General features: G+C 68.9%; 48 protein-coding genes and 2 pseudogenes (2 of these 50 running past the window's edge). 8 read left to right on the top strand and 42 right to left on the bottom strand.

Annotation, left to right across the window (positions count from 1 at the left end; genetic code table 11):
• Positions 1–1,044, bottom strand: the 5' portion of a protein-coding gene (locus AC1RL8_RS08225; RefSeq protein ID WP_492684996.1) for a short-chain fatty acid transporter. Its footprint begins 435 nt before the window's first position; 1,044 of the gene's 1,479 nt are visible here — the first part of the coding sequence; the start codon lies at positions 1,042–1,044; its stop codon lies beyond the left edge, outside the window.
• A 136-nt stretch (positions 1,045–1,180) separates the two neighbouring features.
• Between AC1RL8_RS08225 and AC1RL8_RS08230 the strand changes: the two genes are divergently transcribed.
• Positions 1,181–2,122 carry a LysR family transcriptional regulator gene (locus tag AC1RL8_RS08230; RefSeq protein WP_070059857.1) on the top strand — a complete coding sequence of 314 codons (942 nt, stop codon included), beginning with the start codon at positions 1,181–1,183 and terminating at the stop codon, positions 2,120–2,122.
• A 432-nt stretch (positions 2,123–2,554) separates the two neighbouring features.
• On the opposite strand, the gene AC1RL8_RS08235 is transcribed toward AC1RL8_RS08230, so the two are convergent.
• Genes AC1RL8_RS08235 through AC1RL8_RS08245 form a run of 3 tightly spaced genes read right to left on the bottom strand, consistent with a single transcriptional unit; the run spans position 2,555 to position 5,948 of the window.
• Positions 2,555–3,781 carry a class I SAM-dependent methyltransferase gene (locus AC1RL8_RS08235; protein ID WP_492684997.1) on the bottom strand — a complete coding sequence of 409 codons (1,227 nt, stop codon included), beginning with the start codon at positions 3,779–3,781 and terminating at the stop codon, positions 2,555–2,557.
• On the bottom strand, positions 3,778–4,566 hold the full coding sequence (locus tag AC1RL8_RS08240) for a DUF1365 domain-containing protein (protein ID WP_492684998.1): 789 nt from the start codon (positions 4,564–4,566) through the stop codon (positions 3,778–3,780). Before AC1RL8_RS08240 ends, AC1RL8_RS08235 begins: the two co-directional genes overlap by 4 nt.
• A complete protein-coding gene (locus tag AC1RL8_RS08245; RefSeq protein WP_492684999.1) occupies positions 4,563–5,948 on the bottom strand; it encodes an NAD(P)/FAD-dependent oxidoreductase in 1,386 nt (461 codons plus the stop codon). Before AC1RL8_RS08245 ends, AC1RL8_RS08240 begins: the two co-directional genes overlap by 4 nt.
• 180 nt (positions 5,949–6,128) lie before the next feature.
• On the opposite strand from AC1RL8_RS08245, the gene AC1RL8_RS08250 reads away from it, so the two are divergent.
• Positions 6,129–6,713, top strand: coding sequence for a sigma-70 family RNA polymerase sigma factor (locus tag AC1RL8_RS08250; RefSeq protein WP_492685000.1), 585 nt, complete (start codon positions 6,129–6,131; stop codon positions 6,711–6,713).
• Positions 6,714–6,715: 2 nt separating this feature from the next.
• Positions 6,716–7,372 carry a ChrR family anti-sigma-E factor gene (locus AC1RL8_RS08255; protein ID WP_492685001.1) on the top strand — a complete coding sequence of 219 codons (657 nt, stop codon included), beginning with the start codon at positions 6,716–6,718 and terminating at the stop codon, positions 7,370–7,372.
• Here AC1RL8_RS08255 and AC1RL8_RS08260 read toward each other — a convergent pair.
• From AC1RL8_RS08260 to AC1RL8_RS08295, 8 genes and pseudogenes are all read right to left on the bottom strand, one after another.
• Entirely contained in the window at positions 7,335–7,766 is a 432-nt protein-coding gene (locus tag AC1RL8_RS08260) for a DUF2177 family protein (RefSeq protein WP_492685002.1), read from the bottom strand. The two genes, AC1RL8_RS08255 and AC1RL8_RS08260, sit on opposite strands and share 38 nt — an antisense overlap.
• Positions 7,763–8,383, bottom strand: a complete 621-nt coding sequence (locus tag AC1RL8_RS08265) for a DUF6134 family protein (protein ID WP_492685003.1) — start codon at positions 8,381–8,383, stop codon at positions 7,763–7,765. The genes AC1RL8_RS08260 and AC1RL8_RS08265 overlap by 4 nt, the downstream gene beginning before the upstream one ends.
• Positions 8,380–9,171: a DUF1295 domain-containing protein gene (locus tag AC1RL8_RS08270; RefSeq protein WP_492685004.1), complete on the bottom strand. Its 792-nt coding sequence runs from the start codon at positions 9,169–9,171 to the stop codon at positions 8,380–8,382. The genes AC1RL8_RS08265 and AC1RL8_RS08270 overlap by 4 nt, the downstream gene beginning before the upstream one ends.
• The gene (locus tag AC1RL8_RS08275) at positions 9,171–10,220 is read right to left on the bottom strand and encodes an SAM-dependent methyltransferase (RefSeq protein WP_492685005.1); all 1,050 of its coding nucleotides are present in this window, start codon (positions 10,218–10,220) and stop codon (positions 9,171–9,173) included. The genes AC1RL8_RS08270 and AC1RL8_RS08275 overlap by 1 nt, the downstream gene beginning before the upstream one ends.
• Positions 10,221–10,803: 583 nt before the next feature.
• Complete coding sequence (locus AC1RL8_RS08280) at positions 10,804–11,487, bottom strand: TetR/AcrR family transcriptional regulator (protein WP_492685006.1); 684 nt, start codon at positions 11,485–11,487, stop codon at positions 10,804–10,806.
• Positions 11,488–12,057: 570 nt separating this feature from the next.
• Positions 12,058–12,495 (bottom strand): annotated as a pseudogene (locus tag AC1RL8_RS08285) (restriction endonuclease); the annotation flags it as partial.
• A 345-nt stretch (positions 12,496–12,840) separates the two neighbouring features.
• Positions 12,841–13,815 carry a Bug family tripartite tricarboxylate transporter substrate binding protein gene (locus AC1RL8_RS08290; protein ID WP_492685007.1) on the bottom strand — a complete coding sequence of 325 codons (975 nt, stop codon included), beginning with the start codon at positions 13,813–13,815 and terminating at the stop codon, positions 12,841–12,843.
• Between the two features lie 58 nt (positions 13,816–13,873).
• Positions 13,874–15,193, bottom strand: a complete 1,320-nt coding sequence (locus AC1RL8_RS08295) for an arylsulfatase (RefSeq protein WP_492685008.1) — start codon at positions 15,191–15,193, stop codon at positions 13,874–13,876.
• Positions 15,194–15,275: 82 nt separating this feature from the next.
• Here AC1RL8_RS08295 and AC1RL8_RS08300 point away from each other — a divergent pair, with 82 nt between their 5' ends.
• Complete coding sequence (locus tag AC1RL8_RS08300) at positions 15,276–16,202, top strand: LysR family transcriptional regulator (RefSeq protein ID WP_492685009.1); 927 nt, start codon at positions 15,276–15,278, stop codon at positions 16,200–16,202.
• Between the two features lie 22 nt (positions 16,203–16,224).
• Here the strand turns inward: AC1RL8_RS08300 and AC1RL8_RS08305 are convergent, their stop codons facing one another.
• From AC1RL8_RS08305 to AC1RL8_RS08335, 7 genes are all read right to left on the bottom strand, one after another.
• Positions 16,225–17,595: an FAD-binding oxidoreductase gene (locus AC1RL8_RS08305; RefSeq protein ID WP_492685010.1), complete on the bottom strand. Its 1,371-nt coding sequence runs from the start codon at positions 17,593–17,595 to the stop codon at positions 16,225–16,227.
• Between the two features lie 8 nt (positions 17,596–17,603).
• A complete protein-coding gene (locus AC1RL8_RS08310) occupies positions 17,604–18,422 on the bottom strand; it encodes an ABC transporter permease (protein ID WP_492685011.1) in 819 nt (272 codons plus the stop codon).
• Complete coding sequence (locus AC1RL8_RS08315; protein WP_492685012.1) at positions 18,419–19,252, bottom strand: ABC transporter ATP-binding protein; 834 nt, start codon at positions 19,250–19,252, stop codon at positions 18,419–18,421. Before AC1RL8_RS08315 ends, AC1RL8_RS08310 begins: the two co-directional genes overlap by 4 nt.
• A 12-nt stretch (positions 19,253–19,264) precedes the next feature.
• Entirely contained in the window at positions 19,265–20,251 is a 987-nt protein-coding gene (locus AC1RL8_RS08320) for an ABC transporter substrate-binding protein (RefSeq protein WP_095744428.1), read from the bottom strand.
• A 61-nt stretch (positions 20,252–20,312) separates the two neighbouring features.
• Positions 20,313–21,176 (bottom strand): creatininase family protein, encoded by an 864-nt coding sequence (locus AC1RL8_RS08325; protein WP_492685013.1) that lies wholly within the window; start codon positions 21,174–21,176, stop codon positions 20,313–20,315.
• Positions 21,177–21,195: 19 nt separating this feature from the next.
• The gene (locus AC1RL8_RS08330; RefSeq protein ID WP_492685014.1) at positions 21,196–22,464 is read right to left on the bottom strand and encodes an amidohydrolase family protein; all 1,269 of its coding nucleotides are present in this window, start codon (positions 22,462–22,464) and stop codon (positions 21,196–21,198) included.
• A gap of 178 nt (positions 22,465–22,642) precedes the next feature.
• Entirely contained in the window at positions 22,643–23,860 is a 1,218-nt protein-coding gene (locus AC1RL8_RS08335; protein ID WP_492685015.1) for an MFS transporter, read from the bottom strand.
• A 111-nt stretch (positions 23,861–23,971) separates the two neighbouring features.
• On the opposite strand from AC1RL8_RS08335, the gene AC1RL8_RS08340 reads away from it, so the two are divergent.
• Positions 23,972–24,910 carry a LysR family transcriptional regulator gene (locus AC1RL8_RS08340; RefSeq protein ID WP_492685016.1) on the top strand — a complete coding sequence of 313 codons (939 nt, stop codon included), beginning with the start codon at positions 23,972–23,974 and terminating at the stop codon, positions 24,908–24,910.
• Between the two features lie 18 nt (positions 24,911–24,928).
• On the opposite strand, the gene AC1RL8_RS08345 is transcribed toward AC1RL8_RS08340, so the two are convergent.
• The 3 genes from AC1RL8_RS08345 to AC1RL8_RS08355 all read right to left on the bottom strand — a co-directional run bounded on the left by AC1RL8_RS08345 (position 24,929) and on the right by AC1RL8_RS08355 (position 27,362).
• Positions 24,929–25,561 carry a TetR family transcriptional regulator C-terminal domain-containing protein gene (locus AC1RL8_RS08345; RefSeq protein WP_062470962.1) on the bottom strand — a complete coding sequence of 211 codons (633 nt, stop codon included), beginning with the start codon at positions 25,559–25,561 and terminating at the stop codon, positions 24,929–24,931.
• A 291-nt stretch (positions 25,562–25,852) separates the two neighbouring features.
• Positions 25,853–26,701, bottom strand: coding sequence for a PhzF family phenazine biosynthesis protein (locus tag AC1RL8_RS08350; RefSeq protein ID WP_492685017.1), 849 nt, complete (start codon positions 26,699–26,701; stop codon positions 25,853–25,855).
• 31 nt (positions 26,702–26,732) lie between these two features.
• The gene (locus tag AC1RL8_RS08355; RefSeq protein ID WP_492685018.1) at positions 26,733–27,362 is read right to left on the bottom strand and encodes a LysE family translocator; all 630 of its coding nucleotides are present in this window, start codon (positions 27,360–27,362) and stop codon (positions 26,733–26,735) included.
• Positions 27,363–27,488: 126 nt separating this feature from the next.
• On the opposite strand from AC1RL8_RS08355, the gene AC1RL8_RS08360 reads away from it, so the two are divergent.
• Positions 27,489–28,835, top strand: a complete 1,347-nt coding sequence (locus tag AC1RL8_RS08360; RefSeq protein ID WP_492685019.1) for an aminotransferase-like domain-containing protein — start codon at positions 27,489–27,491, stop codon at positions 28,833–28,835.
• A 13-nt stretch (positions 28,836–28,848) separates the two neighbouring features.
• Here the strand turns inward: AC1RL8_RS08360 and AC1RL8_RS08365 are convergent, their stop codons facing one another.
• The gene (locus AC1RL8_RS08365; protein WP_492685020.1) at positions 28,849–30,396 is read right to left on the bottom strand and encodes an amidase; all 1,548 of its coding nucleotides are present in this window, start codon (positions 30,394–30,396) and stop codon (positions 28,849–28,851) included.
• A gap of 21 nt (positions 30,397–30,417) precedes the next feature.
• Positions 30,418–31,422 carry a Bug family tripartite tricarboxylate transporter substrate binding protein gene (locus AC1RL8_RS08370; protein ID WP_492685021.1) on the bottom strand — a complete coding sequence of 335 codons (1,005 nt, stop codon included), beginning with the start codon at positions 31,420–31,422 and terminating at the stop codon, positions 30,418–30,420.
• A gap of 187 nt (positions 31,423–31,609) precedes the next feature.
• On the opposite strand from AC1RL8_RS08370, the gene AC1RL8_RS08375 reads away from it, so the two are divergent.
• On the top strand, positions 31,610–32,515 hold the full coding sequence (locus AC1RL8_RS08375; protein ID WP_062470965.1) for a LysR family transcriptional regulator: 906 nt from the start codon (positions 31,610–31,612) through the stop codon (positions 32,513–32,515).
• 21 nt (positions 32,516–32,536) lie between these two features.
• On the opposite strand, the gene AC1RL8_RS08380 is transcribed toward AC1RL8_RS08375, so the two are convergent.
• The 4 genes from AC1RL8_RS08380 to AC1RL8_RS08395 form a co-directional block, all read right to left on the bottom strand.
• The gene (locus tag AC1RL8_RS08380; protein ID WP_070059833.1) at positions 32,537–33,559 is read right to left on the bottom strand and encodes a Bug family tripartite tricarboxylate transporter substrate binding protein; all 1,023 of its coding nucleotides are present in this window, start codon (positions 33,557–33,559) and stop codon (positions 32,537–32,539) included.
• Positions 33,560–33,644: 85 nt separating this feature from the next.
• Entirely contained in the window at positions 33,645–34,328 is a 684-nt protein-coding gene (locus AC1RL8_RS08385) for a hypothetical protein (RefSeq protein WP_492685022.1), read from the bottom strand.
• A 118-nt stretch (positions 34,329–34,446) separates the two neighbouring features.
• Positions 34,447–35,295 carry an acid phosphatase gene (locus tag AC1RL8_RS08390; RefSeq protein WP_492685023.1) on the bottom strand — a complete coding sequence of 283 codons (849 nt, stop codon included), beginning with the start codon at positions 35,293–35,295 and terminating at the stop codon, positions 34,447–34,449.
• 22 nt (positions 35,296–35,317) lie between these two features.
• Positions 35,318–36,646, bottom strand: a complete 1,329-nt coding sequence (locus AC1RL8_RS08395; protein ID WP_492685024.1) for a porin — start codon at positions 36,644–36,646, stop codon at positions 35,318–35,320.
• A gap of 423 nt (positions 36,647–37,069) precedes the next feature.
• On the opposite strand from AC1RL8_RS08395, the gene AC1RL8_RS08400 reads away from it, so the two are divergent.
• Positions 37,070–37,798 (top strand): Crp/Fnr family transcriptional regulator, encoded by a 729-nt coding sequence (locus AC1RL8_RS08400; RefSeq protein WP_390345474.1) that lies wholly within the window; start codon positions 37,070–37,072, stop codon positions 37,796–37,798.
• A gap of 9 nt (positions 37,799–37,807) precedes the next feature.
• On the opposite strand, the gene AC1RL8_RS08405 is transcribed toward AC1RL8_RS08400, so the two are convergent.
• From AC1RL8_RS08405 to AC1RL8_RS08470, 14 genes and pseudogenes are all read right to left on the bottom strand, one after another.
• Complete coding sequence (locus AC1RL8_RS08405; protein ID WP_492685025.1) at positions 37,808–38,854, bottom strand: AraC family transcriptional regulator; 1,047 nt, start codon at positions 38,852–38,854, stop codon at positions 37,808–37,810.
• A gap of 21 nt (positions 38,855–38,875) precedes the next feature.
• A complete protein-coding gene (locus AC1RL8_RS08410) occupies positions 38,876–39,871 on the bottom strand; it encodes a Bug family tripartite tricarboxylate transporter substrate binding protein (protein ID WP_354347809.1) in 996 nt (331 codons plus the stop codon).
• Positions 39,872–39,914: 43 nt separating this feature from the next.
• Positions 39,915–41,246, bottom strand: a complete 1,332-nt coding sequence (locus AC1RL8_RS08415) for a DUF1254 domain-containing protein (RefSeq protein ID WP_492685026.1) — start codon at positions 41,244–41,246, stop codon at positions 39,915–39,917.
• Positions 41,243–43,603 carry an arylsulfatase gene (locus AC1RL8_RS08420; RefSeq protein ID WP_492685027.1) on the bottom strand — a complete coding sequence of 787 codons (2,361 nt, stop codon included), beginning with the start codon at positions 43,601–43,603 and terminating at the stop codon, positions 41,243–41,245. The genes AC1RL8_RS08415 and AC1RL8_RS08420 overlap by 4 nt, the downstream gene beginning before the upstream one ends.
• 57 nt (positions 43,604–43,660) lie before the next feature.
• The gene (locus tag AC1RL8_RS08425) at positions 43,661–44,644 is read right to left on the bottom strand and encodes a Bug family tripartite tricarboxylate transporter substrate binding protein (RefSeq protein WP_492685028.1); all 984 of its coding nucleotides are present in this window, start codon (positions 44,642–44,644) and stop codon (positions 43,661–43,663) included.
• 244 nt (positions 44,645–44,888) lie between these two features.
• Positions 44,889–45,053: pseudogene (locus AC1RL8_RS08430) on the bottom strand (acyl-CoA dehydrogenase family protein); the annotation flags it as partial.
• A 9-nt stretch (positions 45,054–45,062) separates the two neighbouring features.
• A complete protein-coding gene (locus tag AC1RL8_RS08435; RefSeq protein ID WP_492685029.1) occupies positions 45,063–47,774 on the bottom strand; it encodes an FAD-dependent oxidoreductase in 2,712 nt (903 codons plus the stop codon).
• A 216-nt stretch (positions 47,775–47,990) separates the two neighbouring features.
• Positions 47,991–48,647 carry a winged helix-turn-helix domain-containing protein gene (locus AC1RL8_RS08440; RefSeq protein ID WP_369632028.1) on the bottom strand — a complete coding sequence of 219 codons (657 nt, stop codon included), beginning with the start codon at positions 48,645–48,647 and terminating at the stop codon, positions 47,991–47,993.
• A 78-nt stretch (positions 48,648–48,725) separates the two neighbouring features.
• Positions 48,726–50,087, bottom strand: a complete 1,362-nt coding sequence (locus AC1RL8_RS08445; protein WP_095744453.1) for a TolC family outer membrane protein — start codon at positions 50,085–50,087, stop codon at positions 48,726–48,728.
• 86 nt (positions 50,088–50,173) lie between these two features.
• Positions 50,174–50,827: an SCO family protein gene (locus tag AC1RL8_RS08450; RefSeq protein WP_492685030.1), complete on the bottom strand. Its 654-nt coding sequence runs from the start codon at positions 50,825–50,827 to the stop codon at positions 50,174–50,176.
• Between the two features lie 29 nt (positions 50,828–50,856).
• Positions 50,857–52,641 carry a multicopper oxidase family protein gene (locus AC1RL8_RS08455; RefSeq protein ID WP_492685031.1) on the bottom strand — a complete coding sequence of 595 codons (1,785 nt, stop codon included), beginning with the start codon at positions 52,639–52,641 and terminating at the stop codon, positions 50,857–50,859.
• A 34-nt stretch (positions 52,642–52,675) separates the two neighbouring features.
• On the bottom strand, positions 52,676–54,013 hold the full coding sequence (locus AC1RL8_RS08460; protein ID WP_070059823.1) for an HlyD family type I secretion periplasmic adaptor subunit: 1,338 nt from the start codon (positions 54,011–54,013) through the stop codon (positions 52,676–52,678).
• 36 nt (positions 54,014–54,049) lie between these two features.
• Positions 54,050–55,732, bottom strand: coding sequence for a type I secretion system permease/ATPase (locus AC1RL8_RS08465; RefSeq protein WP_095744455.1), 1,683 nt, complete (start codon positions 55,730–55,732; stop codon positions 54,050–54,052).
• A 31-nt stretch (positions 55,733–55,763) separates the two neighbouring features.
• Positions 55,764–55,996, bottom strand: partial view of a hypothetical protein gene (locus tag AC1RL8_RS08470; RefSeq protein ID WP_143599160.1) — the 3' portion only. The gene runs 37 nt beyond the window's last position; 233 of the gene's 270 nt are visible here — the last part of the coding sequence; the start codon falls outside the window, past its right edge; its stop codon occupies positions 55,764–55,766.

Raw genomic sequence — 55,996 nt, forward strand, 5'->3', positions numbered from 1 at the left:
GCCGTACAGCGGGAACTGGATGATCACGCCCGCCGTCGACGGCACTGAGCGCGACACCGCGTCGAGAAAGCTGCGCGGGCGCCAGTGCAGCAGCAGCCCGATCATGAGGAACAGCAGGTTGTAGGTGTTGAGGCCCGAGATCGCGATCAACGGGCTCTTGGTCATGAACTCCTGCGCCAGCCAGCCGAAGCCCAGCGCGCACAGGAGCAGCGTGAGCAGCGGACTGCGCTCGAACCACTCGCCGGGGCGGCGCTCGGCGGACTCGGGGGAAGCGGGCTTGGCTTCCGTGAGGTCCACGCCCAGGTCCTGCGCCGTGACCGCGTGCTTCGCGTCAGGCGCCGACCACAGCGCGATGGCCACCGACACGACCATCAACACCAGCGCCATGGCGACCGACTGCCACAGGAAGATGGTCTGGCTGAACGGGATCACGCCGGTGATGTCCAGAATGCTCTTGGGCAGACTGCTGGCATTGGCCTGCAACTGCGCTGCCGACGAACTGAGCCCCAGCGCCCAGGTCGCGCCCATGCCGAGGTAGGCCGCCGCGCCGCCGGCGCGGTAGTCCATGCGCAGGTCGAGTCGGCCGGCCAGCGCGCGCACATAGAGCGCGCTGAAGATCAGCGAGATGCCCCAGTTGAAGAGCGACAGGATCATGCTGATCGCCGCCACGTACGCGATGGCCTGGCGCCCCGACACGGGCAGTGCGGCCAGCTTGCGGATGAGTCGCGCCGCCGGCGGCGAGGTCGCCACCACGTAGCCGCCGACGGCCACCAACGCCATCTGCATCGTGAAGACAATGAGGCTCCAGAAGCCGTCGCCGAAAGACTTGGCCACCGCTTGCGGGCTCGACCCGTTCAGGAGCGCGGCGCCCGCGACCACCACCACGGCGATGGCCGCGAACACGAAGGCGTCGGGAAACCAGCGCTCGGCCCAGGCGGTGAAGCGCAGGCCCAGGCGGCTCAACAGCCCGGCATCGGTCGAGGCCTTCTGGGGCACAGGAGGGTGGGCGCCGTGTCCGGCGGAAGTGTGTGATGTCGATGGCATGGGGGTCTCCTGCTACGGCTGCTGGAACGGTGGGCGTCCTCGTCACACGCCTGACATGGCGTGCTGCCCGGATGTTAGGAATTGCCATCGATAATTCATAATCTCTATTTTCAATAGAGCGATATAGGATGTATCTATGTCGATAACGATCAAGCAGCTGCAGCACTTCGTGGCCGCAGCGCACACGGGGCAGGTGTCCCGCGCAGCCCAGCGCTGCTATGTGAGCCAGCCATCGCTGACCACTTCGCTCAAGAACCTGGAGTCGACGCTGAAGGTGCAGCTCTTTACGCGGCACTCCGACGGGTTGCGGCTCACGGTGCAGGGTGAGGGCTTTCTTCGGCACGCGGAGCACATGCTGCACACGCTCGATGCGGCGGTGGAGGAGACGCGCAACTCGGTGTCCTCGGTCGAGGGGCGGGTGCAGATCGCCATCACCGACACCGTGTCCGAATACATGCTGCCCAAGATCATCGGCGCGATGCGCAGGCAACTGCCGCTGGTCGAGTTCGAGCCCGTGGAGCGCAACCGGCTGGAGATCGAGAACGGCCTGCGCAGCGGCGAGTTCGACCTGGCCGTGGTCCTGGTGTCGAACCTCTCGCGCGCGCCGGATATCCGGCGCGAGAACCTGCTGAAGTCGGAGCGCCGTCTGTGGACTTCGTTCGACCATCCGTTGGTGGCGCAGAAGTCGGTGTCGCTGCGCGAGATCGCGCAGATGCCCTTCGTGCTGCTGGACATGGACGAGCACGTGGACACCGTGGGCCGCTACTGGAGCGCGATGAAGCTCAAGCCCAAGGTCGTGTTCCGCACCAAATCGATCGAGGCCGTGCGCAGCCTCGTCGCACAGAACGTGGGTGTGACCATCCTGTCGGACCTGGTGTTTCGCCCCTGGTCACACGATGGCGGGCGCATCCGCAGGACAGTGGTGTCGAGCGCGGTGCCCTCGATGGACCTGGGACTGGCCTACCGGCGCGGGGCTGTTCTGTCCGAGGCCACGGCAGCCTCTGCGAGTACCTTGCGGTTGCTGGCCAAGACACTGACGAGAGAATCACAACCGCGGACGGACGACGAGCCACTGTAGCTTTCGAATGGGCCGCTTCAGTTGCAGGTCCAGTGCTCGCTGATGCACTTGAAGGTTGGCCGACCGTAGCCGGTCGGGCGGAAGCTTCGGCACCGCTTCGCGGCCGCCGAGCCCGGTGCATCACGGTCACTCGGTGGCCATCCGACGTGATCAGCTCCACTGCCGCTCATGGGCGGCGACACGCATGGCAGGCGTGGGGTGAGCGACAGCTACCGGCAGTTGTCGCCCAGTCGCCGAAGGCGGGCTTATCGCAAGCCAGAAGAATCGCGTCCAGGACCGCGTCTCTGGCAGCCTCATCGGCATTGTCCCGGCAGGCCGCGCAATACGGGCAGCAGTTGCTGCGTTCGCACAGGATATTTCAGAACAGCCGGAATTGCGGTGTGTCACCCTGTTAAGAAGAAGGAAGGGGGCGGTTCGCACTGCGCCGACCGATCAGGCGGGGCCGGCTTCAGCCACGCGTAACCGGTAGAGGCCGACGTCGACGAGCCCCGCGCGGAAGCCGGCCTCGCAGTAGGAGAGGTAGTAGGTCCACAAGCGCTTGAACGCGGCGTCGAAGCCGAGTGGCTCGATCTGCGGCCAGGCGGCGAGGAACCGGCGACGCCACTCTGCCAGGGTTCGCGCGTAGTCCTTGCCGAAGCAGTGGGAAGCCTCGATCACCAACCCTGCGCGTTGCGCCTGTTCCGGCAGCACGCGTGGACTGGGCAGCATGCCGCCGGGAAAGATGCAGTGCTGGATGAAATCGGTCCCCTGGCGGTAGCTGTCGAACTGCGCATCGGCGATCGTGATCGCCTGCAGCACCACGACGCCACCGGGCTTGAGGCGCTCGCGCAAGGTTGCGAAGTAGGTGGGCCAGTAGGCCTCGCCGACGGCCTCGATCATCTCGATGGACACGATGCGATCGAACCGGCCCTGCACGTCGCGGTAGTCCTGCAACCGCAGGTCGACCCGGTCGGCCACGCCCCAGTCCTGCGCGCGTTCGCGGGCGAAGGCCAGTTGCTCGCTCGACAGCGTGACGCCGGTGACGCGCGCTTCGTGCCGGCGGGCCAGGCTCGCGGCCAGCGTTCCCCAGCCGCAGCCGATCTCGAGCACATCGCCCCCTTGCGGGGTGTCGAGCATGTCGGCGATGGCAGCGAGGCGGCGCGCCTGGGCGGCTTCCAGCGTGTCGTCGTCGGCATCGCTGAACATCGCGCTCGAATACAGCATGCTGTCGTCCAGCCAGTGCCGGTAGAACGCGTTGCCCAGGTCGTAGTGGAACGCGATGTTGTGCCGGCTTCCGCGCCGGCTGTTGCTGTGGGTCAGGTGCCGCAGCCGCGCCGCCCAGCGCGCCAGCCCGCGCCCCTTGAGCAGCGATCCCCAGGCCGACTCGTTGGCCAGGCCGAATTCGAACAAGGCCAGCAGGTCCGGACTGTCCCACTCGCCATCGCGGAACGACAAGGCCAGGCCCAGATCGCCTTGCAGCGCCAGGCGCAGCAGAGGGCGCCAGCTCAGCAGGCGCAGGCTCGCGTGCGGCCCGGGTTCGCGGCCGACCACCTCGATGCACCGGCCGCCCGGAAGGCTCAAGCTCAGCCGGCCGAAACGCGTGTGGGCCAGCAGCCGGCGCAGCGGCGAGAAGACCGGCGCGGCATCGAGGGCAGGGGCGGAGGGGGTGGTCAGGCTCATGGGGTCTTGTTCGAAGGAACGATGGTGAGGTCGTGGTCGGGGGCAGCCGGTCGCGGATGCAGCGGCACGCGCTTGATCCACAGACGCAGGGCCTGCCAGTGGATGGCGGCCACCACCTTGAGGGTCAGCAACGGATGCGTGATGAACACGCGCAGCAGCGCCAGGTCGTTTAATGGCGCACGTTGGCCGTCGAGCCGCGCGTTGAGCACGGCGCCAGCCGCGTCGTGCACGCTGATGCCGACCGAGACCGCCTCGCCCGGCGGTGCGATGCGAAAGCGGTAGTGCAGGTCCATGCCGTTGAAGGGGGAGACGTACATCTGCTTGTCGCAGTGCTGCTCGACGATGGGCGCGCCGTCGTCAGCGACGGGGATCAGGTAGCTGTGCCGCTGCCCGAAGGTGTTGTTGACCTCGTACAGGAGCGCCTGCAGCGCGCCGCCGGGTGCATGGCAGAACCAGACGCTGAGCGGGTTGAACACATGGCCGAGCAGTCGCGGCATGGCCAGCAGCCGGATCGCGCCGCCGGTTGGAAGGCCGGCCTCGCGCAGCCGCGCTTCCACCTGGGCCCGCAAATCGCGGCCCGAACCGTCGCCATGGTCGGCGGCATGAAAGCTGAACAGGTTGAACCGGTCCACCGAGAAGCAGCGCAACCGGGCGTGCAGTTGCGGCAGTTCGTCGATGTCGATCAGCAGGTTGTAGACCCGGTAGCTCAGCCGATGCCGCTTCGGCCGCAGCCGCTGGTGCATGACGCGGCCGATGTAGAGCGCCGAGCCTTCGTGCGCGTTCATGAGGCGACGGTCTGCGCGCCTTGCGGCAGATGGATGCGTCCGGACTCCTGCGCCACGCGCCAGGGCCGGCGCACGCCGCCGAGCGCTTCGGCGACGGCCAGGCCGGCCTGCAATCCGTCCTCGTGGAAGCCGGCGCCGAAGTAGGCGCCGCAGAACCAGGTGCGGCGCTGGCCCTGCAGCTGCCACAGCTGGCGCTGCGCGGCCATGGCCGCGGCATCGAACAGCGGGTGGTCGTAGACCTCGGTGCGGATCAGGTGCTCGGGCCGCGGGTCGATCGCCGGGTTCAGGGTCAGGAACAGCGGCTCGGCCGCCGCGCCCTGCGGCAGGTGGGGCTGCAGCCGGTTCATCCAGTAGGTCACCGTCGGGGCCGCCCCGCTGCCGCGCGTGCCGAGGTAGTTCCAGCTCGACCACACGGCGCGCCGCGCCGGCATCAGGGCCGGGTCGCGGTGCAGCACGGCCAGGTTGCGGCTGTAGGGCAGGGCACCGAGCAGGGCCCGCTCGGCACCGGTGGGCACGTCGAGCAGCGCCAGCGAGCGGTCCGCATGGGTGGCCAGGACCACCTGGTCGAAGCGCTCGGGCCACCAGCCGGCGCTCGTGCGAAGCCGCACACCCGCCGGCTCGCGATGCAGTTCGAGCACGGCCCGGTCCAGCTGGATGCGGTCGGCGAAAGGCTGGCTGAGGCGCCGCACGTATTCGCGGCTGCCGCCCACCACCGTCCGCCAGATGGGGCGGCCGCTGATCTGCAGAAGCCCATGGTTCTCGCAGAACCGCACAAAGGCGGCAACCGGATAGCGCCCCACCTGCGCCGCTGGCGTGGACCAGATGGCCGCAGCCATGGGGTAGAGATGGTCGTCGCGAAACGCGCGGCCATAGCCGTGGGCATCCAGGTAGTCGTCGAGCGCCTGGTCGCCTGCGACCTGCGCATCGCGCGGAGCCTCGCGGTAGAACCGCAGCAGGTCGCGCAGCATGGCCCAGAAGCGGGGGCGCGCCAGGTTGCGCTTTTGCGCGAACAAGCCGCGCAGGTCGGTGCCGGCGTATTCGAGCCCGCCGGCGTCCAGGCTCACGGCGAACGACATGTCCGAGGCCGCGGTCGGCACGGCCAGGTGCTGGAACAACGCGGTGAGGTTCGGGTACGCGGGCTCGTTGTAGACGATGAAGCCGGTGTCCACCGGCACCCGGCCTTCCCGGCCCGGCGCGTCCACGGTATGGCTGTGGCCGCCCAGCCGGGGCTCGCTCTCGAACACCGTGACCTCGTGGCGCTGGGACAGCAGCCAGGCGCAGGACAGGCCCGAGATGCCGGTGCCGACGACGGCGATGCGCTGGCCGCCGGGCACTGAAGCAGGCATCGGCACGGCGGCAGGCGGGGCGAGAAGGGGCAGCATGGGGAGCCTTTGGCGAGTCTTGCTGCCCTGTACGCAGAAAACGGCCATTTGGATTACCCGCGTGCCGCTGCGATGATCCGAACGCCGCTCCCTTGCGTATGACAGGACATGGCCGTTGCTCCCGATCCGTCCAACCCCAGTGCGGGCACTCCGGTGCTCCGCGGTCGCCGAGCGTCCGTCTTGACCGTTGTCTCCCCCGATTCCCAGCCGTCTCCCCGCGCCGACGATCTCTGGGCCCAGGCGATGGTGGCTGTGGCGCAGCGGCAGGACCGGGACGCGTTCGCGCAGCTGTTCTCGCATTTCGCGCCGCGCATCAAGCACTACCTGATGCACAGTGGCAGCCCGGCCATCCAGGCCGAAGAGCTGGCGCAGGAGGCCCTGGTCACGGTCTGGCGCAAGGCCGCGCTGTTCGATCCGGCCCGGGCGGCCGCCACGACCTGGATCTTCGCCATCGCGCGGAACCTGCGTGTGGACGCGCTGCGGCGGCGCCAGGGTGTGCAGTCGTCTGAGGACGCGTTCGACTTCGACCTGCTCCCCTCGGACGACCCGGCCGTCGAAGACCAGCTGCACGACGCGCGCCTGAGCGAACGCCTGCGCGGCGCGCTGCGCCAGCTTCCGCCCGAGCAGCAGCAGGTGCTGCACCTTTCCTATTTTGAAGACGCGCCGCATGCCCGCATCGCGGCCCAGCTGTGCATTCCGCTGGGCACGGTGAAGTCGCGCGTGCGCCTGGCGGTCGCCCAACTGCGCCGCCTGCTGGAACATTGACGATGGACATCCGACACCACCCCGACGACGACCTGCTGCTGGCCGGGTCCTCCGGCCATTTGCCGGCCGGCATGCGACTGGTCCTGGCCAGCCACCTGGAACTGTGCCCGCTGTGCCGTGAGCGCGCGCGCGCACTCGATGCCGTGGGCGGCATCCTGCTCGACGGCCTGGAGGCGGCCCCGATGGCCGACGACGCGCTGGCGCGCACCTGGGCCCGGATCGATGCGCACGAAGGCGCTGAACCCGCCCCCGTGCGGGTCAGCGCGCCCCCGCCGCTGCCGCCCGGTGCGCGCTGGCCGCGCGCGCTCGCTCATTGCAGTGCCACGCCCTGGCGCTGGATCGGCCCCGGCATGCGCTGGAGTCGCGTGACAGTGCCCGAGGCCCCGGAGGCCAACGTCTTTCTGCTGCGCATCGCGGCCGGCAAGTACCTGCCGCAGCACACGCACCAGGGGCAGGAGTTCACCCAGGTGCTGCACGGCCGCTTCCACGATGGCCGGGCCTTGTTCGGCGCCGGCGATTTCGATGCGGCCGATGCCGAGATCAACCATCAGCCGGTGGTCCAGGACGGCAGCGAGTGCATCTGCCTGGCCTCGCTGGACGGCCGGCTGCGCTTCGACGGGGCTATCGCGCGTTTCTTCGGCGCGCTGGTCGGGATGTGAGGCGCGCCGCGACCCACGCCGACACGCCGCTCACGGCCGTGCCCCATGCCAGGTCGGCGGCAGTGACGACCCAGGGCCAGTCGCGCAGCGTGGCCTGGTTCGTCAGGTCATAGGTCGCGTAGGCCACGAGCCCGAGCAGCGCGCCGCGACGCAACGCCACGGCGGGCTCGCCAGCCTCCAGTGCCGGCGCGATCGCCAAGACGACCAGGCCGACCAGGTAGAGCGCATAGAACAGCGCCGCCGCCGTCCAGTCGACCTGCGGCGCCATCAGCGGACCGAGCGCGGGCTGGTACAGGCGCGGTCCCATGACCGACAGCCAGACGGCGTCCAGCACCAGAAAACACACGAGCGCCCACAGGTAGGCAGCGAGCAAGGTACGCGGGGATGGCTTCATGGGGTGCTCCGTGCAGGAGAGGTCAGTCGATAGCTCAGTTGGCGATCGCCCTTGGCGTCAGCGTCGAGCCCGATCCAGCGTCCGCTGTCGGCGGCATACCAGATGCGGATGCGCTGCTGCGCCGCCTGCAGTCGCCAGCCGCGCGCCCGCACGGGCTGACCGCGGACCTCGAGGGTCGCATCGGGCAGCGGCTCGAAGCGGACCGGCTCGACCTTGCCCGTCTGGGGATCGATCAGGCGCTGTTGTTTCACCAGCCGGGGATTCCAGTAGGCAAAGCTCATCGCGCAGTTGCCGTCGAAGCGCTGCGCGATCTGCTGGCGGGTGCCGTCGTCGTCGGTCTCGGCGCGCAGCTCACGCAGGCAGTCTCCGGCCCAGCGCTCCTCGGCCTGGTGCCGGTAGCGGTAGACAGGGATGCCGAGCATGCGCACGGTGAACAGGGCACGACTGTCGACGCTGCGCGTCGCCGCCGTGCCGCCGACGACAAAGCGATGGGTCCCGATCGGCTTGCCATCGAGCATGGCGGTGAAGTGCCATTCGCCGGCTTCCTCGTCACCTTCCTGCGCCAGCGCCAGGCAGGTCGCCAGTGCCAGCATCGGCCCCAAGGCCCGGTGCTTCATGGACGGGCGCCGCGCCGCGGCGGCCAGGGAATGAAGGCGCTGGTGCGTGCCGCGTAGCTGCGGTAGGCGGGCCGGCGCTCGGCGATGTCGTGCTCCAGCAGCGCCACGCCCGACACCTTGAGCAGCAGGACGGTCATCAGCAGCGGAGACACCAGGCACCACGCCACCGCCCATCCGCCCGCCGACAGTGCTGCCAACCCGAGGCCCCACCAGACGCAGGCCTCGCCGAAGTAGTTGGGGTGGCGCGACCAGGCCCAGAGGCCGCGGTCCATCACCGCATCCTCGCGGCGCGGGTTGCGCAGGAAGCGGGCGAGCTGGGCGTCGGCCACGGCCTCGAAGACCACACCGCCGCCGGCCAGCAGCAGGGCCAGCACATCCAGCCAGGACAGGGGCGACGGGTGCGCGAACGCGGCCAGCAGCGGCCAACCGACGATCCATGCCAACACCGCCTGGAGCCCGAACACGAGGTAAAGGCTTTTCAGTCCGAAGTGTGGTTCGTTGCGCGCACGCATGGCTTGGTAGCGGCGGTCTTCGCCGTGGCCCCAGTTGCGACGCCCGATGTGCAGCGCCAGCCGGCAAGCCCATATCAGCAGCAGCCCGAGCATCCAGACGCTACGGGCGTCGAGCGCGCGGGCATGGGCGCCGGCGTAGGCCAGGGCCGGCGCCGCGATCATCAGGGGCCAGATCCGGTCCGCCAGGCTGGCGTCGCGCACCACGACGCTGAACACCCAGACCGGCAACGCCAGGCCGAGGGCGATCGCCAGACCCAGGCATGCGAGCGACAGCATCACCGTTTCTCGAACAGGTAGTGGCCGACCCACCACTGGCCGCCCTCGGCGTAGCCGAACAGCTCTTCCACCGAAATGAAGAAAAGCCGCCAGCGGGTCCACCACACCGGCGCGTCGCGCTCTCCGTAGACGGCGGCCAGCAGGGGCATGAGAGTGGCCCGCCGGGCGTCCATGCGCGCCAGCCAGGCGGCCGAGGTCCGCGCGTAGTGGCGGCCATCCCAGCGCCAGCGGTGCAGCAGGCGCAAGTCGTCCTGGCAGCGCAGGGCGAGATCGTCGCTCGGCATCATGCCGCCGGAGAAGAAGTGGCGGCTCATCCAGTCGCTGGCATCGCGCTCCTCGAACGGGTAGGGCGCTTCGCGGTGAACGAAGACGTGCATGAAGAACCGTCCCTGCGGTTTCAACCAGCGGGCCACAAGCGAAAAGGCGCGCGGCCAGTTGCGCAGGTGCTCGAACATCTCCACCGACACCACCCGGTCGAAGCGATCGCCGGTCTCGAAATCACTGAAATCGCAGGTGATCACCTCGAGGTTTTCCAGGCCGCGTGCGGCGGCCTCGGCCGCAATGAACAGCCGCTGCGAGTGCGAATTGGAGACCGCCGTAATGCGGGAGCGTGGGAAGTGTTCGGCCATCCACAGGCTCAGCGAGCCCCAGCCGCAGCCCAGCTCCAGAATGCGCAGCCCGTCTTCCAGGCCGGCGCGGGCGCAGGTCTCGGCCAGTGCCGCCGCCTCGGCCTGCTCGAGCGTCTGCACTCCTTCAGGCCACCAGCAGCAGCTGTACTTCCAGTGGGGCCCCAGCACGCCTGTGAAGAACTCGGCGGGCAACTCGTAGTGCTGCTCGTTGGCTTTTTCGGGCAGCAGGGCCAACGGTGCCTCCCGCAGCCCATCGAGAAATTTCTCCGAACGCAGGGCAACGGCTTCCGGGGCGCCGCTGTCCAGCTCGACCAGGCGCTGGCGCAGCAGCCGCCGCACGCCCAGCCGAACGGCGCCGTCGGGCACCAGGCCTTGTTCAACCCAATGGATGGCAGTGGAGGTGCTCGAGGCTTGGGGCATGGCGGTGGGTGCAGGAGGAGAGTCTCTTCTTCCTACGCCAGGCCGGCCGCAATGGATCACTGTTCGTCGGCTTCAGCGCACGGGGACTGAGGCGACGGTGCGAAGTACGGCGGTCGGACACTTGGCGGCGTCACAGGCCAGGCCCACTATTTCTGGACAAACTGGACATGCACCGCGAGAGCTGCGAAGCGGACGTAGCTGCGCTGGTCGAGGCCGGTGCAACCATCTGGGAGCTTTCCTGCGGGACGGACGGGGCACATGCCCCCAGTTGGGGGCCGCCGTTCTTGCACCAATGAAATAGTTCGACTTTAGTTTTCAGACGACGCGTTGGAAGCAAGCCGGGCGCCGTTGGTTCGACGACGTGATGGCGATCTTTGGAGCAATAGCGCCCAAGAAAAAGCCCGCACAAAGGCGGGCAAGGACGGCCCGGGAGGGAGGCGGGAGAAAGCATGGGCCGCCGAGGTCAGTCTAGCGGCCGAGTTACCCGCTCGCTGCTCTGCGGAAATGTGCTGCATTCGTTGCGGACCTCAGAAAATGGCCCTCCGGATGGGGCCCATCTGGCGCTAGCTTTCGCCGTGAGCGGTCAGGGGCGCTGCTGAATCCTATCCGCGAGCATCTGTGAGACGAATCGCAAGTATTTCTCTATTTCGCGGTCGCCCTTCGGACCCTTGCCAAACAGGTGATCCAAAAGGGGCTGAGCTGTTGGGATGAACGCCGAAACGCTAAGTATCGTCAGGTGGATATGTCGCGGATCCACGTCGGCTGGAGAGTCGTCCAAGAGCATTGCTGTCAGCTCCATGGCACGTCGGCTGATTCGCTGCAGCGAATTTCCTGTCTTACCCTGCGACCCGTTGACATCCTCTCCGTGATAGATCTCCGACAGCGCCAGCCGCTCGAAGTGGGGATGTTCACGCATGAATTCCAACCGAAGCAAGAGCCGCTGATACACGCGCTCGGGTAGCGGCCCGCGTGAAACCAACGCCGCTTCCATGCGGTCCTGCAACTGCCCCATCAGTTGCTCGGTCGCTTCCCTGAGAACCCCCCTCAGGTCACCAAAGTAGTAGCGCACCAAGGTGCGAGTTACGCCGGCGATGCCTGCGATCTCCAGGATGCTCAGGTGCTCCGGCGCTCGCGTCTTCAACAGCAAGATCGTGGCGTCGAGGATGCGCTGTTGCCCCACCGCTGCATCGGCAGCAGGGCGGCCGCTTGCGCGGGGAGCTTTACGTTTGGGTGTGACCTTCTTTGACGGGGCGTTTTCAGTGGGCATGCGGGGTGGAGATCCATGAGCAGGATTGCATGCGCAAGGCTATCACCCCGACGAATCTGGCAGAGGTGGGTGCGCGCACGGCGCGCTTGTCAACGGCCGCGTGAACAAGGAGGTCGGGCCTCAATCCCAAAAAAAGATCGCTGTACGGACAGTGTTTTCCCTGATTCATTTAATTGCCACTAGTGGAAATATCGGGTCCTCGAGTGCTCTTGCTGCGCTGTCGAGCGAAGCACCAACTGATTCGCAGACGGGCAACCGACAGCTGCGGCTGCGTGCTGGTAGTCGAAGAAGTCGTTTGCCTTGAGCTTCTGACCTTTGTTCCAGCGTAAGGCTGCATGCATGCTTGTCTCGATGTGGAGTGTGCGCAGAGTCGCCTTGCCGCGCTCTGTTTTCATGGCGGCGACTAGCAATCCGAGACAGTGCCGTTCGATAGTCTCGTATTCGGCGGTGTCTCTTGCCGGTCTTTGTCTCATAGACGGCGGGACCATGTCGCGCAGTATCTCGGCGGCACGACCTGCGTAAAGGTCCAGCACGCCGACGAGTTCATGCTCATAGACTTGAGCGAAGCTCTTGAGGGTTGCCGCGCGCTTCGTGCAGGAGCCGCATGAGTGCCGGCCCATCGATGAGCCGGATATTGCGGCCTTTGGCGAAGGCGGTGGCCTCCTGCGTGAAGCGCCCGGAGGTCACGACGAAGCCGCCCGCTGCGCCGTGTGCGGCCATCACGCCATAGAGCTCCCGTACCGTGGAGACGCTGACCTTGAAGGCTTTCCATCGCTTGCATTGAACGAAGGACTTCTCTCCGGCCTTGGTGAGAACCAGATCCACGCCACCATCGGCTCCGCCACCACCGACCTCCTTGACCGCATACCCGCGTCGCCGGAATCCTTCACCGACCAGCAGTTCGAACTGCTGCCAGGACATGTCCTGCAGCGCGTTGGCACGGCTGCTTGCGGAGGTCGTGTCGAACAAGGCGCGCCGCCGCTGCCGGCGTACCGCCGACATGACGGCGTTCGCCGAGCAAGGCATCTCGCTGATGCCATCGCGGAGCGCTTGGGGTCCCAGGACGGGCAAGTCCCCTGACGTGGGTCGTGGCCTATTGCTGGACGAAGACCGGGGAACAAGGCGGGGAACAAACCAACGAGAGAAATCCAGATTTCCAATAAACGCAATCGTTCTAGGGCATCATTCGGTAGACCCCAGCCCACACAACGACCCAGGGCGTTCACTGAAATTCAGTGAACGCCCTTTTCATTGGCGAGGCGGCTGTCGGTTGTGCTTCGCCGCCTCACTCAGCAGGCGGCTTCGTTCGGACGACCCCCGCGGTCTCATCGATGGGGTGCGCCCCACATCCCCCTAGTCGATCGCGATCTTGTTCTTCTTCACGAGGTCTGCCCAGCGCCGCATGTCGGTGTGGATGTAGTCGGCGGTCTGCTTCGCGCTGCTGGCTTCGGGAAACATGCCGAAGTTCTCGAAGCCTTTCATCACCTCCGGGTCCTTCAGGGCTTGTGCCACCGCTTCGTTGAGGCGATCGCTTCGGTCTGCCGGGAGGCCCGTGCGCGCAGCGAGAACGAACCACTGACTGGCCTCGAAGTTGGCGATGCCGGCTTCCCTGAGTGTCGGCACCTCGGGCAAGGAGGCAGAACGGGTCGCCGTGGAGACCCCGTACGCCTTGAGCTTGCCGGACTTGATGTGCGGCAGCACGGGCGTGATGCCCAGCACGGCCAGGGGGAGCTGTCCACCGATCACGTCCGTCACCGCCTGGTTGCCGCCCTTGTAGGGCACATGCGTCATCGTCACGCCTGTTAGTGCCTGGATGAGTTCCCCGGTCAGGTGCTGGCCGGTGCCGTTGCCGGAAGAGCCGTAGCTGTACTTGTCCGGGTGGGCGGATGCGTCTGCGAGCAGGGCCTTGAGGTCCTTGGGGGCATCGGGCCGTGCCGGTCCTACGAGAACGGTGGAGCCTTTGGCGAGCATGGCGATGGCGCTCATCTCCTTGCCGATCTGCGGCATCGGGATGCTCGTGAGTACCGGGCCGGGAACCGTCACCAGGGTGTAGCCATCGGCCGGCTGGGTTGCCACATACCGCAGCGCGAGCGAGCCCGTGGCACCGGGCTTGTTGTCGACCACGATAGGCTGGCCGAGCGTCGCCTCCAGCTTGCGGGCGACAAGGCGCGTGACGACATCGACGCTGCCCCCGGGTGGGTAGCCGACGACCCAGGTGATCGCTCGAGAGGGGTACTTCTCTTGCGCGAGCGTCGCAGAAGACGCCAGCGCTATGAGTGCGCAGAAGATCAGAAAGAGGCCTCGGCGGCCGCCTGGATGCTTGGACATGGAGTGAGCCTTCTGGGACGGTGGAGAGATGCGCGAGCGCGCCGGGGATTCCGCGGCCTCAGTCCGGCGCTCCCGGTGCCGTGTGAGGATGTGCTGCCGCACTCTGATGAAAGGCGCGGACCATCCGCTGGATCGGCCCCAGGACCCACGTGTTGTAGACCAGCACATCCGACTCCTCCTTGGGGTCGCGCGTGATGTTGAAGAGATAGGGCGATTCGAGCTTGCCCTTGCCTTCGTTCACCTCGGGCTCCCAGTAGAAGTGCAGCTTCCAGTCACGCCACTTCACTGCGCGCAACTCGTTCTTGATATGGAAGAGAAAGCCCTCGCGCAAGGACTTCTGTTCGCCTAGGAAAAAAGGCATCTGATCGATGCCATCGATCGGTCTGTCCTCGGGAATGCGGGCGCCGCCCGCGCGTGCCAGCGTGGAGAAGAGGTCGGTGACGTGCACGATCTCGTTGCTCACCCGGCCCGCGGCGATCTTGCCCGGCCAGCGCACGATGCACGGCACGCGAAGGCTGCCTTCCATGGCCGTGTGATAGGTGCCGCGCCAGGGGCCGGCCGTGCCGCGGTAAGGGGCGCGGAACTCGGGGCCGTTGTCGCTCGCGAAGATGAAGAGGGTGTCTTCTGAGATGCCGAGGCGCTCGATCTCGTCGATGACCTGGCCCACGCGGTGGTCCATCTCGACCATGGAATCGGCGAAATCGCCATGGCCTGTGCGACCCGCGAAATCGCGGTGAGGCAGGGTGGGGAAATGCAGGTGCGTGAGCGGCAGGTACAGGAAGAAAGGCTTCTGTGCCGCGTGGTTGCGCTGGATGAATTCAAGGGCCCGGTTCGTCAGCGTCTCGTCGATGCGCCGGCGCGAATCCAGGTTGTATTCCTCGACGTTCTGCGAAGGCGCACCGGCACGGCCCTGCATGATGTACGGGATGTCCGCCACGCTCGGGTCGTAGCCGACACTGGCCGTGAACTGGCTCTCGTCCGTGGTGCGCGGAATGCCGTACCACTCGTCGAATCCCCGGTCGCTCGGGAAGCGGCCTTGCACATCGCCCAGGTGCCACTTGCCGTAATGCGCAGTCGCATAACCCTGTGCCGAGAGCAACTGCGCCAGGGTGATCTCGCGGCGTGCCAGGCCCTGAGGCAGGCCGGGCGGCACCGATTGCAGGCAGCCCGTACGGATCGGATGCCGCCCGCTCATCAGCGCGGAGCGCGTCGGCACGCAATCGCTCTCGACATTGAAGTTCTGCAGCAGAAGGCCTTGGCTGGCGAGCGCGTCGATGCGTGGCGTGGGCGCGCCCCGCAGCGCCCCGCCGCCGTAGCAGCCGAGCTCGCCCCAGCCGAGGTTGTCGGCCAGGATGAGAACGATGTTGGGTGGGTTCATGGAGGGACTCATTGCGACCGCAGTCTAGGAACGGCTAGGATTCGGGTGTTTCCATTTAGGAAGTTTTCGTTAACTTTTATTCATGTCCTTCTCGGCACGCGACCTCGACTACTTCCTGGAAGTGGCGCGCCATGGGCAACTGGCCCGTGCGGCAACCAGCCTGACGGTGACGGCCGCGGCGCTTTCCAAGGCGATCCGCAGGCTGGAGGACGAGATGGGGCTCGGTCTCTTCGAGCGCTCTGGCCATGGCATGACGCTCACGCCGTTCGGCGTCGCGTTCCGCGAACGTGCGCAACGCATGAAGTCCGAGCACGACGAGGCGCTTCGTCATGCGGGCGACGTCCGCGCAGGACGTGCCGGGCTCATCCGCGTGGGCGCGACGCTGGCGGTTCTGGATGCCGTGCTCTCACCGGCGCTTGCGGCCCTGCAGCCCCGTCGCCCGGGCATGCATGTGCGCCTGGAAGTGGCGTCTTCGGACGAGTTGATCGACTGGACGCGCCAGGGCCTGCTCGATGTCGCCGTGATTCCGACCTATGAATCCATGCCGCACGGCCTGGTGCATGAGGACCTCCTGACCGATGCGCTCGTCGCCGTGGCGCGCGTGGGGCATCCGGTCTTCGCGCGTCGCCGTCTCGCGATGGGCGATCTGTCGAAATTCTCCTGGGTGCTGCCGTCCGTTCATTCGGCTGCACGCGCGAAGCTGGACGAGGTATTTCGCTGCGCGGGCGCGACGCCGCCGCAAGGCGCGATCGAGGTGCACTTCAATGCGTCCTGGTCGCTGCCGGTGCTTGCGGCGACCGATCTGATGGGCATCGTCCCGGTCTCCGTGCTCGCACTGCCCCAGGCGCGTGGCGTCAAGGTGATTCCCGTCGACGCGCTGTCGATTCCGAGGCGCATCTCGCTTTTTTCACGTCCGAATACCTACCGCTCCCCACTCCTCGAGGAGTTCGTGCAGGCGCTCAAGGCACTGGCGCCGGCACAGCGAAGCAGCGCGGCGCGCAAGGGCTGACGGGCGCTCGCTGAGGTTGTCTTCAGCTTGCGATCGTCGCCTTCACCGGCCAGTCGCGCAGCTTGCCCGGGTTCAGCAAGCCCATCGGATCGAAGCGCTTCTTCACCTCGATGACTTCCGGCGGCAGCGGCCCGCCGGCCTTGCCGTCTTCCACGATGTTCACGTGTGGGTTGTTGATGTGCACCTGGTGCGTGCGGTGGATGTCGATGATCTCGTTCAGGCGATCTTCGGTGCTGAAGCGCACCAGCTGCAGCCCGCTGCAGGTCAGCAGCCCCGCCGCGTTGCGCAGGAACTCGACGTGCATCATGACCTCGCCGCCCAGCAGTTTCTCCATCTCGATGACCTGCTCGACATGCCGGCCGGGGATGAACCCGCTTTGCAGGTAGGTCAGCGTCGGGTCGATCTTCAGCGCGTGCAGCGTCGTGTGGTTCCAGGTGAACTCCATCAGCGTGCGGTTGCTCTTCTGCACTTCGGCGGCCGTCTTGCGATAGCTCACGGTGCCGCCGTGCGCCTGCACCAGCAGCATCATGGCCGGCTCGCTCTGCTCGGCCACCAGCGACAGCACGGTGTGGCAGCCCTTCGGCAGGTGCGTCGCCAGCTGCGCGAGGTGGTCGGCGATGGGCGCCGCGAAGAAGGTGACGCCGCGCTTCACGATGCCCGGCGCATGCGCGAGCTTGTCCGCGAAGTTCAGCGCGTTCTCGAAGTCGTCGAAGGTCACCAGCGTCTCGAGCCACGGATGCGCGGGTGCCAGTGCGATCTCCAGCTCCAGCACGAGGCCGTTGGTGCCCCACAGGTGGTGCATGCGCATCGCCTCGGCGCCGCGCAGCTCGACCACCTGCGGCTCGGCCTCGATGGTCATCGCGCGAATGCCCAGCACATTGCCGGGGGCGCCCAGCGGCCCGTAGTTGATCGAGCCCACGCCGCCGAAGCCGCCGCCGAACAGGCCGCCCAGCGTTGCGCTGCGGTAGGTCGAGGGCACGCAGCGCATCTCCTGGCCGGTGGGCTTCGTCTGCTTCTCGAGTTCGCCCAGGCGGATGCCGGCCTGCGCGCGCGCCACGCCGGGCTGCACCCACAGGCAGGCGTTGTAGCCCGTCATGTCGAGCACCACGCCGCCGGCGAGCGGCGTGGTCTGGCCGTAGTTGCCGGTGCCGCTGCCGCGAATGGTGATGGGCACGCCGCGGCGTGCGCAGGCGCCGACCACCGCGCGGATGTCTTCTTCGGTGCGCGGGCGCACCACAACGTCGGCGCGCTTGTCCTTCAGCTGGCGCGTGAGCACCGGGCTGAACCAGGAGAAGTCCTGCGAGAGGCGCGTGACGCGGCCTTCGTCGGTGATCCAGTCGAGGTCGGGGAGTTCGAGCAGCAGTTGTTCGATGGCGGAAGCGGGAGCGTTCATGGTCGATTTCAATCCTGGGAAAGTTCGCTCGCGTGCCACGAGCCCAGCGCCACCTTGGTGAGCCAGGCCATCAGCACGAAGAGCGCCACACCGGTGAGGGAGATGAGCAGCAGGGCCGCGAACATGCGCGGAATGTTCAGCTGGAAGCCCGCCTGCAGGATCTGGTAGGCCAGCCCCGCGCCCGAGCCGCCGGTGCCGGCCACGAACTCCGCCACCACCGCGCCGATCAGCGCCAGGCCGCTGGAGATGCGAAGGCCTCCGAAGAAGTACGGCAGCGCGCTCGGAATGCGCAGACGCACCAGCTGCTGCCAGCGCGTGGCGCGGTTCAGCTTGAAGTAGCTCTGCAGGTCGGGGTCGATGCTGCGCAGGCCCAGCGTGGTGTTGCTGATGATGGGAAACAGCGCCACCAGCGCCGCGCACACCGTCATGGCCGCGACCGGGTTCTTCACCCAGATGATGATCAGCGGCGCCACGGCCACGATGGGCGTGACCTGCAGCAGCACCGCGTACGGAAAGAGGGCGGTCTCGATGCGCTTGCTCTGCACGAACAGGAACGAGATCAGCACGCCCGCCACCGTGGCCAGCGCGAAGGACAGCACCGTGATCTTCAGCGTGACCAGGAGCGCGCTGCCCAGCGGCGCCCAGTCGGTCACCAGCGTCTGCACCATTAGCCAGGGCGAGGGCACGAGGTAGGGCGGCAGCTCCATCGCCACCACCATCCATTGCCACAGCGCCACCAGCACCACGCCGATGAGCACCGGGTAGAGCACGCGTTGCACGCGCGGCTGGCCCAGCAGGGGCGTCGCGGGTTTCGTCGCTGCCTTCATGGCGCGGCCTCCTCTTCTTCTGTGGTGCTGGCGCGCAGCAGGCTGTCCTGCAACTGCTTCGCGTGGCGCGCGAACGCGGGCGTGACCATGAAGTCGGCCTGGCGCGGGTAGGGCTCGTCGATCTGGAACTGCTCGACCACGCGACCCGGTCGTGCGGCCATCATCACCACGCGGCTCGAGAGGAACACCGCCTCGTGGATCGAGTGCGTCACGAAGATCACCGTGAGCTTCTTCTTGCGCCACAGCTCGAGCAGGTCGGCGTCGAGCTTGTGGCGCGTGATCTCGTCGAGCGCGCCGAAGGGTTCGTCCATCAGCAGCAGGTCGGGCTGCGTGACCAGGCCGCGCGCGATCGACACGCGCATCTGCATGCCGCCCGACAGCGCACGCGGCAGCGCACTGGCGAACTTCTCCAGCCCCACGAGCGCGAGCGATTCCGTCACCCGCGCGTCGGCCTCCTCGCGGGGCACGCCGGCCAGGTCCAGCGGCAGCCGCACATTGGTCTGCACGCTGGCCCAGGGCATCAGCGTGGGCGACTGGAACACGAACGACATCTTGTGCGGGCAGTCGTGCAACTGCGCCACGGGCTTGCGCCACACCAGCAGGCGCCCGTCGCTGGGTTCGAGCATGCCCGCCACCATCTTCAGCAGCGTGCTCTTGCCGCAGCCCGAGGGGCCGAGCAACGTGACGAACTCGCCTTCGGCGATCGACAGGTCTACTGGCAGCAGCGCCTGCGTGCCGTTGGGGTAGGTCTTCTCGGCCGAGAGGATTTCGACGGCGGGCACGGCGGGCGCCACCGGCGGCGCGAGGGTGTGGGGTTCGATGCGGTTCATGGGCGGCGAGGTTCAGGGCAAGACCTTGGCGTCCTTCACGAACTCGGTCGTGTAGGTTTTTGCGAGGTCCACCTTGGCAGGGTCGAGCAGCTTGGAAGCCACCAGGAAGTCGTAGCTCGCCTTGGCGCGCGCATCGGTGATCACGCCGATGCCGAGCTTGGCCGCGTCGCCGCCCGTGACCATGCCCATCTCTTTCAGCTTGGCCACGCTGTAGGCGAGCTGGTCGTCGGTCATGTTGGGGTTGTCCTTCTTGATCAGCGCGTTGGCCGGTGCCGGGTCGGCCAGGTAGCTCTTCCAGCCTTCGGCCGAGGCCTTCACGAAGGCGGCGACCTGCTTGCTGCGCTCCTTCACCGTCTTGTCCATGCACGACACGGTGACCGCGTAGGAGGGGTAGCCGTGGTCGCTGAACATCAGCACCGTGCTCTTCACGCCGGCCTTCTGGATGGCGTAGGGCTCGGAGGTGAGGTAGCCCTGCTGCGCGGTGTTCGGGTCGGCCACGAAGGGCTGGATGTTGAAGGTGTAGGGACGCGTCTGTTCGTCCTTCAGGCCGAAGCGGGCCTTGAGCCAGGGCCAGTAGCCGCGGTTGGCCTGCGCGCCGATCAGGAGCGTCTTGCCCTTCAGGTCCTCGAACTTCTTGACGTCGTCGTGCGCGATCAGCACCTGCGGGTCCTTCTGGAAGAAGGCCGCCACGTTGACCACGGGCACGCCGCCTTCGCGCACCTGCATCATCTGGATGTCGCTCGATCCCATGATGCAGTCGGCCTGGCCCGCGGCCATCATCTGCGTGATGTTGACCTGCGGGCCGCCCATGCGGATGGTCACGTCCAGGCCGTGCTTCTTGTAGATGCCCTGCGCCACCGCCTGGTAGAAGCCGCCGTGCTCGGCCTGCGCATACCAGTTGGTCATGTAGGTGAACTTGTCCTGGGCCTGTGCGGGTGCGACGGCCGTGAGGAGCGAGAGCGCGGCGGCGCCGGCCAGGGAAAGAGCGAAGGAACGCATGGTGGGGACCTCTCGAAGGCGGGATGAAAAAGAAGAACGAAGCCGTTGCAAGGAGCGCGCCTCAGGCGGGCTCGAATGACTGCTGGATGAAGCCCTGCTGGTGGCCGCGCTCCCAGGTGGCTTCCTCGCGCACGACCCAGCGCAGCGCATGAAGCTCGGTCAGCGCCTGCGCCCAGCTGTCCGAGAGCGTGTCCAGGATTTCGAGGCCCTGTTCGCGCGTGGCGCTGGTCGGGTCGCCGATCACGCCGCTGGGGCCGAAGTCGCGCGCGGTCCAGGCGCAGGCCGGGCGGCCGTCGGCCGACAGCAGCTTGATCGGGAAGGGCGGCGGAAAGTTGGCCGCCGCGCGTTCCATGTGCACGGTGTCGGGCGCCAGCGCGAGCATCAGCGCGGTTTCGGAATGGCCCGCGTGCATCGCGAGCTTCTTCTCCTGCTCGCTCACCTGCCGGCTCGCCGCGCTGGGCAGGCGCGACACGCCGTGCGGCACGATCACGAAGTCGCCGTGGCGCAGGCGCAGTTCGCGCGCCGCCATCTCCAGCACCTGCGGCTGGCCGCCGTGTCCGTTGGCGAACAGCAGCTTGCGAAAGCCCGAGCGATACACCGACTCGCCGATCTCGATCACGGTCGACAGCAGCGTGGTGCCCGTGAGCGTCACCGTGCCGGGAAAGTGCAGATGCTCTTCCGACTTGCCGTAGGTGATCGGCGGCAGGGCAAAGGCGCGCACCTCGGCCGGCAGTTTCTCCAGCGCCTTGCCCATCACGCCCGAGGCGATCACGCTGTCGACCGAGCACGGCAGGTGCGGGCCGTGCTGCTCGATCGCGCCGCACGGCAGCACGATGACGGTGTTCTCGCGGTCGGGCAGCGCGGCGATTTCGGTCCAGCTCAGGTAGGGCAGGAAACGGTGGGGCGGGATGTAGCCGTGGAGCATGGGGGTCCTTGCGTGTTCTTTATTCAGGGAAGAAAGGCGATGCATCGCCGTGCGTCACACGGCCGTCGCGCAGCACCACGCGGGTGGCGCTGCGCGAGGGCCAGCCGTGGCGGTCGGCCTGCGTGAACAGCACCAGGTCGGCTTTCGCGCCGACCAGCGTGGGCGTCGTCGTGGCGGGCGTGCGTTCCAGCCAGTCGCTGCGGCACAGCGCCTGCGACCAGGTGTCGAAGGGCTCGTCGAGCTGCGCGACCAGCGCGGCCGTGCCCAGCGCCTCGACGGGGTCGAAGCTGCCGAGGCGGCAGAACGGGTCCTGCACGTTGTCGCTGGCGAACAGCAATGGAATGCCGCGCGCATGCGCCTCCTTGACCAGCGTGATGCCGCGCTGGCGCGGCGTGCGCCCGGTGACGGCGTCCTGCAGCAGCAGGTTGGTGGCGGGCAGCGACACCACGGTGATCGGCGCGCGCGCCACGGCGTCCAGCGTGGCGAAGGCCTGCGCCTCAGGCTGGGCCGCCAGCGCGCAGAGGTGGCCGCAGACCACGCGGCCTTCGTAGCCGATCTCGCGCAGGAGGCGCGCGGTGGTCTGCAGGCCCACGGCCGAGGCGTCGAGTTCCTCGTCCACGTGCAGGTCGATGTCGAGCTCGCAGGCCTGCGCCGCCACCAGCAGGTTGCGCAGCGCGTTCTCGCTCCAGTTGGTGGAGTGCACGAAGCCGCCGAGCAATGCGTGCGGTCCGGTGGCCTTCACCTGCCGCGCCAGGCGCAGCGCCTGCGACGCGTCTTCGAACAGGGGCAGCTTGATGAGGGCGACCTGCTCCAGCCGCACCCGGCCGGCCCATTCCTGCGCCAGCTCGGCCATGACGGGCCAGGCCGTGGGCAGCGTGTCGGGCTCCCACCAGTCGACGTGCGTGCGCACATGGGCGGTGCCGCATGCCCAGGCCCATTGCAGGCCGCGCGATGCGCGCTCGCGCACGTCGGCGGGCGTCCAGTGCACGCGGTCGGCCAGCATCGCGTCGATCGCGCCGAGCAGGCCGGGCTGCACCTTTTGCATGCGCGCCAGCGTGAACGCCTTGTCCAGGTGCGTGTGCGCGTCGACGAAGGCGGGGAGGGCGAGCGTGCCGGCAAGGTCCCAGCCGGCGCCCGGCGTGATGTCCCTCGCGGGCTGCACCGACCAGACGCGGCCGGCCTCGATGGCGATGCGTGCGAGTTCCGGCGCCCCGTGGCGCTGCGGCCAGTCGGCGGGCAGCAGCCAGCGCGGCAGCCGTGCGTTGTCCAGCAGCGCGGGCGCGTTCATGCGAAACGCGCCTCCACCGGGCCTGCGGGGGCGCTGGTTTCCATCGATAGACAGCAGGCAACGCGGACGTGCATGAATTTGACCAATCAATCAGAGCAACTGGTCAGGTTATGCAAGCGACGTGCCAGTCCGGGTGCACCGGACTGGGGAGGCGGGCGTCAGCCCGCGGCTGATGCGACTACGTTGCCTGGCGCGGCCAGAGCCGCACCGCCAGCGCGGCGGCGGCCGTGGCGGTCGCCAGCACCGTCACGCCGGCCCAGCCCCAAGAAGCGAGCATCAGCGCGCCCAGCGCCGAGCCGGTCGCCATGCCGATGAACATGCTGGTGAACAGCACGGCGTTGAGCCGGCTGCGCGCACCGGGCTCGATGCCGTAGACGATCGTCTGGTGGGCGATGAGCGCCGCCTGCATGCCCAGGTCGAAGCCGATCGCGGCCAGTGCCAGCAGCCACAGCTGCGCATGCGGCGCCATCAGCGGTGCCAGCCCCATGGCTGCGAACGACACCAGCGCCAGCCCCGCGCCCAGGCGCGTCACCAGCTCCGGTCCGCGCCGGTCGGCCAGCCGCCCGGCCAGCGGCGCCGCCAGCGCGCCCGCCGCGCCGGCCAGGCCGAAGGCGCCTGCCGCCGCGCTGCCCAGGTGGAAGGGCGCGCCGTGCAGCATCACGGCCAGCGTCGACCAGAAGGCGCTGAATCCCACGGCCAGCAGCGCCTGGGCCAGCGCCGCGCGGCGCAGCGTGCCGTGGCGCGACCACAGCGTGCCCAGCGAGCCGAGCAGGGCGCCGTAGGCCAGGTGCGTCGTCGGCCGAAAGCGCGGCAGCCCGCGCCAGGCCGCGGCGCCGATGAGCGCGATGCTGGCCGCGGCCGCGATGAACATCGCGCGCCAGCCGAAGTGCTCGGCCACGAAGCCACTCACCACGCGCGACAGCAGGATGCCCAGCAGCAGCCCCGTCATCACCGTGCCGACCGTCTTGCCGCGCGTGGCGTCGGGCGCCAGCGTGGCGGCGGCGGGCACGAGGTCCTGCGCCATCGTGGCCGCCAGTCCGATCGCGAGGCTGGCCGCGAGCAGCACGCCGATCGACGGTGCCGCGCCGGCCACCAGCAGCGCGGCGCACAGCGCCCCTGCCTTGATCAGCACGATGCGGCGCCGGTCGAAGCGGTCGCCCAGCGGTGCCAGCAGCAGGATGCCCAGCGCATAGCCCAGCTGCGTGAGCGTGGGAATGAAGCCCACCGCGCGGGTGGAGGCGCCGATGTCGGCGCCCAGCACCCCGAGCATCGGCTGGGCGTAGTAGAGCGAGGCCACCGAAAGGCCCGCGCCGGCGGCCAGCAGCAGGATCAGCGAGGCCGGCAGGTCGTGCCCCTGCGCCGTGCCCGGTGCATGCGTAATTTGAATGGAAGACATGGTGTTAACCCTCGATTATCGAAGCAAGGGTTGGAATGTGCCCGTTGTGGTCTTGGCTTGGTAGTCCCGTGGATCGCACAATGCCCATACGCCAAACGCATGAACAAGGCCATGTCAACTTCACCTGCCGTCGACCGCATCGAGCTGATGCAGACCTTTCTTCACATCGTCGAGGCCGGCAGCCTGTCGGCCGCCGCGCTGCAGATGGGGGCCACCCAGCCCACCGTGAGCCGTCGCCTGCAGGCGCTGGAGCGCTCGCTGGGCGTGCGGCTGCTGCGCCGCTCCACGCACGCCATGAAGCTCACGGAAGACGGCGAGCGTTGCTACGAGCGCGCCAGGGAGCTGATCGCCGACTGGCACGCCTTCGAGGCCGACCTGCGCGGCGTGGGCGACGAGCCCGAGGGCACGCTGCGCGTGGTGGCGCCGCATGCGCTGGGCCAACTGCTGCTGGTCGGTCCGCTGGCCGAGTACCTGCGCGCCTATCCGCGCGTGTCCGTCGAATGGCTGCTGAACGACCGCCGGCCCGACTTCATCGCCGAAGGCGTCGACTGCGCGATCCAGGTCGGCGAAATGACCGACGCGATGGCCGTGGCGGTCAAGGTCTCGGAGGTTCCGCGCGTGGTGGTCGCCGCGCCTTCGCTGCTGGAGGGGCGTTCACCGCCCGCGCACGCGACGGAACTGGCCGAGCTGCCGTGGCTCGCGCTGCGCACCTTCTATCGCAACGAGGTGCTGCTCACGCACCGGCCGACCGGCGAGATCGCGCGGGTGCCGATCCGTCCGCGCATGAGCACCGACAGCCTCTATGCGCTGCAAAGCGCGGCGCGCATGGGCCTGGGCGCCTGCCTGGGCTCGGCCTGGCTGCTGAACGAAGACATCGCCGCCGGACGCTTGGTGCAGCTCGTGCCGCAATGGCATGTGGCGCCGCTGCCCGTCTACCTGACCTACCCGCACGCGCGCTTCCAGCCGGCGCGCCTGCGCCGCTTCATCGAGATGATGCGGCTTGCACTGGCCGACCCGACGGGCCAGGTCTGGGAGGCGCGCGTGGCCTGAGCGAGGCCGGCGCGCAGTTCAGGCCTTGATGCCGCAGCCGCCCAGGACGAATGCCACCAGTTCCCGCGCGATCGGTTCGCGGTCGATCGGCGCCTCGGGCGGCAGGCCGAGCATCACGCGCGTCTGGATCGCGTAGTCGGCGTAGCTCTGGGTCATGGCCCAGATGTGCATCAGCAGCAGGCGCGCATCGAGCGGGCGCATCTGCCCGCGCGCGATCCAGCCGTTGATGATGTCGACCTTCTTCTGCGTCCACGCCTGCGCGTTGGGCCAGTAGCGGTCGAGGTTGCGTCCGCCGTCGAGCACCTCGCGCGTGAAGATGCGCGAGATCTCCGGGTTGTCGAACGCGTGGTCGAGCTTCTTGCGGATGTAGTCGCCCAGCACCGTGGCCGGGTCGCTGGCGTCCTCGAACGAGAACACCACCTTCCAGGCATGCAGCACCTGCATCAGCAGCTCTTCGTAGAGCTCTTCCTTGCCGGCGATGTAGTAGTGCAGCTGGGGCTTGGTGAGGCCGGCGCGCGCGGCGATGGCCTGGGTGGAGGTGCCCTTCAGGCCGTGCAGGCTGAACTCGGTCACCGCCGCCGTGCGGATGGCCGCCATGATGCGTTCACGCCCCGGCCTTGCGCGCGACAGCGGGCCGTCGGGGGCGGGCATTTCTTGGGCGATGGCGGGAGGCACAGGGGCGGTGGCGACGGTCATGGGCGTGGGAGGCGCGGCGTGCGCCCGGCCGATGGTAATCCTTGGCCCGTGGCCCTTTCTTGCGATGAGTGCGCCTGCGCCTTTCTCGATGGGCGATGAAAGGTGACAGCGGTCGGCATCGAGGCGTTTCCCTGAGCTATTTTTTTCTTCCCCTTGCCTCTACCAGCGCCGAACCGCTGTCGAAACGTAGTGTGCGCAACGCAGGTGAAGTCAGAGTGAAGTCTGTGCAGGCCTTGCGTGAACGGATCAGAGGCCGTCCAGTTCGCCCTTGACGTGCGTGCGCGTGTCGCCGCCGACCCAGACCTGGCCGGCGTCGTCGCGGGTCAGGTGGATGCGGCCCTGCCGGCCCAGGCGTGTGCCCTGCGCGGCGACATAGTCGTCGTGTGCCACGCCGGTGGCGAAGAGCCACTGCGCGAGTGAGGCATTGAGGCTGCCCGTGACGGGGTCTTCGACGATGGCGCCCAGATGGTCGGTGAAGAAGGCGCGCACTTCGAAGGCTGCATCGCCGCCCTTCGCATGAGGGCCGACCACGCCGACGTCGATGCGCGTGGGCCAGCGGCGGGCCGGCTCCAGAGACAGCACCTTCTCGGCCGACGCCAGCCGGATTCCCAGCCAGCCGGGGCCGTTGTCGATCCAGGCGGCGTCCTGGATGTCGTTGGCTTCGATGCCCAACAGCCGCCGCGCGTCGTCGAGTTCGGCCGGGGTCGGCGCGCCTGAGCGGATCAGCGGTGGCGCGGCGAACGCAAGCCGTCCCTGGTCGCGCCGGATCTGGACCAGCCCCGCACCGCACTCCTGCGTGATCACCGTGGCTTGTTGTCTGGGCGCGGCCTGGCCTGACAGCCAGGCGTGGCAGCTGCCGAGCGTGGGGTGCCCGGCAAAAGGCATCTCCCGGTCCAGGGTGAAGATCCTCACGCGGTAGTCCGCCTCCGGATGCGTGGGTGCGAAGACAAACGCGGTTTCCGAGAGGTTGAACCAGCGCGTCAGCTGCTGCATGTCATGCGTGGCGAGGGCGTCGGCGCCGGTGACGACCGCCAGTGGGTTGCCCGAGAGCGGGCCGGCGCCGAAGACGTCGACCATGTGGACGGTGATGCTCATGCGTTCGGTCTTTCGCTGGGGTTCATTGAATTCAGTTCTGCGAGGCCAGCAGCTTGAGCCCCGCGGCCGCGAACACCGCCGAGAGCACGCCTTCGATCCAGCGTCGCAACCGCGCATACAGCGCAATCATCGAGGCGGTGGAAAAGACGATCGCGTAGCCGCCGAACACCATGATGCCGAGAAGTACGCAGCCGCCCACGATCGCCGGCAACCCGCCGGCGGGGGCGTCCTGGCGCACACCGAGCGAGATGATCGCGATCCACGACATGATGGCTTTCGGGTTGCCGATGTGCATGAGCACGCCCTGGCGGTAGAGGGTGCGGTAGCGCAATGCGCCGCGTTCCGCGCTGTTCTTCACCGCGTCGGCGCCAGGTCGCATGGCGGACCGGCCCGCGCGAAAAGCCAGGTACAGCAGGTAGAGGCCGCCAACGATCTTGAGCACGACGAGCGCCTGCGCATACGCGGTCAGGACCGCGGAAACGCCGGTCGCCGCCAGGATCGCCCAGAAGAGCGAGCCCGTGACCACGCCGGCCGCAAGTGCGAGCGCGGGGCGGCGGCCGTCACGCATCGCGGTGCCCATGATGGCCATGTTGCTCGGCCCCGGGCTGGCGGTGGCGATGAGGTACGTCCCGTAGACGAGTGCGATCTGGCTGACGGCCATGCGGGTGCTCCAAAACCAAGGGTGTCTTCAGCGGCCTTCAGCGCGATGGAGGCCGAGGAGTGAAAGTTACACTATTGGAATATTCAAAAAGTGTCACGTGACACTTTTATTTGCGAGGTCGCGCACGTGCTCCTTCGATCCTCCTGGACGCCCCGTCTGGCCAGCAACGGCACGAATGCCACCGAGCGGGTGGTGCTGGCCCTGGCCGACGACATCGTCGAGGGGCGGCTCGCAGGCGGCGATCGCCTGCCTGCCCATCGGGACCTGGCGAAGACGCTGCAGATCGGCCTGGGCACCGTGACGAAGGCCTATGCCATCCTGGAGCGCAGGGGCCTCACGCGCAGCGTCAAGGGCCGGGGCACCTTCGTGGCGATCCACCAGGCGCACGGCGACCGGCAGATCGATCTGTCGTCGAACGCGCCGCCGGCCGCGCTCGGTGCGCGCGTGCTGGCGCGAACGTTGACGGGCATCGCGCGCAAGATCGACGCGGATCACTTCAACCTGTACGCGCCACCCGGCGGGCACCTGGAACATCGCCGCGTTCTCGCCCGCTGGCTCGAGACGATCGGCCTGGCCGTCGATCCGTCGCAGCTGGTGCTGACCAGCAGCGCACGCCAGGCGCTGTCGCTGGCCTTCGAGCTGGTGTGCGGGCGGCAAGGCGTGCTGCTCACCGAACGGATCACCTATCCCGGCGCCCTCGCGCTGGCCCGGCGCAAGGGGTGTCGCATCCAGGGCGTCGAGATGGACGCGGAAGGGATGGTGCCGCAGGCGCTCGCACAGGCGCTCGACGGCGCGGCGCCCGCCGGTGGCACGGCGGTCTACCTCACCCCGACGCTGCACAACCCGACGACGGCCACGATGAGCGCGAAGCGACGGCGGGCCATCGTGGCGGTGTGCCGCCGCGCGGGCGCCTGGATCATCGAAGACGGCGTGTACGCGGCGGCCTCCGACGGCCTGCCCCAGCTGGCCACATTGGCGCCCGACATCGCGTTGCATGTGAACGGGCTCTCCAAGTCGCTCGGCCCGGGATTGCAGGTCGGCGTGCTGGCACTGCCGCCCGACCTGTGCGGCCCCGCGCAGGCGCTGCTGCAGGACGTGCCCATGGCGCCGTCGGCGTTCTCCTGCGCGGTGGTCGACGAATGGCTGGCCACCGGTGTGGTCGCCTCGGTCCAGCGCGATCTGCGCCACGAGGCCCGGCGGCGTTCCCGGCTGGCCGTCTCGCTGCTCGCTGCCGGCGAGCTGGTCTGGCATCCCGATGCCTACAACGTCTGGCTGCCGATGCGGCGCGATGCCGCCGAGGGTGTCGTGGCCGCGGCGGCGCAAGCCGGCGTGAAGCTCACCCCGCCGCAGACCCTGATGGTGAACCCGAAGGACAAGGCGAGCGGCCTGCGGATCTGCCTGGGCGGCCCCGGCTTCGACGAGCTGACCGGGGCCCTGGCCCTCCTGGCCACCTTGCTGAAGCGAAGCGCCTGACGCGGCGCGGACCTCAGACGACCGGTGCCGGGGCGCCGTCGGTGGGCACGCTGGCGTGCCGGTCGTCGGGCGGTGCGGTCACGATCGAATCGAGGGCCGGCTCGGCCTTGCGAAGGCGTGCGAGATCGGGCCGCGGCCGGCGCAGCCGCGGGTCGGGGGCGAAGGCCTGTTCCATCGCCTGCGCGGCCGACAGCAGCGCGAGGTCGCCGCGAAAGCGCCCCACCACCTGCAGGCCGAAGGGCATGCCGCGCTCATCGGTGCCGCACGGCAGGCTGATCGCAGGGTGGGTGGTCAGCGTCACCACGTAGGTCAGTGCGAGCCAGCGGTAGTAGTTCTCCTGCGGGCGGCCGTCGATCTGCAGCGCGTGCGACTGCGTCCAGGCAAAGGGCGAGACCGGCGTCGTGGGCGAGAGCACCAGGTCGTAGTTCTCGAACACCTTCTGGAAGCGCTGGAGGATGCGCGTCTGTTCCGTCTGCGCCCAGGCCGCGTCCGGCAGGCTCATGCGCGCGCCCATCTCGTAGTTGCTGCGCGGGTTCGGGCCCAGGCTCTCGGGGGCGCGTTCGTAGGCTTCGCGCATGCCGGCGACGAAGGCCTCCGCACGCAGCACGTCGAAGCAGCGGTGCACCTCGCCCAGGTCGAAGCGCACCTCGTCGCAGGCCGCAAAGAGCCCGCGCATGGCGGCCATGCGGTCGTGCATCGTCCGGCGGATCGACGGGTCGACATCGCACAGGCCGAAGTCGCTGGTCCAGGCCACGCGCAGGCGCGACAGGTCCAGCGGTGCGGGCCGCGCAAAGGCCGTCGCATCCAGCGGATAGCTCAAGGGGTCGCCCGGATGCGGGCCCGCCGTGGCCGCGAGCTGGAGGCAGGCGTCGGCCACATCGCGGCCCATCGGACCGACCACCGAGATCGGCGACCAGCCCAGGCTCTTGCGCACGCTGGGCACGATGCCCGGCGACGGCCGCAGGCCCACCACGCCGCACTTGGCGGCCGGGATGCGCAGCGACCCGCCGGTGTCGGAGCCGGTGCACACCGGCAGCATGTCCAGCGCCAGCGCCGCGGCCGAACCGCCCGAAGAACCGCCGGCGTTGAGGTTGGGGTCGAAGGGATTGCCCGTGGCCCCCCAGACCGGATTGCGGCTGTTGGCGCCGGCGCCCATCTCGGGCACGTTGGTCTTGCCCACCACGATCGCACCGGCGGCGCGCAGGCGGCGCACCAGCTCGATGTCGTTCGACGGCACATGGTTGCGCAGGGCGGGGGTTCCCATGGTGGACAGCAGGCCCGCCGTCGGCTCGAGGTCCTTCACGCCCAGTGGCAGGCCGTGCAGCAGGCCCAGCGGCTCGCCGCTCTTCACGGCCCGCTCCGCCGCGCGGGCCTCGGCGCGGGCGCGCTCGTAGCAGGTGGCGGTCACGGCGTTGACGAAGGGGTTGAGCTGTTCGATGCGCGCGATGCAGGCCTCGAGCAGTTCGACCGGCGAAAGGGCGCGGGTGCCGATCAGCCGTCGCAGCTCCACGGCGGAGAGTTCGACGAGTTCGGAGGAGGAAGAAGAGGAAGCTTGGGTCATGGCTTTCGGAATGTGCCGCACTCAGTCGGCCTGGATGTTGGCGCGCCGGGCGACGGCGCGCATGAGTGGCAGTTCGCGTTCGATCTGCGCGAGCGAGGCGGCGGCGCCGGCGAAGGCCGGCTCCGCGCCCTGGGCCTGCAGGGCCGCCTGGGCCTGGGGCGTGGCGACGATCTTGGCGAGCGTCTTCTCCAGCCGCTCGCGCACCGGCGCGGGAGTGCCCTTGGGCGCGACGACCATGATCCAGGTGTCGGCATCGACCTCGGGGTAGCCCGCCTCGGCGAAGGTCGGGACCTGCGGCAGCTGCGAGGAGCGCTGCCGGGTCGTCACGGCGATCGCCTTGACCTTGCCGCCCTTGAGCTGCGGAATGGCGGCGGTGACGGTGTCCACCGAGAACGGCACCTGGCCGCCGATCAGGTCCGTCATGGCCGGTGCGCTGCCTCGGTAGGGCACGTGCATGATCTTCGCGCCCACCGCCTGCAGGATGATCTCGCCGGTGAAGTGCGAAGACGTGCCCGTGCCGAAGGACGCGTACGAGTACTTGTCGGGCGCTGCGCGCACCGCGCTGGCGAACTCCTTGACGGTGCCGATGGGCACGTTCTTGTTGGCCAGCAGGATCAGCGGAATGCGCGCGACGATCGCGACCGGCTCGAAGCTGCCGAGGGCGTCGTAGGGCAGGTTCGGGCGGATGGCCGGGTTCATCGTGAGGGTCGAGCCCGAGCCGAGCAGCAGCGTGTAGCCGTCGGGCGATGCCTTGGCCACGAACGCGGCGCCGACCGCCGTGCCGGCACCGGGGCGGTTGTCGATGAGCACCGGCTGCCCCAGTTCCTCCGACAGGCGCTGGCCGACCAGGCGTCCCACCGTGTCCGCACTGCCGCCGGGCGGGTACGGCACCACCAGCGTGACGGGGCGCGTCGGGTAGGCCGACTGCGCCATCGCGGGCAGGGCCATGCCGAGGCAGGCGGCCAGGCCCGCGAGGACGGCACAGCACCAGCGCCGCTGCGGCGCTTGCGAACGGGGAGCGTTCATTGACAGGGTCCTTCCGTAGAGCGAAGAGAAGAGGGGGAGGGGAAATGCTGGGGCACGCCCTGCGGTGTAGCAAGCACAATGATTGGAAGGTTGCGTTGCTGCTGGCGCAACGCAGACCACACCGATGAAATCTCCCACTTCCAAGCCTCCCGCCCCCGTCCGCACCGGGACGCGGACCGAACGCCCGATCAACCAGCGCGTGCTCCAGGAGGAGTCGATGCGCTACTTCCTGGAGGTGGCGCGCGTCGGCTCGGTCACCGAGGCGGCCGTGCGGCTGAACGTGGCGCCGTCGGCCGTGAGCCGCCAGATCGGCCGCATCGAGCGCGAACTCGACACCCTCCTGTTCGAGCGCCGCGCCCGCGGCATGGCGCTCAACTCAGCCGGCGAGCTGCTGGCGGCGCATGCGCGCCGGGCCTGGCTCGACATCGAGCGCGTGACCGACGACATCCTCGCGCTGCGCGGCCTGCGCAAGGGCGAGGTGCGCGTGGCCGCGACCGAGGGCTTTGCCTACGAGTTCCTGCCGGCCCTGGTGGCGGCGTTCCAGGCGCGCTGTCCCGGCATCCGCTTCTCGCTCGACATGTGCGTGCAGCGCGAGGTGGCGCGCCGCGTGCGCGAAGGCCTGGTCGACCTCGGCGTGACGGTGAGCCTGGGCTCGGAGCATGGCCTGGACGTCGAGATCCGGCACCCCTCGCCCGTGTGCGCGGTCATGGCGCCTTCGCATCCGCTGGCCGAGCGGCGGCAGGTGTCGCTGGCGCAGGTGGTCCATTACCCGCTCGCGCTGCCGGCGCCCACGTCGACGCTGCGTCAGCTGCTCAACATCAGCTGCGCCCGCCAGCGCCTGCCGCTGGAGGCGGCATTGACCAGCGACCACCTCTACCCGCTGGTGCACTACGCGGCGCACGGCCAGGCCGTGACCTTCTGCGGCGAGCTCGCGCTGCGCCAGCAGCTCGAGAACGGCACGATCGTGGCGCGTGCCTTGCGCGACCGCGAGATGAACGAGCGGCATTTCGAGGTGCAGAGCATGGCCGGCCGGCGCCTGCCCGATGCGGCGCGCGCTTTCGTCGAGCACCTGCGCGAAGTGCTCAGCGCCTGATGCGAGGCGCGCCGCCGAAGCTCAGTCGGCCGTGATGTTGTTCGCCTTCACGACGGCGCCCCACATCTTGTACTGGTCGCGGGTCATCGCGCCGAGCTGCTCGGGCGAGCCGCCACCGGGCTCGTCCCCGCGATCGACGATGCTCTTGACCACGGTCGGCTCCTTCAGTGCCGCGTTCATGGCGCTGTTGGCCTTCTTCACGACCTCGGGACTCAACCCGGGCGGTCCGTACAGGCCGATGAAGGAGATGATGCTGAAGTCCTTGATGCCGCTTTCCGCGGCTGTGGGCACGTTCGGCAGCATCGGCGAACGCTTGTCGCTGGTCACCAGCAAGGGCCGCAGCTGACCCGACTTCACGAACGGTGCGACGACGGAGGTGGCGTCGAACATGGCGTCGAGGCGGCCGGCCATCAGGTCGACCATCGCCGGGCTGCTGCCCTTGTAGGGCACATGGTTCATCGCCGGGTTGCCCAGGCGCTCGCGCAGCAGTTCCATGGTGACGTGGATCAGCGAGCCTGCGCCCCCCGTTCCGTAGTCGATGCCCTTGCCGCTCTTGGCACGCGACTTCACCTCTTCGGCGAACTGCGCGTAGGTCTTGATCGGCGACGTGGCGGGCACCACCAGCACCAGCGGCGACTGCAGCATGATGCCGATGGGGGTCATCTTTTGCGGATCGACGATGCCGAGCTTGGTGTACACGTGCGGCATGATCGTCATCGAGCCGTTGCCCACCAGCAGCTTGTGGCCGTCCGGCGGCGCCTTCATCAGTTCGACGGACGCGATGTTGCCGTTCACGCCGGCCTTGTTGTCGATGACCACGGGCTGGCCGAGCGCGCCCTGCATGCCGTTCGTCAGCACGCGGCCGGCGAAGTCGGTCTGCCCGCCGGGCGGAAAGCCGATCAGCAGCGTGATCGATTTGCTGGGCCAGGCCGTCTGCGCCCACGCGGGGCTTGCCCCGAAGGCGCCCAGGCCGAGTGCCGCGGCACCCAGGCAAAGAAGCAGGCGCCGCGGCGCTGCACGAAGGGGCTGGGTGGCTTGGATCATGAAGTCCTCCGATGGGTCGTCTGTGGCAAATCGCAGCGCGCCCGCCCGTGGATCGACGCACGGGCCGGGGCGCTGCCCTGCGGGCTCAGTTCACGGCGAAGCAGTACATCAGGCCGGCACTGCCGCTTTGCTTGAGCTGATCGACGCTGCAGCCCCGCGTGCCGTGCGACGCGTTCCACGAGGCGTTGGCGACCGGGTCGGGGTTGGTGCCCTTCTTGTCGTGGTGGCCGACGATGGCCGAGCCGTCGACGCTGCGCGTCCAGTTGCCGCAGGTGGTGTCCTTGCCGGCGGCGGCCGGCGCGAGCGTGCCGTCGGGGCGCGAGCCGGTGAGGATGTCGTGCCGGTTGACCGGGTCGCCGAAGCCCGAGACCACCTCGCCCTTTTCGGTCAGCGACGTGTCCTTGCCGAGCTTGGCGTTCGCGCTGTGCAGGTCGGCCACGCTGGTGGCCACGACCACGCCCTTGGCATTGCGCCACGGCCCGGTGCCGATGCGGTCGCGCGCGTTGACGGCCGGCTGGCCGCCCGCTTCGGCGGCGCTCAGGTAGGCGCGCCAGGTCTTGCCCCCCGCACCGGCGCTCGCGGCCAGCGCCTGGCACTGGCGGTCCGCGCCGGCCAGGCCGCCGAGGTCGCCGCCCTTGCCGGGATTGGCACTCGTGATGAAGAAGCTCATCGGGTTGGCGTCCTTGCCCGAAGACATGGCGCCGCATGCAGCGAGGAGCGCGACCGCCGAGGCCGCGGCACCCCATGACAGAACGGAACGATGGCGCATGCGAGGTCTCCTTGGAGTGGTTGGAGTTGGCGAGGCTACCCGCTTCGCACACGCAGCGTTCCCCTCGACAACCCGCACACACGCTGGCCGTGGGCGAGGTGGTCGAGGGGGCGCGTGCTCAGGGCGTCAGCACCGCGGAGCCCGCGATCGCATTCGCCTCGGCCGCGCAGTCGGCCGCGGGCGGGGTGCTGTCCGGGCGGCTGCGTGCCTGCGCGATCTCATTCTTCGCCGCGCTCATCTGCGCCGTGAACACCGGGTTGGCATGCAGCCGGCCCACGGTGGCCGCGCCGATCAGGCGTCCCGCCTCGATGTCGCTGCGCCAGTGCACGCCGCAGATGCCGCGGCTTTGCGCGAAGGCGCGGCCCCGCTGCAGCAGCGCGTCCGCGCGCTCCGGCGCAAGCTCCGTCAGCACCAGGGCCCAGGCCCAGCCCAGCGCCGAGTGCCCGGAGGGGTAGGAGCCGTCCTTGGCCAGGTGCGCTTCTTCCTTCGGCGTGCAGCTCGCGGCCTTCAGTGCCACGAAGGGCCGCGTGCGGTGGTACTTCTCCTTGGCCTTGTAGGTGGCGCCGCCGGCATCGGCCAGCGTGCGCCGCAGCAGCATGTTCAGGTGCGGCGTCTGCTGCTCGGAGATGCGCACGCCCAGCGCACAGGAGAAGGTGGAGGCCGCCTCTGGAAAGCGCAGGTTGGCATCGCGCACCGCGAGCGCGCCGCGCGGCGAACCCTGCAGCGCGGTGAGGCTGCGGAACGCGGCGACGTCGGCCGCCAGCGCGGCCGAGTTGGCCTCGGGCGGCGGCGGCAGCAGCGCCAGGCTGTCGGGCATCTCGGCCGAGGCCAGGTAGCCCTTGAGATAGCCCGAGCCCGGGCGTGTTTCGCCGACGTCGGCGGCCGAGGTGGTCGGCGCGGGCGGCGTGGCGCAGCCGCCCGCGAGCAGGGCCGCCACGAGCAGCGGCGACAGGTGTTTCAAAGCCATGGGTACCTCCTTTCGCATGCGCTCAGAACGCGTGGCGGATGCCGAAGTCGTAGCCCATCGACGAGCGCGGTGCCCAGCCCGCGGCCTGCGCGGTGCCGCCCGTGAGGTAGGCGGCCGAGCCGCCGGTGATGGCGCCCATCACGCCGGGGTTGTTCCAGCCGTCCTTGATGCGGATGCGCGACACCGAGGCATACAGCGCGGTGCGCTTGGACAGGTTGTGCACGTAGCCCAGCGAGATCTGGTTGGCGGTGGTGTCGCGGTTGCCGTTCAGGCCCCACAGCAGGCTGTTCAGGTCGGTGGCAGCGGGCGCGCCGTTCTTGTACTTCACCGAGGCGTACGACGCGCGGATGAGGCCCGGGCCCACGGGCACGGTCACGCCCAGCATGTAGCCGTTGTACTTGTCCTTGCGCGTCGTGGTGTTCATGAACGGAACCGTCAGGCCCGGCAGGTTCTGCAGCGTGCCCGTCTCGTTCTTGTCCTGCACGCGCGAGACCTCGGCGAACAGCTTGGCGGGGCCGAAGTTGTACGACGCGCCCAGGTTCAGCGCGTTGATCTTGCGCTCCTGCGTGGCGGTCGCGATGCCCAGCGCGTTGAGCGTGGTGCTGTCGGCGGCCGTGCTCTGGCCGTAGGCGATGGCCATGTCGAGCGGCCCGCTGGCATAGCCCAGGCGGCCGCCCACGTAGCGGCCCTTGGCCGATGGCGTGCCGGGCTGGTCGCTGCGCTGGGTGTTCTCGTGCAGCGTGTACTGCAGCTGGCCGTAGACACCGCCCAGGTTCGGCGGCAGGAAGTAGCCGATCGAGTTGCCGGTGCGGATGTAGTTGTCGGTCGACGCCACCACGGAGCCGGGGCCGGCGATGGCGGCGATGCGGCTGTTGATGTTGGCGATGAGGTTGGTGCCCACGCCGTTGGTGCCGAAGGGATCGAAGACGGTGTCGTTCCAGAAGGTCGCGGCGTAGTCGCGGCCCAGGCGCAGTTCGCCGAACGGGCCCGACAGGCTCATCGTCGAGCGGCGGTTGAAGTTGGTGATGCCCTTGGCGCCGTCGTCGTTGGTGATGCCCGACTCCAGCCAGAAGCTCGCCGCCAGGCCGCCACCGAGGTCTTCCGTGCCGCGAAAGCCGACGCGGCTGCCCGCATAGCCCGAGTTCGACAGCGCGGTCTGGCTCGTCTTCGCACTGCCGCCCGCGGCGTTCGCCGGCGGCAGCGCGAAGGGGTTGGGGCTGTGGTACGTGCTCTTGGACGTGTAGCGGCTGATGCCGACGTCGACGATGCCGAACACCGTGACGGACGATTGCGCCGACGCGGTACCGGCGGCGGTGAGGAGAGCCAATGCGGCCAGGGAGTGATGTTTCATGGCAGGTCTTGCTTTGCTTGCTTCTTCAGGGATGAACGAGTCCGCTGGTGCGCATCGCTGCGTTCCAGGGCTCGGGTGTTCCGAAGGGCGGATGCCCTTCGGGGACTTCGGGAAAAAGGGGGGCGGCCTCTAGCCGCGCGCGCAGGGCGTGTGGCCGCGCATCACGGCATTCGCATCGCGTCGCGCGAGCCGCGCATGCTGCGCAGGGGTCTCGTCGTTCGCGCATCGCGTCGCATGCGCGACGCGAGAAGCCGGATCAACGAACGCGCCGTGGTGCTGCGAAACAGCGTCAGGCGTGCAGGCAGGGAACGTGCATGTCTCACTTAGGGAGTTCCTCGTTGTTCTTTGATTGGCCGGTCCTATGATAGGAATCGCTGCTCTTCGAATCCGTCAACCAGGCAACAGTTTTTGCTGAGTCATCCCATGGAATACCCGCAACCCGTATCGCAGAGCACAAGGGAAGAGATCGAGCACGGGCTGAGCACGTGCGCGGTGTTTCTCGATTGGCCGAAAGACCGGCTGCGCGAGTTGGCGAACGCCGCGCGCGCCAGGCACTACCGGCGCCGCACGCCGCTCGTGAGCCGCGGCAACCACCAGCGGGAGGTGTTCGTGATCGTGTCGGGCTCGATCGAGATCGCGGCCACCAACGCGGCCGGCGACAAGTACATCCTCTCGGTGCTCGGGGCCGGCCAGATCACGCGCATGGTGCATCTCATCGACGACATGCAGCCCATCTTCGCCTTCGATGCGCGCGCCGATTCGCACATCATCCACATCCCCGGTGCGGCCATGCGGCGCATCCTCGATGCGGAGCCGGTGCTGTGGCGCAGCATCGCGCAGACCATGCTGCGGCGCTATCGCCTCAGCGCCGAGATCCTGCAGGACCAGGTGCTGGGCTCGGTGCGCCGGCGCACGGCGATCACGCTGCTCAACATGGTGTATCGCTACGGGGACGCGAGCGGCGCGCCGTGCGACACCGAGCTGCGCGTGTCGCAGACCGACCTGGCGAACATGCTCGGCGTGTCGCGCCAGACCGTCGGCAAGGAACTGGCGCAGTTCAAGGACGAGGGCGTGCTCGGCTGCAACGAGGGCTACCGCCTGGTCACCGTGGTCGACCTGCCCCGGCTGCACCGCATCGCCGCGGAAGACTGAGCTGAAGCCTCAGCACGGCGCGCAGCTCAGGCGGTAGGCGTGCGGGCTGGTGCCGGTCCAGCGCACGAAGGCATGCCGGAAGTTGGCCGCCTCGCTGTAGCCCAGGCGCTCCGCGATCTCCTCGGTGGTCATGCGGGTCTTGCGCAGGTACTCGATGGCCAGCCGCAGGCGCACCTCGTTGAGGATCGACCGGTACGTGGTGCCGTGCGTGGCGAGCCGCCGCCGCAGCGTGCGCGGCTCCAGCGCGAGCGTGCGGGCCATCGACTCGATGCTCGGAAAACGCCACGGCATCTGCTCCACCAGCGTGCGGCGCACCGCCGCGGCGATGCCGCCGGCATGCGCGAGTCCGGCCACGAATTGCTGGCAGCTCTCGCTGGCCATGGCGTGCGTGAGCGGATCGTGCAGGCGCGGCGCGCGCGTGCACCAGGCCTCGTCGAACTGCAGCGCGTTGTCAGGCTGGCCGAACTGCACGGGGCACTGGAACCACGCCTCCCAGACGCCCGCGCCGTGCTCGGGCGCGGGGCAGGCCAGGCGCAGGCCCGTGAAGCCGAAGCCATCGCCGTACAGGTCGCGCGCCAGCGTCAGGTGGGCCGCGAAGGTGAAGGCCAGCGCAAAGCGGTAGAGCGGGTCGCGCGGGTCGGGCGACACCAGCACCTCGAAGCTGCAGGTGCCGGGCGCGCGCGTGGGGTCGTGGTGCATGTCGGCCAGCGGCCCGATGGCGCGGCGGTAGGTGATGGCGAACTCGATCAACGCGCTGAAGGTGGGACTGCTCTGTAGCGCATAGCCCCACATGCCGTAGGCCGTGAGGTGCATGCGCGCGCCGGCGCGCAACGCCACCGTGGGGTTGCGTGCCAGCGCGAGCGCATTGCGCAGCACGGTGACCGTTTGCGCATACGACACGCGCGTGCCGGGCGTGCGCAGCGCGGCCTCGTCGAGCTCGCTGCCGGCCAGGGCCTGTGCGGCGGGGATGCCGTCCGAGGCCAGCGTGGCGACGACCGCGGCGATGCGCTGCGGGGTGTACACCCGGAGTTCGAAATCGGGAGGCGGGTGGTGCACGGTTCTCGAGAAGCGGAGCAATCAGTCCAGCGTGACGCCTGTGGCCCGCGTGAGCTTCAGCGACACGGGCAGGAACGCCTTGTAGGCCGCCGAGGCTTCGGCCGGCGTGTTGCCGATGGGCTCGGCGCCCATGTCCTCGATGCGGCGCTGCACCTCGGGCTGCTTCACCACCGCGGCGACTTCGCGGCTGAGCTTCTCGACGATGGCGTCGGGCGTCTTGGCCGGCACCAGCAGCGAGGTCGGCGCCATGAGCATGAACATGTCGTCCTTGTAGCCCTGCTCGGCGAAGGTCGGCACCGTGGGGGCGGCCTTGGCGCGCTGCGCGCCCGGCACGGCGATGGCGCGCAGCTTGCCGGCCGCGACGTAGGGCTGGAAGGTGCTGATGGAACCCACGGTCATCTGGATCACGCCGCTGAGCAGGTCGACCGCCATCGGGCTTTCGCCCTTGTAGGCCGCGTGCAGCGTCTGGGTGCCGTAGGTCTTGTCCATGAAGACCTGCATCTGGTGCGGCTGCACGCCGGGGCCCCAGGAGCCCATCGCGTACTTGCCGGGCGCCTTGCGCACGGCCTCGACGAGGCCCTTGAAATCCTGCGCCGGCACCGAGGGGTGCACGACCATGATCGTGCGCGTGCTCGCGATGTCCGACACGTGGCGCAGGTCGGTGCGCGGGTCGTAGGGCAGCTTCTTGTACAGCGCCAGGTTCGCCGCGATCGGGCCCGGCACCGACAGCAGCACCGTGTAGCCGTCGGGCGCGCTCTTGGCCACGTAGTCGGTGCCGATGATGCCGCCGGCGCCGCTGCGGTTTTCCACCAGCACGGGCTGCTTCAGCCGCTTGGCGAGCCCGTCGCCCACCAGCCGCGCCAGCGCGTCGGCCGAGCCGCCGGCTTGGTACTGGACGATGATGCGGATCGGCTTGCTCGGGTAGTCGGCCTGCGCCAGGGCGGCGCCGGCCGCCAGGTGGAGCCCGACGATGCACAGGCCGGGCGCGCGCAGCGCGCGGAAGCGGGAACGGTTCATGAAGTGAGTGCCTTTCGGGTGGGAGACGATGCGGTCGGTGCGGTCAGGGCAGGCGCTTCAGCGCAGGCGGTGCCCAGCGCCCGTCGAGCACCGGCGCCTGCGGCACGTACAGGCGCAGGTTCATGCTGAAGGGGCCGGCGGGCGCGGGCAGCCAGTTCGGGGCCTTGGCCGGGCCCGGCGACGCATGCTGGATGTACAGGTCCAGCGAACCGTCGGCGTTGAAGGCGAGCGCGTCGCGGTCGCCGATGGCGTAGCGGTTCAGCGCGTTGTCGACGAAGAACTGGTCGGGGCCGTACAGCGTCAGCGACCAGAACGCATCGGCCGGCGGCAGCTCGTGCGCGTCGAAGTGCAGCACGTAGCGCGCAGTGCCCGACAGCGGCTGGCCTTCGCTGTCGCAGACTGAGCGCGGGTACATCGCCTCTTCGCGCGGCAGCGCGCCCAGGCCGGCGTAGGCGACGAAGGCGCGCGCCAGGTAGTCGTTGCCGTAGACGCCCACGTTGCTGCCGAGGCTCCAGCCGTTGCGCACCATGCGCATCGCCGGCGCGCGCTCGAGCATGCGCCGGTAGGCATCGGGCGCGGCACGCGTCAGGGCGCGCTGCACGGCCTCGGGTGCTTCGGCCAGTGCGAAGCCGCGGCCGGGGACGAGGCCGATGCGCTCCATGCGCAGCAGCAGCGCACCGTCGGTGGCATGCGGCGGGTTGCGCTGGAGCAGTTCGGCGAAGAGCGCGAAGAAGTCGCCGGCGCCGAGCGTGGCCACCTGCTCGACGGGTGGGCGCATGTCCATCGCTGCATCGACGTGGCCGGCGGGCGGGTCATGGGGCTGGCCCCAAGCGGACAGCGGCACGGCCTCGAAGCCGGCCTGCAGCGTGTGCACGTGGGCGTAGTCGGCCGCGCCGTTGGTCTGGATGCGCCCCACGATCCAGCCCACGTCCGTGGGGCTCACGATGGCGCGCACGCCCTCGGGCAGCGTGCCTTTCCAGCGTGGGCCGACGAGCGCGAAGTGGCCGCCGCCGTTGCCGTTGGTGCGCGTGCCCAGCGTGGCGAACACGTCGGTCCACAGGTCGTAGAACGGAATGACGTGGTAGCGATCGCCCATGTCCGGCAGCGTCAGCACCAGCGGCTCGTCGCCGACGTCGTACCAGATGTTGGAGTACAGCGTGTCGGCGTTGGGACGCACCACGTCCTTGAAGCCGGCGTCGGGGTAGGTGGGCACGTGCACGAAGCGGTTCATCGGCCCGCGCACGCGCGCGCCGTCGGGCTGCGCGACGTTGGTGGCGACGCGGCGCGTCAGCTCCATCACCACCATCGGATAGGCATAGGTGTAGGCCTCGATGCCGATGGCGTAGGCGTCTGCTTCGGTGATCAACGTGCTCACGACTGGACCTCCGCATAGCGCAGCCAGACGTCGTGGATGCGCCCGTCGAAGCCGAACGGCGCACGGTCGAAGTACTCGGCCGCCACCGGCGAGCCCAGGTCGCAGCCGACGTCGAAGGTCTCGCAGGCCGAGAAGATGGCCGTCACCGTGACGCCGATGTCGCACGTCGCCACCTGCACGCCGTCGACGCGCAGCACGGCACGCGCGGGCCGCTGGGGCGCCGTGCCGTCGCTCATCGTGAACTCGACGTCGATCGCATGGCGTCCGGCGGCGATGCGCGCGGGCGAGCGCGCCTTGAAGCGGTACATGCCGAGCATGTTGTATTCGTAGGCCAGGTGGCCGTCGTCCAGGTACAGGCAGATGCCGCCGTTGAAGCCACCCAGCGCGAACAGCACGCCGCTCGCGCGCTCGCCCAGCGTGGCATCGACGGTGGCCGTGTGGCTGCGCGTCTTGATGTTGGGCGCGCAGTTCTCCGGAATGCGCGTGATGTCGCCGCTGAAGTGCCACGAGGTATGCCGGGGCGCGATGCGGTGCTGCGGCTTGAGCGTCAGGTGGTAGATCGCGCCCAGCGGATAGACGTGGTTGATGCCTGCCTGCACGGCAAACATCTCCTTCATCTGCGCCAGCTTGGCCGGCTGCGCCTGCGCCAGGTCGTGCGCCTGCGCGTAGTCCTTCGCGACGTGGTACAGCTCCCAGACGTCGTTGTCAGGGTCCCAGGTGGCCAGCCCGGGTGCAGCGCCCGCGACCCAGGGAATGCGCGGGCCGAACACGCCCGCGGTCCAGCCGTCGTGGTGCACCATGCGGCTGCCCGCGACCTCGAAGTACTGCACGCCCTTGCGGCCCTCGGCCTGCGGATGGGCGAAGGTGTAGGCCATCGAGATGCCGTCCAGCGAATCCTGCCGCACGCCGTTGAGCTCCACCGGCGGCGTGATGCCCAAGATGTCGTAGAGCGTGGGCGCGATGTCGTTGACGTGGTGGAACTGCGAGCGCGGCGTGGTGTCGGGCCGGATGCCGCGCGGCCACGACACGACCAGCGGCGTGCGCGTGCCGCCGAAGTGCGCGGCGATCAGCTTGGTGCTCTGGAATGGCGTGGAGCCGGCCCAGGCCCAGCCGGCGTGGTACATGTTGTCGGTCTTGCGGCCACCCAGTGCGTCGAGGCCGCCCAGGCCTTCCAGCAGTTCGAGGTGCTGCGAGATCTTGGTGGAGATGCGGTTCTGCGCCAGCAGCTCGACCACGGTGCCGTTCTGTCCTTCGGCGCTGCCGCCGTTGTCGCTGAACACGAAGAACACCAGCGTGTTGTCGCGCAGCCCGAGCTGCTCCAGCTCGTCGACGACCTTGCCGATCTGTGCATCGGTGTGCTCCAGGAAGCCGGCGTAGACCTCCATCAGCCGGCGCTGGAACGGGCGCTCGGCCTCGGGAATGCTGTCCCAGCTGGCGAGCGTCTCGGGCCGGGGCGTGAGCTCGGCGGTCTCGGGGATCCAGCCCATCTCTTTCTGGCGCGCGAAGGCGCGTTCGCGGTAGGCGTCCCAGCCGTCGTCGAACTTGCCCTTGTACTTGTCGGTCCATTCCTTGAAGACGTGGTGCGGGCCATGCACCGCACCGGGCGCCCAGTACATCAGGAAGGGCTTGTCGGGCGTGATGGCGCGGTGGCGGCGCAGCCAGCCGCAGGCCTTGTCGGCCATGTCCTCGCTCAGGTGGTAGCCCTCGTCGCGCGGCGGCTCGATGAGCGTGGTGTTCTCGACCAGGCGCGGCTCGTACTGCGAGCTCTCGCCGCCCAGGAACCCGTAGAAGTGATTGAAGCCGTGGCCGGTGGGCCAGCGGTCGAAGGGGCCCATCTGCGTGGTCAGGTTGGCCGGCGTGTTGTGCCACTTGCCGAACGCGGCCGTGTTGTAGCCCCAGGCCCCGAGCACCTCGGCCAGGGTGCCGGCGCTCTTGGGAATGACGCCCACGTAGCCGTCCCAGTCGGTGGCGTATTCGGAGATGTGGCCGTAGCCCACGCGGTGCGCGTTGCGCCCCGTCAGCAGCGACGCACGCGTGGGCGAGCACACGCCGCAGTTGTGGAAGGCGTTGTAGGTGATGCCGCTGCCGGCCAGCCGCGTCAGCGTGGGCGTGTGGATCTCGCCGCCGAAGGTGTCGGGGTGCGCGAAGCCGGCGTCGTCGAGCATCACGATCAGCACGTTCGGTGCGTCGTCGCGCAGGTGCGGCACCGCCTTGCGCCGCTCGTGCGTGGACTCCGACAGCTTGCGCCCCGCGATGCTGGCACTGGGCGGCGCATCGAAAGGCAGGTGGCTGCCCTGGCCGGGCAGGGTGTTGAAGCCGCCGAGCGTGGCGGACGGGTTGGATTTTTCTTGTGTCATGGGGATGTTCTCCGGGACGCACGGGGGCAGGGCCCCGGCGTCGTGGTGGATGGAGCGTCAGTCCAGCGTGACGCCGATGGACTTGACCAGGGCGCTCCAGTCCTGCAGGTCCTGGCGCAGGACTTCCTTGAACTGCTCCGGCGTGGGGCGCGGCAGGTCGGTGAAGTTGAGTTCGCGCAGGCGCTGGATCACGGCCGGGTCCTGCAGGGCGCGGTAGATCTCTTCGTTCAGGCGCTTGACGATGGCGGGCGGCGTCTTGGCCGGCACGAAGAAGCCGTACCAGGTGTAGTTCTTGAACGGGAACCCGGCCTGCGTCATCGTGGGCACGTCGGGCAGCATCGGCAGGCGGTCGGGGCCGCTGTAGGCCAGGGCCTTGACCCGGCCGGCCTTCACCACCTCGATGGTGGAGGAGATGTCGGCGAAGCCGGCGTCCACCTGGCCGCCCATGAGGTCCTGCACGCAGGGGCTGCTGCCCTTGTAGGGCACGTGCAGCAGCGAGATGCCGGCCTGCTTCTTCAGGCTTTCCATCGTGAGGTGGCCGCCCGAGCCGTTGCCCCACGAGCAGTAGTTCAGCTTGTCGGGGTGGGCCTTGGCGTGGGCGACGAAGTCCTTGAGCGTGTTCGGCGGCAGGTCCTTGCGCACCAGCAGCAGGTTGCCGCCACGGCCCACCTGCGCGACGGGCGCGAAGTCCTTGAGCGGCTCGTAGGGCAGCTTCTTGTAGAGCGCCGGGTTGATCACCATCGTGGCGGCGTAGGTGAACAGCACGCGCGTGCCGTCGGCCGGCCCCTTGGCGACGAAGTCGACGCCCAGGATGCCGTTGGCGCCGGCGCGGTTGTCGACGATCACGCTCTGCTTGAAGGCCTTGCCCAGCACGTCGGCGAACAGCCGCGCGATGAGGTCGGTGCCGCCGGCGGGCGGCGTGGGCACGACGATGGTCACCGTCTTGCCCGGGTACCCGGCGCCGTCCTGCGCCGTGGCCGTGCCGGCGAGGGCGAGAAGGGCCAATGCGGTGAGTGCCGGCCGCAGCAATGTCCTGTTCACGGGAATGTCTCCTTGGGAATGGGTCGCGCAGGCCCCGCGCCTCTGGGCGCGTCCCCGTTGCTACACGGGGAGGGACTGCGTCTCCATGCTAGGAAACAGCGGCCATCGATTCCGTCAACCAGCCGACAGATTCGCCGACACCGGCTCGGGGAATACCCTCTGGCTCAGCCGGAGGCGGGCTGCATGCCGACCGGCGAGGGCGCGTTGTCGTTCCGTGGTCGCGCGCACCCTCGACGGGGTGCTTTCATGCGCCCAGCTTGCGCGCGATCAGGTCCTTCATGACCTCGCTCGTGCCGCCGTAGATGCGCTGCACGCGCGCGTCGGCATGCATGCGTGCGATCGGGTACTCGACCATGCAGCCGCAGTCGCCGAACAGCTGCAGGCATTCGTCCAGGGTCTTGCCCTGCTGCGTGTAGGGCTAGGCCGCCAATGCCACCGAATGCTGCTGCCAGTCCCCACGCTCCAGCAAGGCGGTCATCGTGGAGACCGGTGCGTGCTCGCGCACGGCCGGAATGACCTCGTCCGCCTCGTCCGGCGATCCGACCAGCACCGCGCCGACAAGCCGGCCCTCGGCGACCACCAGCTTGCGATAGATGCCCTGCGCAGGCTCGGACTGCGTCAACTCGAATTCGCCGGGCCGCGCGGCGTGCACGGAGCCCGCGGAGCGGACGTCGATGCCCGAGACCTTCAGCGCGGTCACCGGCACATGGCCGCGATAGACGCGCTTGCCGCCCAGCGCATTGACGGCCGCGATTTCTCCCTGCTCGGCAGCCACGGCCCACAGGGGGATCGAGTGGCCCTCGAACTCGGCCACATCGCCCGCGGCATAGACATGGGGGGCACTGGTGCGCATCTGTGCGTCGACGATGATGCCGCGGCCGAGCGCCAGGCCGGCGGACTGCGCGATGTCGACGTTGGCGCGCACGCCGGTGCACACCACGACCACGTCGGCGGGAAGCTGGCGTCCGTCCTTGAGCACGAGCCGCGCCACGCGGCCCTCGTTGCCCGGCTCCAGCCGCGCGGCGTCGGCACCGGTCATGACATGGATGCCCTGGGTTGCGAGGTGCGCTTCCAGCAAGGCGCTGGCCGGGGTGTCGATCTGCCGGTCCAGGATCTGGCCGCTGTTCGACAGCACCTGGACCTGCGCCCCGAGCTGCGCCAGCGCCTGCGCCGCTTCCAGGCCGAGCAAGCCGGCGCCCAGCACGACCGCGCAGGTGCCGTGGAAGCGCTGCATGTAGTCGCGGATCGCCATCGCGTCGTCGGCATCGCGCAGCACAAAGCTGCCTTCGATGCCGTAGCCGTCGATCGGCGGGACCCATGCCGAGCTGCCCGAGCACAGGATGAGCCTGTCGTAGCCCAGCGTCTCCCGGGTCGCCAGCGTGAGCTCGCGACGCTGCGTGTCGACGCCCGACACATGCGTGTTGAGCCACGCGGTGACACGGTGTTCGGCATACCACTGCTCGGGCAGCAGGTGCAGGCCCTGGACACCCGTCGGCATGCTGATCAGCTTGGCGATGGCCATCCGGTTGTAGGCGTTGTGGTTCTCGCGGCCGATGAGATGGATCTCGCAGTCGGGGTGGCGGCGCCGCACATGGTCGGCCGCGGTCAGGCCGGCCACGCCGTTGCCCACGATCACGACACGGCGGATCGACGCATCGAAGGGCACGACTTCGGGCTTGCGTGTGTCGCGCGCCGCCGGGGTCGCCTCCCGCTTCAGGTCGATGCGGATGGGCCCGGCATTGCGGATGCGCGCCATGCAGGCCAGGCGCGTGCCGTCGGCGCAGCCGAGCCGGGCCAGCGTCGCCCGTTCGTCGCTGCCGATGGGGGCGAGCCGTTCGCCGCCCGCCACGACGGCGATCGGGTCGGCGCCGCACACGCCGGAACGACAGCCGGCGTTGATGGGGGCGCCGCAGTCCTCGAGCGCCTCGAGCAGGGTCTGGCCCTTGCGGATGGGGGTCTTCATGCCGGTGGGGTCGATGCAGAGTTCGGCAGGCTGCGTGGACGCATCCGCCGGTGCGGCCGCAGCGGCCTCGTTCTCCGGCGGGGCCGCAACCGGCGCCTTGCGCGCGGCGTCGTTCGGGCCGCGGTGCAGCCGCATCGTCTCGATGACGATCGGCGCCAGCCGGGAACCGTCCCGGACACCCTTGCGCAGTTCACGGCGAAGGAACAGGCGCTCGACATGCAGCGACCGCGCGATCCACGTCAGGCTCGCGATGATCGTCAGGCCGCGCAGCGTGGCGACGACTTCGGGGGCGATGGCCATGCCGCTCAGGCTGCTCAAGGTGCTGACGACCAGCGGGGCGGTGAACCAGTAGTACAGCGAGAACGCGGCCGCCGCGAAGAGCACCGGCGACAGGTTGCGCGTCTTGCTGCCCAGCAATTCGATCAGGTTGAAGAGCGTCAGGCTGGCCGCCATGTAGACCAGCATCTGCATGACCGTGGAGACCGGGCCGATCTCGGCGGGCGAAGGCACGAGGTAGTAGCCGAGGATCAGGCCCGGAAAGACGCCCGCGAAGAAGCTGCGGAAGTTGCGGTACGCCGGGTTCGGGTCGTACTGGTCGGCCAGGTAGGCCGCGCCGGGGTTGAGGTCGTAGCAGTTCTTGGCGCAGCCCACGCACGGTTCGCAATGCGTGTTGGCGATGCGGATGAACGGCGTCTGGCCGTACAGCCGCTGCACCGGCAGCAGGGGGCAGATGCTGCTGCACCAGCCGCTCTTGCCCTTGAACAGCAAGCCGCCGATGAGCGCCGCCCCCATGGCTGCCGCCAGCAGGCCGGCGGTGGCCATGCCGTTGCCGTTGAACAGCAGCTTGCGCGCGACGACCGCGCAGATCAGCAGGCCGATGCCGATCGGAAATGCCGCGCCCTGCGACAGGCGGCGGCTCGTGAGTGCGCGCGTGATGCCGAGCCTGCGGGGGATCTGGTTGATGGCGGCCAACGGGCAGACGTTGCGCCACAGCCCGGGTGCCAGCATGAACACGAGCGGGAGCGACGGCACGATCAGCCCCCAGAACAAGGGCATCGCGATGGCGGGCCGCAGCGCCAGCATGACGGCCAGGGCCAGGGCCGAGGCGATGCTCACCACGCGCAGCGCGCGCCACACCGCTTTCGGCACGATGGTCGGCAGCTGCATGAAATTGGCGAAAACGAGAGCGGGAGAGGGCTTGAACATGGTTCGGTGGTACCTGCGTGAGAAGGTGTCGCCATTCATGCCCCGGGGGGACGCTGCGACAGTGGTGGCGCCATCGGTGAGTGATGGGGCTCTGCGAGTGGTGCGATTCTGGCCAGTCGCACGTCTTAAGGTTGCTATCTTGTGTGCGGCACGCTTACGAGTCTGAAGACGATGGGCTCAGGTATTCAGGCGGTAGCCGACCCCGCGAATCGTGCGGATGATCTGCCGCCCGAGCTTGCGCCGCACGTTGGACAGGTGCACTTCCAGGGCGTTGCTCGTGGGGGCGCCGTGGATCCCCTGCACCAGCAATTCCACCTGGGCCTTGGGGACCGTGTGATCGAAGCGCAGCGCCAGCGCCTCCACCAGGTTCCATTCCCGCTCGGTCAGCGCGACAGGCATGCCGCAGCGGACCGTCGTCCGGCTGCCCAGGTCGAACTCGACGTCGCCGCACCGCACGCGCGGCGTTGCCAGGCCCGCGGCCCGGCAACGCAGTGCCCGCACCCGCTCGGCCACCAGCTCGGGGCGGCACGGCATCACCACGAAGTCGTCCGCGCCTGCGTCGAGGACCTCGGCCTGCGCGGTCGGGCCGGGCGCTCCCACCATCAGCATCAGGACCGGCGTGGTGATGTGCTGCACCCGCAACAACCGGACCCAGTCGAGTCCCGATCCGTCGGGCAACTGCGAGCTGACGAGCAGCACGTCGTAGGACTCGTTCTCCAGCACGTCGATGTCGCCGAGCCGCTCGACGCTGTCGATCAGGAACCCGTTCTTGCGCAAGTGCGTGAACAGGCCGTCGTCAACCCGCGCGCGATCCTGAAGCAGAAGCAGTCGCATGGCGTCACCTGCATGTTCAGCGCCGTCATGGCCGCGAGCAGTCGCTGGTGCTGTCGGTACGTGCCATGGCATGCCTCGTCATTGGCGAGCCGGCGTTCTCCTGGACACGGAGACGGGCGCCGCGCTGTCGACCGGGGTGCGGCCGTGGGTTGCAAGCGCGGCATCGATGGCGTTCAGGTCCTCGGGCACCAGCGTGCCGTTGGCCTGCCGCAGCTTGAGATTGCCGAGCAGCACCGAATAGCGCGCCACCGCCAGGTCGCGCTTGGTCTGGAAGAGCTGGCTCTGCGCGTTGAGCACGTCGATGTTGATGCGCACGCCCACCTGGTAGCCCATGCGATTGGCCTCCAGCGCGATCTGGCTGGAGACCTCGGCGGCTTCGAGCGCCTTCACCTGGCCGGCGGCCGACACCAGCCCCAGGTAGGTGGCGCGGGTGGCCTGCGCGACGCCGCGGCGCGTGGCCTCGAGCAGCGAGCGCGACTGGTCTTCGAGCGCCAGCGTTTCCCTGACGCGGTTCTCGATCGCGTAGCCGGCAAACAAGGGCAGGTTGAGGGAGACGCCCACGGTGAGGGCCTTGACCCGCGAGCGGCCCGGCGTGGTGTTGGTGCCCTGGGGGTTGTTCGTGACGTTGTAGCCCAGGGTCGCATCGAGCGTGGGCAGGTGGCCGGCCTGCGCCTTCTGCACCTCGAGCCCGGCCACGTCCAGGCCCAGGCGGGCCTGCTGGATCGCAGGGTGCCCGGCGTCCGCGTGCGAGGTCCAGACCTCGATGTCGGCGGGCGCGAGCGGAGGCAGCATCACGGGCGCCGCCAGCGGCACGGGCACGCTGCCGGTGCTGCCGACGAGCTGGTCGAGCACGATCTTCTTCACCTGCAGGTCGTTCTCGGCGGCGATCTCCTGCGCGATCACCAGGTCGTAGCGGGCCTGCGCTTCGCGCGCGTCGGTGATGGTGGTGGTGCCGACTTCGAAGTTGCGCTTGGCCGAGGCCAGCTGCTCGGCCACGGCCACCTTCTGCGCGCGCACCAGGGCCAGGCTGTCCTGGCTGGCGAGCACGTCGAAGTAGGCCTGGCTCACGCGCACGATGAGGTCCTGCTCGGCGATGGTGAGCACCATCTGCGCCACCTCGGCCTGCCGCTGGCCCTGCTCGTAGGCGGCCCAGTTGGCGGGGCGGTACAGCGGCTGCGTGGCGTTGATGCCGACGCTCTGGGTGTTGAACCCGCGCGTTGTCGCGCTGCCTTCCGTCGAGAGGTCCTGCCGGGTGTGCGAGGCGCCGGCCGACAGGCCGACGGTGGGCAGGATGCCGGCCCTGGACTGCGCCGCCCGCGCCAGCGTGGCCTCGTACTGGGCCCGCGCGCCCTGGTAGGTGGCGTCGTAGCCGCGCGCCGACGTGTAGATCTCGACCAGGCTCTGGCCATGGACGGGCCACGCGAAGCTCGCTGCGAGCACGGCGCCCCACGCCGGGACGAGACGCTTCCCGGTGGCGGGGGCCCGTGAGCCCTGTCCACCGGGTGGGGGTCGGCGCAGGCGCTGGTTCAGACCGTGCTCCGAGGGTCGGCCTGCAAGATGGCGCCACCCGCGCGGCGAACCGCGGCCGGGCTGCGATCGACATGCAGGATGGCGGCCACGATCTGCTCGGGCGCCGCCAGCGCCGGCGCCATCGACCAGCGGTCATAGACGTCGTTGCCGATGCGCACCATGCCGGTGTGGCGATTGATCTCCTTGTCGACCTTCGGGTCCGGGTCGTAGAAGCCCAGGGCGAAGCGCACGAGGTCGATGTTGCTCCGGCTCCCGGTCAGGAAAAGCCAGCCCGGGTTCACGCTGTGCATCTCGGCGTAGTCGGCCAGGTGCTCCACGGTGTCGATCTCCGGGCGGATGGTGATCGAGTACATGAAGATGTCCCGGCCCACCCGAGAGGCCAGGCGCTCCTGCACGCGCAGGAGGTTGTTGGTCATGAGCGGACAGATGCCTTCGCAGTCCGCGTACATCATGTTGATGGCGACGATCTTTCCACGGACCAGGTCGTCGTAGAAGTTCACCTTCGCCCCGGTGTGGGCCTTCAGTTCGACGTTCGGCATGCGACGCCCCGGGCGTGCAGCCGTTGCCGGCGCCTCGGCGGAGGCGGGCAGGCCGAACGCGTACAAGGACGCGACGCCCAGTCCGGCGATCAAGTGTCTGCGGTGGTTCATGAGAATCTCCTGAAAGTCATCGGCGTTCTTCACACGATGTCGAAGCGAACCATCATTGCGTGGTCCTCGTGGGTGAGGTTGTGGCAGTGCATCAGGTACTTGCCCGAGAAATCGCGGAAGCGCACGAGCACCCTCACGGTCATGAGTTCGCCGACGACGAAGACGTCCTTGCGTCCGCGCTCGTTCACGGGAATGGTCAGGCTCACGCCGTTGACGCTCTTGCTGAGAATCCGTCCTTCTTCGAAGTGCACGTGGATCGGGTGCTGCCAGCCGTTGTCGGGATTGATGAACTCCCAGATCTCGGCGGTGCCCCGGGTGATCCTGGCTCTGGCCGTGAGCGAATCGAAGAACAGCCCGTTGACGTTCCACATGCCGCTGTTGCGCGCGAACACCCAGGTGCGAACCGGCAGGGCCGCGAGTTCACTGGCACTGGGCAGGTCGCGCAGCGGGCGCAGCACGCTCGGCACCACGCTCAGGTCGGGCGTCGGGGGCTGGCGATCGACGATGAACTTGAGCACGCGCGTGCCCGGCGACTGCACCACGCCGGGTTTGCGGGTGTCGACCTGCGTGAGCTGGTTGACGAGGTACAGCGTGGTGTTCAGCGGGAATCGCGAGAAGTCCACCACGATGTCCGCGCGCTCGGCCGGGGCGATCCGCACCCTCAGCTGGTTCAGGATCGGTGCCGGCAGCAGGTTGCCGTCGCTGGCGATCTGCGTGTACGGGTACACGATGGTGCCGCCCGTGTTCTGCAGCACGAACTCGTAGAAGCGCGACGGCCCGACGTTCAGCAGCCGCAGCCGGTACTTGCGGCGTGCGACGCGCAGCACCGGCTCGATCTTGCCGTTGACCACGATCTTGTCGCCCAGCACACCCTCGGGGTTGAGCTCGTCGAAGGTCAGCCGGCCGCCCGAGTCGAACCGCTTGTCCGAGAAGCTCAGGGGGTAGTCGTACGCGCCGCTGGGCAGCCGCAGCCCCGTGGTCTCGTCGCCGGTGTCGAGCGCGTCGAAGACCATGTAGCGCCCGAACATGCCCTTGAGCACGTTCGGTGCCGTCACGCCTTCCGTGTGGTCGTGATAGAAGAGCGAGCCCAGGGCTTCGCGCGAATCGCCGAGGCCGCCGAACTCGTCGAAGCCGGCGTAGAGGTTGGGGTAGAAGTGGTCGTTGAAGGTCCCCGGCGCGGTCAGCGTCACGCCGCCCTGGACGGCGCTGTAGAAGTCGCTCGCGTAGCCGTCGCTCTCCGACGGCGTGTGCATGTTGTGCAGGTGCGTGCTGATCTCGGGCGAGCCGAATCCCGTGTGGTTCTGCGGCAGCTGGTTGCGGATGCGGCAGATGACCGACTGCCCGTAGCGCGCGTGGATCGTGGGGCCCGGCGTGGTCACCCCTGGCGTGTTGCCTTCGTAGCCCCAGATGGGCTGCGGGGGGTAGTAGGGGTTGTTGCCGTTGAACAGCCAGGCCGGGTTCTCCTTGGCCGTCAGCTGGTACAGCAGCGGCGTGCCGGCCTTGCCGGGCACGGTCAGTTCCGCGTAGCGCTGGTGCGGTGCACGACCGCACTCGCCGCCCGCGATGTTCGCGTTGAGGGTCGGGGCCGGGGTCAGCGTGGCCAGCGGTGTGAGCGGCGTGACCTGGTTGGGCAGGTCCTCGACCCACGGTGTCGTCGGCGGGCTGGGCGGCAGGGGCGTGGGTTGTGCGCGGGTCTTGCCCGGTGTCAGGACCAGGGGGGCGGCCGTGGCTGCCAGCGAGGCCTTCAGGAACGTGCGTCTCTTGCTGTGGGCGACAGGCGTCACGGGGTCGTGGTGATTGGAATCCTTGCGCATGATGTATTCCCCTCGTTGACAGAGAACAGCCCCGCTACATCTGCCGTCCCGATCGGCGGATGGTGGAGGTGATGGGCTCGATGACGTACTGCAGCGCGGTCTGCGAGACGCCCGCGATGTAGACCTCGGCGGGCATGCCCGCCTGGAGCTTGAAGTCGCCGATGGCCCTGAGCGACTCGGCGTCGGCCAGGATCATCACGCTGTAGTAGGGCAGGTTGGTCTGGCGCTCGATCAGCCGGTCGCCGGCGACATAGGTCACCTTGCCGGTGACCATCGAGGTGTTGCGGTACTTGAAGGCGGTGAACTTCACCCGCGCGCGCTGGTTGAGGTGCACGTTGCTGATGTCTTCCGGACGGATGCGCGCCTCGATCATCAGCTGGGCGTCGCTGGGCACGATGTCCGCGATCGCCTCCCCGGGCCCGACCACCGCGCCGGGCGAGGTGAACTTCAGGTCGATCACTTCGCCGCTGGCCGGGGCCACGACGACCTGCCGCTGCGCCGCGTCGTTCGACTTGCGCTGCTCCTGCTCGATCTCGCCCAGGCGCTGCGTGGTGGCCTTGAGCTGGTCGCTCGCGGCCTTCACGTAGTCGTTGCGGATCGACTGGATCTTCAGGTCGATCTCCACCAGGCGCTGGGCGGCGCGCGCCAGTTCCGTGCGCCGCTCTTCGAGCTTGGCCGCGTACTCCATCACCACCGACTCGAGCTGGGAGATCCGGCTCGACGAAATGAAGCCTTCCTGGATCAGCCCGCGGTTGGCCTCCAGGTCCTGGCGCTGCAGGACGAGCGAGTTCTGCGCCTGCGCGATCTGCGCGTGCACGGCGACGATTTCCTGCTGCACGCGATCGCGCTGCGTTCTCATGAGCGAGGCCGCGCTGTCCAGCGAATGGCGCTGGGCCTGGAACAGCGCCGTCTCCTTGAGCAGGGCCTGGCCGATGCGATCGTCCTGCCGGGCCGCGCGCAGCAGGTCTTCGGGGAAGGCGAGCGTTTTCGCGACGGACTGCTCGGCCTCCAGGCGCACCAGCATGGCACGCTCCAGATGGACGCGGTAGCTCAGGCGGTTGCGGTCGGCGTCCACGCGCACGTCGCCCAGGACCAGGATCGGATCGCCGGCGTTCACATGCTGGCCGTCGCGCACCATGACTTCGCGCACGGTGCCGCCTTCCAGGTGCTGCACCGGACGGCGGTTGAGGTCCACCTTGACGAACGCGGGGGCCACCACCGCCATCGAGAGCGGGGCGAGGCCCATCCACAGGCCCAGGGGCAGGATCGCGCCGAGGATGACCCAGCATCCGCTTCGCGCGAGGCGTCGTGCGTGCTCCCGGCTGCTGCGTGGGGCTGCAACGGGAGGCATCGGGAGTGTGGCGGTGCTCATGGTGCGGGGTCCTTGTTCGCAACGGCGGCGCGACGCTCAGGCGGCCTTCTGGTCCACGATCGCCTGGGCCTGGCGCTGCATGTCGCGCATCACCTCGCTCGCCGGGCCGAACTGCTGGATGCGGCCCGCGGCGAGCACCAGGATCTTGTCCACGTGGGCGATCAGCGACGGGCGATGGGTGACGACGACCGAGGTCACGCCCGCCTGGCGCAGGCCGCTCATCGCCTGGGCGAGTGCGACTTCTCCCGCGCCGTCCAGGTTGGAGTTCGGCTCGTCCAGGATCACCAGCTGCGGGTTGCCGTACAGCGCGCGGGCGAGCGCGATGCGCTGGCGCTGGCCCGGAGACAACCGCGAGCCGTGTTCGCCCACCGGCGTGTCGTAGCCCTTCGGGAGGGTCAGGATCATGTCGTGCGCATTGGCGCGCACGGCGGCGGCAACCACCGCTTCGGAGTCCACCTTGTCCAGGCGCGCGATGTTGTCCGCCACGCTGCCGTCAAAGAGCTCGACGTCCTGGGGCACGTAGCCGATGTAGGGGCCCAGCTCTTCGCGCGGCCAGTACGACACGTCGGCACCGTCCAGGCGGACCTTGCCGCTGCTGGGGCGCCACACGCCCGTGAGCACGCGCGCGAGGGTCGACTTGCCGGCCGCGCTCGGGCCGACGATGGCCAGGGCCTCGCCCGGCGCCAGCGCGAAGACGATGTTCGAGAGCACCAGGGTCTCCGAGCCGGCCGCGCGGTACGAGATGTTCTCCGCGCTCAGGCGTCCTTCGGGGCGCGGCATGGCGACATGCGGCTCGGTGCGCTCGAAGTCCTTCGACAGTTCCTGCAGGCGCCCGTAGGCCGCCCGCGCCTCGATCAGCGTGCGCCAGCTGCCCACGAGCTGCTCCACCGGCTGCACCGCGCGGCCCAGCAGGATGCTGGTGGCGATCATCACGCCGGCGGAGGCCTGCTGGCTCAGCACCAGGTACGCGCCCAGGGCCAGCATGAGAATCTGGATGGCCTGGCGCGCGGCCTTGGTCCCGGCGGTGAACGCCACGGTGCTGCGGCTGGCGCTGGTCTGCATGGTCGCGATCTGGTCCTGCAGCGCCCGCCAGCGCACCAGCAGGCGCTGTGTCATTCCCAGGGCCTGCAGCACTTCGGCGTTGCGCAAGGAACTCTCGACGTATTGCGCGGCGCGTCGCCCTTCGTTCTGCAGGGTTTCGAGCGACCGGCGGCTGATGCGGTCGTTGAGCCAGGCCAGGCCGAGCATGAGGAGCGCGGAGAACGCCGCGCCCAGGCCGAGCGCGGGGTGGAACATCCAGATCACGAACACGTACACGAACACCCAGGGCGCATCGAACACCGCGATCAGGCCATTGGCGGAAAACACGGCGCGAAGCGCGGCCACGTCGCGGATTCCTTCTGTCCTCACGCCGCTCGGGGCGCGTGCGGCGCGCTCCACGATGGCGTTCACCACCGGTGGGGAGAGTCGCTCGTCCACCATGATGCCCACCACGTTCTGCAGCCGGGTTCGCAGGTAGTCCAGCAGCAGCAGGATGAACAGCGCCACGCCGGTCCCGGCGAGCAGCACCAGCAGCGTTTCATGGCTGCTGGTCGAGATGACCCGGTCGAACACCTGCAGGGTGAAGAACGCGGGCACCAGGAACAGCAGGTTGATGAAGAAGGAGAACGCCGCGATGTACAGCAGCAGCGGTCGCAGTTCCATCCACAGGGTTTTCATGTGCGTCTCCTGTGGTTCTGTGGGGCGTTGCTCAGTTGACCTGCGGGTCCTGGGCCGCGGCCTGCGCCGCGGCTTCCAGCGACTTCACCCGCCGCACCAGCCGGTCGATGGTCACCATCTGCGCCGAGTAGGCGCGCGACAGCTGCTGGGTCGCGTCGCACAGGCCCTGGATGGCGACGCTCAGCTCGTCCTTCTTCGCGTTGACCATGCCGATGCGCGACATGATCAACGTCGCCACCTCGCGCGGGTCGGAGATGGAACGAG

It is taken from the genome of Variovorax sp. GW822-FHT04E09, from assembly GCF_058800845.1.

What these genes read in the sequence shown, in the direction of transcription:
- AC1RL8_RS08400 (WP_390345474.1), top strand. Translation starts at nt 37,070, where the DNA reads ATGGAATACCCGCAACCCGTATCGCAGAGCACAAGGGAAGAGATCGAG.
- AC1RL8_RS08350 (WP_492685017.1), bottom strand. Translation starts at nt 26,701, where the DNA reads ATGAGCATCACCGTCCACATGGTCGACGTCTTCGGCGCCGGCCCGCTC.
- AC1RL8_RS08345 (WP_062470962.1), bottom strand. Translation starts at nt 25,561, where the DNA reads ATGCCCGCCCCCGACGGCCCGCTGTCGCGCGCAAGGCCGGGGCGTGAA.
- AC1RL8_RS08340 (WP_492685016.1), top strand. Translation starts at nt 23,972, where the DNA reads ATGTCAACTTCACCTGCCGTCGACCGCATCGAGCTGATGCAGACCTTT.
- AC1RL8_RS08450 (WP_492685030.1), bottom strand. Translation starts at nt 50,827, where the DNA reads ATGAACCACCGCAGACACTTGATCGCCGGACTGGGCGTCGCGTCCTTG.
- AC1RL8_RS08420 (WP_492685027.1), bottom strand. Translation starts at nt 43,603, where the DNA reads ATGACACAAGAAAAATCCAACCCGTCCGCCACGCTCGGCGGCTTCAAC.
- AC1RL8_RS08335 (WP_492685015.1), bottom strand. Translation starts at nt 23,860, where the DNA reads ATGTCTTCCATTCAAATTACGCATGCACCGGGCACGGCGCAGGGGCAC.
- AC1RL8_RS08265 (WP_492685003.1), bottom strand. Translation starts at nt 8,383, where the DNA reads ATGAAGCACCGGGCCTTGGGGCCGATGCTGGCACTGGCGACCTGCCTG.
- AC1RL8_RS08410 (WP_354347809.1), bottom strand. Translation starts at nt 39,871, where the DNA reads ATGAACCGTTCCCGCTTCCGCGCGCTGCGCGCGCCCGGCCTGTGCATC.
- AC1RL8_RS08440 (WP_369632028.1), bottom strand. Translation starts at nt 48,647, where the DNA reads ATGCGACTGCTTCTGCTTCAGGATCGCGCGCGGGTTGACGACGGCCTG.
- AC1RL8_RS08435 (WP_492685029.1), bottom strand. Translation starts at nt 47,774, where the DNA reads ATGCAGCTGCCGACCATCGTGCCGAAAGCGGTGTGGCGCGCGCTGCGC.
- AC1RL8_RS08245 (WP_492684999.1), bottom strand. Translation starts at nt 5,948, where the DNA reads ATGCTGCCCCTTCTCGCCCCGCCTGCCGCCGTGCCGATGCCTGCTTCA.
- AC1RL8_RS08300 (WP_492685009.1), top strand. Translation starts at nt 15,276, where the DNA reads ATGTCCTTCTCGGCACGCGACCTCGACTACTTCCTGGAAGTGGCGCGC.
- AC1RL8_RS08295 (WP_492685008.1), bottom strand. Translation starts at nt 15,193, where the DNA reads ATGAACCCACCCAACATCGTTCTCATCCTGGCCGACAACCTCGGCTGG.
- AC1RL8_RS08390 (WP_492685023.1), bottom strand. Translation starts at nt 35,295, where the DNA reads ATGGCTTTGAAACACCTGTCGCCGCTGCTCGTGGCGGCCCTGCTCGCG.
- AC1RL8_RS08460 (WP_070059823.1), bottom strand. Translation starts at nt 54,013, where the DNA reads ATGAGCACCGCCACACTCCCGATGCCTCCCGTTGCAGCCCCACGCAGC.
- AC1RL8_RS08355 (WP_492685018.1), bottom strand. Translation starts at nt 27,362, where the DNA reads ATGGCCGTCAGCCAGATCGCACTCGTCTACGGGACGTACCTCATCGCC.
- AC1RL8_RS08305 (WP_492685010.1), bottom strand. Translation starts at nt 17,595, where the DNA reads ATGAACGCTCCCGCTTCCGCCATCGAACAACTGCTGCTCGAACTCCCC.
- AC1RL8_RS08465 (WP_095744455.1), bottom strand. Translation starts at nt 55,732, where the DNA reads ATGAAAACCCTGTGGATGGAACTGCGACCGCTGCTGCTGTACATCGCG.
- AC1RL8_RS08230 (WP_070059857.1), top strand. Translation starts at nt 1,181, where the DNA reads ATGTCGATAACGATCAAGCAGCTGCAGCACTTCGTGGCCGCAGCGCAC.
- AC1RL8_RS08455 (WP_492685031.1), bottom strand. Translation starts at nt 52,641, where the DNA reads ATGCGCAAGGATTCCAATCACCACGACCCCGTGACGCCTGTCGCCCAC.
- AC1RL8_RS08270 (WP_492685004.1), bottom strand. Translation starts at nt 9,171, where the DNA reads ATGCTGTCGCTCGCATGCCTGGGTCTGGCGATCGCCCTCGGCCTGGCG.
- AC1RL8_RS08280 (WP_492685006.1), bottom strand. Translation starts at nt 11,487, where the DNA reads ATGCCCACTGAAAACGCCCCGTCAAAGAAGGTCACACCCAAACGTAAA.
- AC1RL8_RS08275 (WP_492685005.1), bottom strand. Translation starts at nt 10,220, where the DNA reads ATGCCCCAAGCCTCGAGCACCTCCACTGCCATCCATTGGGTTGAACAA.
- AC1RL8_RS08240 (WP_492684998.1), bottom strand. Translation starts at nt 4,566, where the DNA reads ATGAACGCGCACGAAGGCTCGGCGCTCTACATCGGCCGCGTCATGCAC.
- AC1RL8_RS08365 (WP_492685020.1), bottom strand. Translation starts at nt 30,396, where the DNA reads ATGACCCAAGCTTCCTCTTCTTCCTCCTCCGAACTCGTCGAACTCTCC.
- AC1RL8_RS08330 (WP_492685014.1), bottom strand. Translation starts at nt 22,464, where the DNA reads ATGAACGCGCCCGCGCTGCTGGACAACGCACGGCTGCCGCGCTGGCTG.
- AC1RL8_RS08290 (WP_492685007.1), bottom strand. Translation starts at nt 13,815, where the DNA reads ATGTCCAAGCATCCAGGCGGCCGCCGAGGCCTCTTTCTGATCTTCTGC.
- AC1RL8_RS08310 (WP_492685011.1), bottom strand. Translation starts at nt 18,422, where the DNA reads ATGAAGGCAGCGACGAAACCCGCGACGCCCCTGCTGGGCCAGCCGCGC.
- AC1RL8_RS08235 (WP_492684997.1), bottom strand. Translation starts at nt 3,781, where the DNA reads ATGAGCCTGACCACCCCCTCCGCCCCTGCCCTCGATGCCGCGCCGGTC.
- AC1RL8_RS08395 (WP_492685024.1), bottom strand. Translation starts at nt 36,646, where the DNA reads ATGAAACATCACTCCCTGGCCGCATTGGCTCTCCTCACCGCCGCCGGT.
- AC1RL8_RS08385 (WP_492685022.1), bottom strand. Translation starts at nt 34,328, where the DNA reads ATGCGCCATCGTTCCGTTCTGTCATGGGGTGCCGCGGCCTCGGCGGTC.
- AC1RL8_RS08320 (WP_095744428.1), bottom strand. Translation starts at nt 20,251, where the DNA reads ATGCGTTCCTTCGCTCTTTCCCTGGCCGGCGCCGCCGCGCTCTCGCTC.
- AC1RL8_RS08260 (WP_492685002.1), bottom strand. Translation starts at nt 7,766, where the DNA reads ATGAAGCCATCCCCGCGTACCTTGCTCGCTGCCTACCTGTGGGCGCTC.
- AC1RL8_RS08325 (WP_492685013.1), bottom strand. Translation starts at nt 21,176, where the DNA reads ATGCTCCACGGCTACATCCCGCCCCACCGTTTCCTGCCCTACCTGAGC.
- AC1RL8_RS08370 (WP_492685021.1), bottom strand. Translation starts at nt 31,422, where the DNA reads ATGAACGCTCCCCGTTCGCAAGCGCCGCAGCGGCGCTGGTGCTGTGCC.
- AC1RL8_RS08315 (WP_492685012.1), bottom strand. Translation starts at nt 19,252, where the DNA reads ATGAACCGCATCGAACCCCACACCCTCGCGCCGCCGGTGGCGCCCGCC.
- AC1RL8_RS08255 (WP_492685001.1), top strand. Translation starts at nt 6,716, where the DNA reads ATGGACATCCGACACCACCCCGACGACGACCTGCTGCTGGCCGGGTCC.
- AC1RL8_RS08380 (WP_070059833.1), bottom strand. Translation starts at nt 33,559, where the DNA reads ATGATCCAAGCCACCCAGCCCCTTCGTGCAGCGCCGCGGCGCCTGCTT.